20 protein-coding genes (2 of these 20 running past the window's edge) are annotated in these 57671 nt (G+C 74.0%); 7 read left to right on the forward strand and 13 right to left on the reverse strand.

Going from position 1 to position 57671, the window contains the following annotated elements:
• The 6 genes from ACH4DX_RS15555 to ACH4DX_RS15580 all read right to left on the reverse strand — a co-directional run.
• Window positions 1-927: the 5' portion of an RICIN domain-containing protein gene (locus ACH4DX_RS15555; protein ID WP_398155449.1), read on the reverse strand. It extends 39 nt beyond the left edge of the window; the window shows 927 of its 966 coding nt (coding positions 1-927); its start codon is at window positions 925-927; its stop codon lies beyond the left edge, outside the window.
• Between the two features lie 106 nt (window positions 928-1033).
• Complete coding sequence (locus ACH4DX_RS15560) at window positions 1034-1441, reverse strand: peptidoglycan-binding protein (RefSeq protein ID WP_398155450.1); 408 nt, start codon at window positions 1439-1441, stop codon at window positions 1034-1036.
• 67 nt (window positions 1442-1508) lie between these two features.
• Complete coding sequence (locus ACH4DX_RS15565) at window positions 1509-2084, reverse strand: hypothetical protein (protein ID WP_398155451.1); 576 nt, start codon at window positions 2082-2084, stop codon at window positions 1509-1511.
• Window positions 2081-2470: a hypothetical protein gene (locus ACH4DX_RS15570; protein WP_398119007.1), complete on the reverse strand. Its 390-nt coding sequence runs from the start codon at window positions 2468-2470 to the stop codon at window positions 2081-2083. Before ACH4DX_RS15570 ends, ACH4DX_RS15565 begins: the two co-directional genes overlap by 4 nt.
• A gap of 305 nt (window positions 2471-2775) precedes the next feature.
• Window positions 2776-3447 carry a polysaccharide deacetylase family protein gene (locus ACH4DX_RS15575; protein ID WP_398155452.1) on the reverse strand — a complete coding sequence of 224 codons (672 nt, stop codon included), beginning with the start codon at window positions 3445-3447 and terminating at the stop codon, window positions 2776-2778.
• Between the two features lie 250 nt (window positions 3448-3697).
• Window positions 3698-4111, reverse strand: a complete 414-nt coding sequence (locus tag ACH4DX_RS15580; RefSeq protein ID WP_398155453.1) for an arsenate reductase ArsC — start codon at window positions 4109-4111, stop codon at window positions 3698-3700.
• A gap of 144 nt (window positions 4112-4255) precedes the next feature.
• Between ACH4DX_RS15580 and ACH4DX_RS15585 the strand changes: the two genes are divergently transcribed.
• Complete coding sequence (locus ACH4DX_RS15585; protein ID WP_398155454.1) at window positions 4256-4564, forward strand: ArsR/SmtB family transcription factor; 309 nt, start codon at window positions 4256-4258, stop codon at window positions 4562-4564.
• On the forward strand, window positions 4561-5655 hold the full coding sequence (gene arsB, locus ACH4DX_RS15590) for an ACR3 family arsenite efflux transporter (protein ID WP_398155455.1): 1095 nt from the start codon (window positions 4561-4563) through the stop codon (window positions 5653-5655). Before ACH4DX_RS15585 ends, arsB begins: the two co-directional genes overlap by 4 nt.
• Window positions 5656-5851: 196 nt before the next feature.
• Here the strand turns inward: arsB and ACH4DX_RS15595 are convergent, their stop codons facing one another.
• Window positions 5852-6811, reverse strand: coding sequence for a response regulator (locus tag ACH4DX_RS15595; RefSeq protein WP_398155456.1), 960 nt, complete (start codon window positions 6809-6811; stop codon window positions 5852-5854).
• 107 nt (window positions 6812-6918) lie between these two features.
• Here ACH4DX_RS15595 and ACH4DX_RS15600 point away from each other — a divergent pair, with 107 nt between their 5' ends.
• The 4 genes from ACH4DX_RS15600 to ACH4DX_RS15615 all read left to right on the forward strand — a co-directional run bounded on the left by ACH4DX_RS15600 (window position 6919) and on the right by ACH4DX_RS15615 (window position 13325).
• On the forward strand, window positions 6919-8526 hold the full coding sequence (locus tag ACH4DX_RS15600; protein ID WP_398118997.1) for a CHASE3 domain-containing protein: 1608 nt from the start codon (window positions 6919-6921) through the stop codon (window positions 8524-8526).
• Entirely contained in the window at window positions 8523-9728 is a 1206-nt protein-coding gene (locus ACH4DX_RS15605; RefSeq protein WP_398155457.1) for a PP2C family protein-serine/threonine phosphatase, read from the forward strand. Before ACH4DX_RS15600 ends, ACH4DX_RS15605 begins: the two co-directional genes overlap by 4 nt.
• A gap of 277 nt (window positions 9729-10005) precedes the next feature.
• Window positions 10006-12243 (forward strand): PIG-L family deacetylase, encoded by a 2238-nt coding sequence (locus ACH4DX_RS15610; protein ID WP_398155458.1) that lies wholly within the window; start codon window positions 10006-10008, stop codon window positions 12241-12243.
• Window positions 12244-12248: 5 nt separating this feature from the next.
• Window positions 12249-13325 carry an acyltransferase family protein gene (locus ACH4DX_RS15615; RefSeq protein WP_398155459.1) on the forward strand — a complete coding sequence of 359 codons (1077 nt, stop codon included), beginning with the start codon at window positions 12249-12251 and terminating at the stop codon, window positions 13323-13325.
• On the opposite strand, the gene ACH4DX_RS15620 is transcribed toward ACH4DX_RS15615, so the two are convergent.
• From ACH4DX_RS15620 to ACH4DX_RS15645, 6 genes are all read right to left on the reverse strand, one after another.
• Window positions 13285-13797, reverse strand: coding sequence for a GNAT family N-acetyltransferase (locus ACH4DX_RS15620; protein WP_398118990.1), 513 nt, complete (start codon window positions 13795-13797; stop codon window positions 13285-13287). The two genes, ACH4DX_RS15615 and ACH4DX_RS15620, sit on opposite strands and share 41 nt — an antisense overlap.
• A gap of 213 nt (window positions 13798-14010) precedes the next feature.
• Complete coding sequence (locus ACH4DX_RS15625) at window positions 14011-14214, reverse strand: MbtH family protein (protein ID WP_398118988.1); 204 nt, start codon at window positions 14212-14214, stop codon at window positions 14011-14013.
• 119 nt (window positions 14215-14333) lie between these two features.
• Entirely contained in the window at window positions 14334-34868 is a 20535-nt protein-coding gene (locus tag ACH4DX_RS15630; RefSeq protein ID WP_398155460.1) for a non-ribosomal peptide synthase/polyketide synthase, read from the reverse strand.
• A gap of 14 nt (window positions 34869-34882) precedes the next feature.
• Window positions 34883-53530, reverse strand: a complete 18648-nt coding sequence (locus tag ACH4DX_RS15635) for a non-ribosomal peptide synthase/polyketide synthase (RefSeq protein WP_398155461.1) — start codon at window positions 53528-53530, stop codon at window positions 34883-34885.
• A 120-nt stretch (window positions 53531-53650) separates the two neighbouring features.
• Entirely contained in the window at window positions 53651-55000 is a 1350-nt protein-coding gene (locus ACH4DX_RS15640; protein ID WP_398155462.1) for a serine hydrolase domain-containing protein, read from the reverse strand.
• 89 nt (window positions 55001-55089) lie between these two features.
• Window positions 55090-56292: a cytochrome P450 gene (locus ACH4DX_RS15645; RefSeq protein WP_398118982.1), complete on the reverse strand. Its 1203-nt coding sequence runs from the start codon at window positions 56290-56292 to the stop codon at window positions 55090-55092.
• Between the two features lie 1302 nt (window positions 56293-57594).
• Between ACH4DX_RS15645 and ACH4DX_RS15650 the strand changes: the two genes are divergently transcribed.
• Window positions 57595-57671 carry the 5' portion of a DNA polymerase ligase N-terminal domain-containing protein gene (locus tag ACH4DX_RS15650; RefSeq protein ID WP_398155463.1) on the forward strand. Its footprint extends 670 nt past the window's final position, so 77 of the gene's 747 nt are visible here — the first part of the coding sequence; its start codon is at window positions 57595-57597; its stop codon lies beyond the right edge, outside the window.

Consider the following 57671-nt stretch of genomic DNA (forward strand, 5'->3'; position numbering starts at 1 on the left):
GTTCGTTGTACGGTCCCACTGCTCCGCCTGGGCCCCTTCGTCCTTGCTCTGGCCGCGGATACCGAGGTACTTGCCGCTCCGCAGGTTGGCGAGCGTATAGGTGGCGTTCTCGGGCGGGCCCTCCGGCGTCATCGCCCAGGTGTGGAACCGGTATCCGTCGCAGGAGAACTGGTTGGCGTTGGCGCCGTTGTCCAGGCTTCCGTTGCTGATGGCCAGGCACCGGCCGCTGTTGTCGTTGACCACGGCGACCTTGCCGTCACCCAGTTCGACGACCTGCCAGCGCTGGTCGGTTGCGCCCGTGCAGGTGCGCTGGATCGCCCTCGCGCCGTCCGCACCGCTCTGGTTGAGGATGCTCAGACACTTGCCGCTGTGGGTGTTGACGAGCGTGGTGCCCCACTGCGGGGGCGGTTGCTGCTGGGCGAAGAGCGAACCGGGCTGCTGATTGCACTCCCACTGTCGCAGCGCCGCGCCGTCGGCGGTCGAGGACTCGGTCACCTCCAGGCACTTGGGCGAGGTGGACGTCATGGTCTGGAAGCCGACGCCCTCCCCGATGGGCACGATCCGAAAGCTCACGGCGGGACCGCTGCCGCACTCGGCGAGCCGGAGCGCCGCCCCGGCCGCGGGGCTCGCGTTCTCCACCCCGACGCAGGTACCGCTCACCGCGCTGACGATGTTGACCGCGCCGGCGCCCGCACCCGAGGCCTGGAGGTACCAGCGGGCGGCGGGCTTGCCGAAGCAGCGTCCCTGCCGTACCGGCTGGCCGAGGGCCGACGTGGGGGTTTCCACGCACAGCTTGCTGTGGGTGCTGACGATGTTCACCACCTGCGCGGCGGAGGCGGCCGCAGTGCGGGGCTGAGCCGCGGCGTGCGTGGGCGGGCTCAGCGCCGCGGCCAACGCCGCGCAGATCGCCGTACAGAGCAAGGTCACGGCGAAGGCGGCCGCCTTCCCCGCCGACCGACGCGCACTTCGCCGGTCCCGTCGGGCACTGGCCTGAGTATTCATCCCGGAAGTCTCTCTGTGAGGACCAGACGTGCTACGGGTGCAGGGCGGTCCACGTCGCCGCGTCCACAACACCGGTGCCCGGCAGACCGAACTGCTGCTGGAGATGCTTGACGGACGCTTCGGTGATGACCTCGAAGGAGCCGTTCACCGGGACGGTCTGGTAGCGGTAGACCTCGTTGAGAACGCACTGGAGGTGCCGCACCGCCTCGCCGGTGTCCCCCTTCTTCAACGTCGGATGGCCGCCGAGGTACATGCACAGACGCCACTCCGTCGTCGCTGCGGCGGAGCGGTCCGCGGCGTGCGCGGAGGACGCCGTCGGCGCGGCGGCGAGGACCACGGCGCCGAGCAGCGCCCCGAAGGCCGTACGTCCGCGGGTCAGTCGAAGCGGTGCGCGCCGGGCCGTGCGGCTCTCGGACGCCACCGTGGGCTCATGGGACATGGCAGAGCTCTCCGTTCCGGGGTCCGGTTCCTGGATCCGGGGACCCGGAACCACGGACGCCGGGTATCTAGAACCACGGACACCGGGGCAAGTTCGGGAAGGGACGCGGGGTGCCCGCCGGCAGCTGCACGGCTTCCGCGGGGACGACCCCCCACCCCTTGATCTTGGGCATCGTGCCCACCTGGTCGCCTTGGGTGTAGTACCAGGTCTTGTCGCCCTGGGTGTCCGCGGGACCGGTGGTGAAGCAGGGGAACCACGAGGGTGACATCTTCAGCCAGCCGGTGACGGGCGAGGCGAAGTCGGCGCGGGCGTACACGTCCGACGGCAGGTTGTCGCAGTACAGCGCCTTGGTGAACACATTGCCGATGGCGTCCCGCAGTTGGATGCCTTCGCGCAACTCACATGTGGCCGCTCTGTCCGCCGCCCGCGCGGGAGCGGCGAGACCGGCGCCGACGGCCAGGATCCCCAGTACGGTCGCGACGGACGCGGCCCGCCGCCACGGGGAACGGCCCCCGCCCTGCGGCTTCCTCGGCCCGGCCGTCCCGACCGTGGCACCCGAGGCACTGGTCGTACCCGTCACACCCATCACACCCTCGACGGCAGTCACGTACCGGGCACCGGCCGCTTCCCTGTTCGCGGTCATGTCCACGGGCACTTCGCCAGGCCGGGGAAGGGGTGCTCGGGCGCCTTCACCGATGTGGCCGGCATATAGCCCCACGCCTTCGCCGCCGGCGTGGCCACCACCTGGTCGCCCTGGGTGAGGTACCACAGGTCGGTACCGGGGTAGCTGCTGCCCTGCTTCCAGCAGACGAACCAGGCGGGCGAGTAGAGCATCGTCCCGATCACCGGGCTGGTGGACCGCGACTGGAGCCTGATGTGACCCGGCTCCACCTCGCACAGGAGGTCCCCGGTGTACCTCCGCCCGGTCCAGTCGATGTGCTGTTCGTCAGGACGCAGCCTGCACTCGGCGGCCTCGGCCGCCGCGGCCTGCCCCGGCGGTGCCAGCACCCCCGCGAGAGCGCAGAACACCCCCGGGACCACACACCGACGCAGCAACCGCGCAGCGCGCCCGCCCCGTCCCTGTCTTCGTACGGCACCCCTGCCGGCCATGCCGCCCCCACCTCCGCACCCATCGAGAACCGCCCACCGGAGCACCGGCTGTGCTCCGTCGGGCGTACTGTCGCGGAGGTCCCTGATACGGGGCTGACATCCGTTCGCCACGCTCCCACATCGAGCAGATCCCCACGCCCGTGCGGAACCGGTCGGGAAGGCCTGCGCCGTCCACCCGCTAGGACGGCGCGTTGGCGCCGCATTGTTCCGGTCCCGTCGCGAACTCACACGAGAAAGCTCCGCAGGTCCACCACCCGATAACCCGCCCTGCCGATCTCGTCCACGATGCGCGGCAGCGCTTCCGCGTCCAGGACAGTGCCCCCGCTGGGGCTGCCGACGTGCATCTGGATGATCGCGCCCGGTGCGAGTGCGGCGCGGACGCGGTCGACGACGCGGTCGACGGTCATGCCGCGGGCGGGGCCGAGATAGCCGTTGGTGTCGGCGGTGAACTCGATCGCCGCGTAACCAAGGGCGTTGACGTCGGCGATCGAGGCCCGGGTGGTCGAGCTGTAGGGGAAGCGGAAGAACGGCAGCGGCTCGGTGCCCGCCGCGGTGCGGATCGCGGCGTCGGCGCGCCGCACCTCCCGCTGCCGCTCCCGGGTGCTCAGGGAGTCGAAGTACGGGTGGCTGTAGGAGTGGTTGCCCAGGCCGTGCTCGGCGCCCATGGCCCGTACGGCTGCCGGGCGGGCCTCGGCGAACGCGCCGGTCGGGAAGAAGGTCGCCGCGATCCGGCGGCGGCGCAGCTCGGCTAGGACCGTGTCGACGCCGCTCTCGTTCCAGGCCGCGTTGAAGGTGAGCGCGACCACCTTGCGGGCGGTGGGCAGGCGGCGGATCTCCTTGCCGAGCAGGGCGGCGGGCGGCTTGGGCTCTCCCGCGGGGGTGGGGCGGGGCTCCATGGCCGCACCGGGGCGGGGCTCCGCTGCCGCACCAGTGGGCCGAACCCCCGCCGCCGCGCGCCCGGGGACGCACGGCGTCACCCCCGCGGCCAACACCGCGGCCAGTACAGCCCTTCGTCCTGGATTCATGCCCCAAGTCTGCGGGCGACGGCTCGGTCCCCGGCCGCCCCCGGGGCCGGGCACCCGGGTGATTCCTTCGCCTCGCGACGTCGCGTGCTTCCGCGCGCTCCCCCGATTCCGCTCACGCCCCTCACACCTCGGGATCCGGCGCGAGCTCCGCGATGAGCAGGTCCACGCGCCTCTTGATCTCGTCGCGGATCGGGCGCACCCCTTCGACTCCCCGACCGGCGGGGTCTTCCAGCTGCCAGTCCAGATACCGCTTGCCGGGGAAGACGGGGCAGGTGTCGCCGCAGCCCATGGTGACGCAGACGTCCGACTCCTCGACCGCGTCCACGGTGAGGATCTTCGGGGTCTCGGCGGAGATGTCGACGCCGACCTCACGCATGGCCGCCACGGCGGCCGGGTTGACCCGGTCGGCGGGGGCGGAGCCGGCTGAGCGGACCTCCACCCGATCCCCTGCCAGGTGGCGCAGCCACGCGGCGGCCATCTGGGAACGGCCCGCGTTGTGGACGCAGACGAACAGCACGGAGGGCTTCTCGGACATCAGCGGGCTCCCTCTCGGACCAGTGGTGTCAGCCAATGTGGTCTCAGTCAGGGTCAGCCCATGCCAGGCCATGGCAATCCATCGCAGCCCATGGCAGACCATGCCAACCCATCGCAGCCAATACTGGTGTGACAGTATCAGTCCATGCTGACATCAGTCGAGACTGAGTTGATCCGAGTCCTCGCCGACCCCCTGAGACTGAAGATCGTGACCCTGCTGGCCCGCGAGACGCTGTGCACCACCCACCTGGTGGAGGAGACAGGCGCCCGGCAGACGAATCTCTCCAACCACCTCAGAGTCCTGCGGGAGGCCGGAGTCGTCGAGACGGAGCCGTGCGGCCGGTTCACCTACTACCGGCTGCGGCCGGACGTCATCGCCTCGCTCGCCGGTCGGCTCGCCGACCTGGCCAAGACCGCTCGTAGCACCTCCGACAACAAGAGGGCCTGCCCGTGACCCGCGCCGAAGCCACCACCAGCACCGCAGGGGCCTCGGTAGTCCAGAAGCTGTCGACGCTCGACCGCTTCCTCGCCGTGTGGATCCTCGTCGCCATGGCCGTCGGCCTGGGACTCGGCAGGCTCGTCCCCGGCCTCGACGACGCGCTCGCGAAGGTCGAGATCGGCGGCATCTCGCTTCCGATCGCGCTCGGTTTGCTGATCATGATGTATCCGGTCCTCGCGAAGGTCCGTTACGACAGGCTGGACGCCGTCACCGGCGACCGCAAGCTCATGGTCTCCTCGCTGGTCGTCAACTGGGTGCTCGGCCCGGCGATCATGTTCGCGCTGGCCTGGATCTTCCTGGCCGACCTGCCCGAGTACCGCACGGGCCTGATCATCGTCGGCCTGGCCCGCTGCATCGCCATGGTCATCATCTGGAACGACCTCGCGTGCGGTGACCGCGAGGCCGCCGCCGTCCTGGTCGCCCTCAACTCGGTCTTCCAGGTGCTGGCGTTCGGCCTGCTGGGCTGGTTCTATCTCGACCTGCTGCCCGACCGGCTCGGCCTCGGCGACGGCGAGCACCTCGACATCTCCATGGGGAAGATCGCTCTGAACGTCGTCGTCTTCCTCAGGGTGCCGCTGGTCGCGGGCTTCCTGACCCGCCGGATCGGCGAGCGGAAGTTGGGGCGTGCGGCGTACGAGGCGGACTTCCTCCCGAGGGTCGGGCCGTGGGCCCTGTACGGGCTGCTGTTCACGATCGTCGTTCTGTTCGCCCTCCAGGGGAGGACGATCACCTCGCAGCCGCTCGATGTCGCCCGTATCGCGCTGCCGCTCCTCGTGTACTTCGCGGTGATGTGGTTCGGCACGTTCGCCCTCGGCAAGGCCATCGGACTCGCCTACGACCGCACCGCCACCCTCGCCTTCACCGCGGCGGGCAACAACTTCGAGCTGGCCATCGCCGTCGCCATCGCCACCTTCGGCGTGACCTCGGGCCAGGCCCTGTCGGGCGTCGTCGGCCCGCTGATCGAGGTACCGGTCCTGGTGGCGCTGGTATACGTGTCCCTGGCCTGGCGGAAGAAGTTCGTGGCCTCGGACCGACCGGCTCCATGACACGACACCTCTGCGACACGACACCTCTGCGCGGTGGTCGTCGGCGGGGCTGGATGCCCACCTGCGCGGCTCGGGCGGTGGCGCCGGCTCGGCGAGCGGCGAGAAACGGCCGTGCCCCCGCCTTCCTGGCCCTGACCGGCTACGGTCAGGGCCGCTCGGTCCCCGCCGCTCTCGCGGCAGCCGGGTGACCGAGTGGTCAGGGGCGGGGGCGGGTGGCGGTGTCGAGGTAGAAGGCGTCGATGTTCTGGACGGCCTGCTCGAACTCCTCCAGGTTGACCGGCTTGGTCACATAGGCGTTGGCGTGGCTGCTGTACGCGCCGGTCACGTCCTCCGGTGCCGTGGACGTGGTGAGGACGACCACGGGGATGGTCTGTAGGTCCTTGTCGGTCTTGAGGACCTTCAGCAGATCGCGGCCGTTCATCCGGGGCATGTTCAGGTCGAGGACGATGAGGTCGGGGCGTACGGTGTCCGGCGAACGCAGGTGTTCGAGCGCGGCCACTCCGTCCGTGACCTGGACCAGGTTGCGGGCCCCGCGCTCGGAAAGGGCCTCCTCGATGAGCATCGCGTCGGCGATGTCGTCTTCGACGAGCAGGACGTCGAAGGGGCGGGCGGGGGTGGTCATCATCGGACGCTCCGAGCGTTTCTCGTGGGAGTGGTTGAAGAGTCCCGGCCAGCGGCGCCGGGCGCCCTGCCGGGTCACGCCGCAGGCGGCGCCGATCTGTGGATAGCCCGCGCCCGCGCGGGCGGCGGCCACGGCGACTTCCCGTTGCAGCCGTTCGGTGGCCTGCTGGAGGTGGTCGAGCAGGTGCAGCAGGGCCAGGGCCCGCTCCGGTCCTTCGCCCGGCGCGGAGCCATCGCCGAACCCCGGACAGTCCAGCGGCAGCACGTCCGCCGCCGAGAAGTCCATCGCCGAACCGCTCGCCGCCGAAAAGTCCACCGCCGGAACGCTCGCCGCCGAGAAGTCCACCGCCGCACAGCTTGCTGCCGAAGCGCCCGCTGCCGGACCGCCCGGCACCGGGCCACCCCCCGGGCCCGCGGGCGCCGGGGTCTCGATGAGCCGGCGGGCTAGGCGCTGCGCGAGGTGGCCGACCGCCGCGTCCGCGATGGCCGCGGTCTCCTGCGGGGAGGCCCGCAGTACGAAGTTCGTGCCTGGCATACCTGGCACTCTAGGTCCCGGATCACCCGCGCGACAACAACCGTTGTCGCCCTCTAGAGTGTCCTGGCTGCACTTCAAGGCGGCAGTCACAGCGAGGAGCCCACAGGATGACCGGCGAGCAGAAGCAACCGCGTGCGCGGGGAATCTCCCTGTGGACGACCCGGCGGTGGCTTCGCACCGGGGCTGCCGTGTCGTTGGTGGTCCTGGCCCTGCTCGGCACGACCGGAGCCTGGGTCCTGGCCAGGACCGGGACGCTCAGCAAGGACCTCGTGGACGTGCGGTCCCCCGCGCTGACCACCGCGATCCGCCTGGAGTCGGCCGTACTCAACCAGGAGACCGGCATCCGCGGCTACGGACTCACCGGCAAGCCGGAGTTCATCACGCCCTACGAGCGGGGCGTCACCGAGCAGAAGGCGAGCACCGCGCAGCTCACGGAGCTGCTCGACGGCGACAGCACCGGCCTCGACGACCTGAAGGCCGTACAGGAGTCCGTGGCGAGGTGGCAGGAGCGGATCGCGCGGCCCATCGCCGCCGCGGAGCCCGGCGCCCCCTCGCGGCTGGCCGCCGAGCGGGCGGCGGAGGGCAAGGCGACCTTCGACCAGGTGCGCGCCGCCCTGAGCCACCAGCAGGACCGGCTGCGCGCGAACCGGCTGCATGCGCGGGACGACCTGATGTCCACGATGACCCTGCGCAACTGGGTCTTCAGCGCCATCGGGCTTGTCATCCTCGTCCTCACCGCCGTCATCTTCGAAGGGCTGCGCCGCGGTATCAACAGGCCGCTGGAACAGCTCGGCGCGGACGCCCGCACCATCGGCGGCGGTGACTTCGATCACCCCATCTCCCCGACGGGCCCCGCCGACCTGCGGCGCCTCAGCAGCGACATCGACTCCATGCGCAGGCGCCTGGTCCAGGAGCTGGCGTTCGCCGAGGAGGCCCGCGTCCGCCTCGACGCGCAGGCGGCCGACCTGCAACGCTCCAACGCCGAGCTGGAGCAGTTCGCGTACGTGGCGTCGCACGACCTGCAAGAGCCGCTGCGCAAGGTCTCCAGCTTCACCCAGCTCCTCCAGCGGCGCTACGGAGGGCAGCTCGACGAGCGGGCCGACCAGTACATCGACTTCGCGGTCGACGGGGCCAACCGCATGCAGACCCTCATCAACGACCTGCTCGACTTCTCCCGCGTGGGGCGGCTGCACAAGTCCCACCAGAGCGTCGACCTGGACGAGGTGTTCGAGCAGACGCTGTCCTCGCTGAGCGTCGGCATCGAGGAGTCCGGCGCGTCGATCACCCACGATCCGCTGCCGACCCTGGTCGCCGACCCCACGCAGATGGGCATGCTCTGGCAGAACCTCATCGGCAACGCCGTCAAGTTCCGCCGTCCCGGTGAAGCACCGAGGATCCATGTCACGGCGGCGCGGGAGGGCGACCTCTGGCGGTTCACCGTGACCGACAACGGCATCGGCATCGAACCGGAGTACGCCGACAAGGTCTTCGTGATCTTCCAGCGGCTGCACACCAAGGACGCCTACAGCGGCAGCGGCATCGGCCTCGCGATGTGCAAGAAGATCGTCGAGTTCCACGGGGGCACCATCGGCGTCGACCCGGCCCACAGCGGCGGCGCCCGCATCGTCTTCACCCTGACGCCCGAGCCGCCGGAGAGCTCCGGCCCGTCCCCCCTGCCGGAGGACGCCCTCGCGGGCACGGAGCAGGTGAGATGACCTCATCCATGTCCCCCGCACCGGGCGGTACCGCCGCCGAACCGCTGTACCGCATCCTGTTGATAGAGGACGACGAGGGTGACGCCCTGCTCGTCGAGGAGCTCCTGTACGACACGGGGCTGCGGTTCGAGCTGACCACCCGCACCACCCTGGCCGAGGCCCGCGCCGAGCTGGCCGGGAGCACGATCGACTGCATCCTGCTCGACCTGCACCTGCCCGACGTGTCGGGCATCGAGGCGGTCGCCGCCGTCCGCGGCCTCGCCCCGCACACCGCGGTGATCGTCCTGACCGGTCTCTCCGAGGCCCAGGCCGGCTCCGACGCCATGGCCGCCGGGGCGCAGGACTACCTCGTCAAGGGCAAGGTCGAGGCGGACCTGCTGCGCCGCACGGTGCGCTACGCCGTCTACCGCAGCCGGACCGAACGCGCCAGCGCCGAGGCCCAGGCCGCCCGGCTGCGGGCGGAGGAGAACGCCCGCCTGGAGCGCGGTCTGCTGCCCCAGCCCATGCTCGACACCTCCACGGTGCGCGTGACGTCCCGCTATCTGCCGAGTGCCGAACTGGCCCTGCTCGGCGGTGACTTCCTCGATGTGGTGGAGGGCGACGACGGGTTGCTGCACGCCGTCATCGGCGATGTGAGCGGGCACGGCCCCGATGCCGCCGCGCTGGGGGTGTGCCTGCGGATCGCCTGGCGCTCCCTGATCCTCGGCGGACACCGCGGCGACGATCTGCTGCGCCTGATGGAGCGCATCCTGATCGCCGAGCGCGGCAGCCAGCTGCTCTTCGCCACCTGCACCCTGCTCACCCTCGACCAGGACGCGGGCACCGCCGTCCTGCACCTCGCGGGTCACCACGAGCCCCTCCTCACCACGGCCGACGGCACCTCGGAGCTGCCCGCCGCCCACGGCATCGCCCTGGGCATAGCCCCCGGTCTGTACGGCTGGCCCGCCACGACCGTCAGGCTCCCGGCCGCCGGGGCCCTCACCCTCTACACCGACGGCCTCACCGAGGGGCACAACGGGGCGAGTGGCGAGCGGCTCGGCGTCGAAGGGCTGCTCGCCCTGATCGGGAAGCTCGCGCCCGCGGACCCCGCCGCCCACGTCGATCTCCTGATCAAGGAGACCCACGCGCTGAACGCCGGGCAGCACTCCGACGACGTCGCCGTGCTCCGCCTCGACTGGGGTGGCAGGACCGCCCGCCACTGAGCCCCGGCACCGCCGCCCCGACGACCTTCAGCACATGATCTCCGGGGTTTCGCTTTGCCGAAGCCAACTTGCCCGGGGTACGGAAAGGCCTCTCACGTCTCCCTTTGTCATACGCACGTTCCCCTCACCTGTGCGCGGTGTTCACATCCCCGTCACGTGAGGAAGATCACCGAGGACAACCCTGGCCGCCCCCACGGCATCTTCTTCGGTGATCAAGGAGTCCATCCCAGGAGCTGTTGGCCGAGTGGCCGGTACGTCAGACAAGGCAACACCGTTTATGCACCCCGAAAAGCGCGGCTTCGCGCGAGCAACCCGTCGTGACGTCATCGCGGCCTCCCTGCTGTGCGCCGTGGCGCCCATCGGGGTGGGCATCGGTGTGGCGGCCCGCTCGGACGAGGGTGCGGGGACCATCACCCCGCACCAGCCCCCGGACCTGAGTACGGCGGCGCCCTCGGGAACGTGGGCGGCCTCCGGGCCGCAGCCGAAGACCACGGAGTCGATCGTGCAGATCGTCGCCCACCCCGACGACGACCTGTTCTTCATCAATCCCGAGGTCGGCCAGGCGCTGCGCAGCGGCAGGCCCGTGGCCACGATCTATCTGACGTCGGGCGAGGCCAACGGCATCAACGCGCCGCGGCGTGGCACGTACCGCGGCCGGCCCCGGCCCGCGCGCGACTGGCGCAAGTACGCCAAGGCGCGTCAGAACGGCATCCGCGCCGCCTACGCGGAGATGGTCACGGGCCGGACCGACCACCCGTGGCGGCGCAGCGTCATCGCCACGGCGGGCGGCGGGCAGGCGGAGCTCGACACGCTCCAGGGGTACCCGCACATCCACCTGGTGTGGATGCTGCTGCACGAGGCGGGCAGCATCACCGGTGACCGCCCGCACAGCCTGCACGGCCTGTGGGACGGCCGGATCGCAGCGCTCGGCTCCCAGCTCGTGCACGGCGGCCTGGTCACCCGTGACTTCTCGTACACACGGGAACAGCTCGTCCGGACCCTGACCGGCCATCTGGAGCGTTTCAAGCCGACCCAGGTGCGGATGCAGAACCCGACGCCGGGACGGCTCGACCGCAACCTCAAGTGCGCCGACCACCAGGACCACCGCTTCGGTGCCCGGTTCGTGCAGCAGGCGCTGGCCCGCTACGCCGCCACCGGCTCGCGCCCCCACTTCTCCGTGCAGACCTACATGGGGTACTTCAACGGCGGGCTGCCCCGGGCCCTGGACCCGGCGTCCGGCGCGTCCAAGGCCCGCACCCTGGAGACGTACTCCTGGAGCGACGCCTCGCGAAACACCTGCCAGGACCCGGCGGGCTGCGGTGACATCAAGGTCGCGGCGCGCCCGAAGCACCGCTGGTCGTACAGCATCCACCACGCGGGGGACACCGGCGTGGGCTGGCTGCTCGCGGGCAAGGGCGACAGCCTGCGGGCGTTCGCCGTGCTGGACGGCCGGATCGCGCACTGGCACCGGCCGGGCGGTGGCGCACGGTGGAGCACGAAGCGCTGGACGGGACCCACGCTCCTGAAGGACACCGGCATCGACACGGGAATCCACCCCGTGGTCCTGCCCGACGGGCGGATCGCCGTCTTCGGCACCCGCACCCTGTTCGGCGCCCGCGCCGCCGACTACCGCAGGGAGGTGGGCTTCGTCCTCCAGGAGGCCCCCGACGGGGCCTTCGGGCCGTGGCGATCCCTCGGCACCCCGGAGGTGTCCGACGAGATCGGCACGAACGACATCAGCTCGCCCGCCGTCGCGGTGCACCGCGACGGCACGGTGACGGTGTACCTGCGTGACAGCAGTCACCAGCTCACCACCCGCGTGCAGCAGGCGGACGGGCAGTGGACGCCCTGGCGCGGCCTCGGCGGCGAGGCGGTGTACGGCGACCCGGTCGCCGCGACGGACCGCTCGGGACGCTCCTACGTTCTCGCCGCCACCGCGCACACCGTCCTCGCCTGGATCCAGGACCAGCCGGACGCGCTGGTCCGCGGCCCGCTGCCGACCGGGCTCCCGCCCACCACGCTGCCGCTGACCGTCCGCCCCGACGACGACGGCGTCCGGGTCTTCTACCGCGTACCCGACTCCGGGAACGTACGCGGCGCCCGTCTGCACGCGGACGGCCTCGCCCCCGCCGCGGCGTCGCGGGGCGGCCGCAAGCCGCTGACCGCCCACCAGTCGGCGGACCTGACCGACTTCGGCGGGGCGGGCGGTTACGGCCCGGTGAGCGTCACCTCCAACGACTGGGGCGGTGTCCTGCTGGCCGCCCGGTCCGCCACCGGTGACGTCGCCACGGCCTGGGGCACGTCCGGCGCCGCCAGGCACCGGCCTCAGTGGAACCGCACCGGTGTCCTGCTCGCCGGTGCCCCTTCGAGTGCCCCCCTGGCGTCGGGCGGCGTCGCGCTCACCATGCTCGGCCTCGACAGCCGCCTGTACTGGACCCATGCCACGCGTGAAGGAGGACGTCTCGCGCCCTGGCAACCGGTCGAACCCCCGGCGCCCGCCCGATCGAGGGCGTGATGCCGATGGGTGCCCCGGACACGCGCGACCCCTTCTTCGACAACGCCAAGTTCCTGCTCATCGTGCTGGTCGCGCTCGGCCACTCCTGGGAGCAGATCGTCAGCGGCACGCATGCGCTGCAAGCCGTCCACACCGTGGTGTACGCGTTCCACATGCCGGCGTTCATCCTGCTCTGCGGCTACTTCTCGCAGCGCTTCACCGCCCGGCCCGACCAGATGCGCCGCCTGCTCGAAGGGGTGCTCATCCCCTATCTCCTCTTCGAGACGGCCTACGCGGCCACGAACAGCGCGGTGCGGGGCGAGCCCTTCGCACTCACCCCGACGGAACCCACCTACCTCTGCTGGTTCCTCGTCGCGCTGTTCCTCTGGCGGCTCAGCGCACCGCTGTGGCGTGCCGTCCGCCATCCCGTGGCCGTCGCGGTCCTGGTCTCCCTCGCCGCGGGCACGACCACGATGGGCTACGACCTGGCGCTGCCGCGGGTGCTGATGTTCCTGCCGTGGTTCGTGCTCGGCCTGGGTCTGCGGCCGCAGCACTTCGCCCTCCTGCGTACGCGGGTCGCGCGTCGCTGGGCCGTCGTCGCCCTGGCGCTCGCCGGGGCCGGGGCCTATCTGTTCGTCCCCGCCCCCGACGAGCACTGGCTGTCCATGGACGTCGGGTACACCGAGCTCGGCGTGGGTCCGCTGCGCTATCTGGTCGTGCGCCTCGCCCTCTTCGTGCTCAGCGCCGTCCTCGTCGCCGCCTTCCTGGCCTGCGTGCCCCGGCGCCGCACGCTGTTCACCGCGCTCGGCGCCGTCACGATGTACCCCTACCTCCTGCACGGCCTGCTGATCCGGGCGGGCGAGGCCGCCGGGCTCTACCCGGCGCTCAAGGACCTCGGCCCGGTGGGCCAGGTCGTCCTGACCGTCTCGGTGGTCGCGGCGGTGTTCCTGTTGTCGACCCCGCCGGTACGGTGGCTGTTCCGGCCGTTCGTCGAGCCGCGGCTGCCGCGACGGTCCGTACCCGGGCCGCCGTCCGCCGCGCAGGACGGACCGGACGCCGTTCTCACAGCACGTCGGTCGTCGAGATCACGACCATCTTCGTGACCGACCCGTCGTCGCCCACCACGTCCCGTACATGGCGGAAGCCGAGGCGTTCGATCATCGCCAGGCTGGCCGTGTTCTCGGCGCCCACCATGCCGTAGGCCTCCTTGAGGCCCAGGTTGTCGGCGGCGTGGCGCAGCAGGGTGCGGACCACCTCGGTGCCGAAACCCTTGCCCCAGTACTGGGGGGCGAGGGCCGTGATGAGCTCGTGGCCGTCCACGTTGCCCGTCTTCTTGACCTCCGCGTGGCCGACGTATGTTCCCTCGTGCCACAGGCCCCACACGTCGAACAGGTTCTGCGGGTAGATGTCGGTGAGCATCATGCGGAAGGCCTTGCGCAGGTCCTCCTCGGGCACCTGCTCCTGGCCCATCCAGCGGCACACCTCCTCGTTGCGCAGCAGGGTGACGAAGCCCTCCTCGTCCTTGGATCGGTACGGCGCGAACTCCAGCCGTTCGCTGTGCAGTGTCGGCGTCATCGGCGAACTCCTCGAGCAGAACTGGAAAGAAAGTGGAGACGGCCGCGCTGTGGAACGGGGGAAGTGCGGCCCGAGGGTTGCGGGGGGTGAGGGGACGAGAAGGGTGGGGGGGGTGAGAAGGGACGGGAGTAGAGACGGGAAGGGATGGGAGGCGGGGTCGTGCCCGGGGTGACGGACGGCGGTGTCGTCGCCCCGGGTCGGCACCGGTGCGGCCTACGCCCCGGCGCTCTCCATGCGCTCACGCAGGCTGCGCGGACGCATGTCGGTCCAGACCTCGTCCACGTAGGCGGAGCACTCGGCCTCGGTGCCCTCCTTGCCGACGCGGTGCCAGCCGGCGGGTACGTCGACGTCGACCGGCCAGAGCGAGTACTGGTCCTCGTCGTTGCGCAGCACCTGGTAGCGGGTGTTCTCGTCCATGTCGGGCTCTCCGTGATGAGTAGTGCGGTCCCGTGGGACCGAATGGTCCGCGGTGGCGGGCCGCGGGGCGGGGTCGGTGGCTGTCGTCGGTGGCCCGCGGGCGCGGGGGCCGAGTGGCGTCACAGGCGGCTCCTGCCGGTGGTGGCCGCGGTGCCGCGGGCGTGCCCGGCTATGTGGCGCAGGGCGTCGGCGAACTCGGCTGCCACGCGCCGCACGGTCTCGGTGTCGTGCAGGCCGGGGCGGTGGTGCCAGGTGAAGGCGAGCCGGCCTTCCTGGACCGCGCCCACCACCTCGAGCGGGTGCGAACCGCTGTCCCGCGGGTCGTGGTCCTGGCCGAAGGAGCCGTGCTCGGTGCGCACGAGTCCGGCGTCGGATGCGGTCGGGCGGGCGTCCCACTGGCCGAGGTAGTTGAACACCACCTGCCCGTGTGCTGCCGCGCCGAGTCGCTCGCGCACCTCGGGCGGGCCGAAGGTGCGCAGCGCGCCGAAGCCGAGCCCGTTGCCGGGGACGGCGCGCAGCTGGCGGCGTACGGACTTCACGAGGGTCCGCCAGTCGCGGTCCTCGCCGATGTCGTCCGGGTCCGGCACCTGGAGGGCGACGGGGTGGACGGTGGTGAACCAGCCGACCGTGCGGGACAGGTCGGCGTCGTCGAGCACGTCCTCACGGCCGTGCCCCTCGAGGTCGAGGCGGACCCGGTCGTGGCCGGTCCAGCGGGCCAGTGCCAGGGCGAGCGCGGCGAGCAGGACGTCGTTGACGCGGGTGCGGTACGCGGTCGGGGCGGCCCGCAGCAGTGCCGTGGTGTCCTCCTCGTCGAGTTCCACGGACAGGGTGCGGGTCTCCCCCGCGTCCGTTCCCGGCACGCCGGCGGGCGGCAGGGGCTCGGCGGTCACCGCTTCCTGCCAGTACGGCAGTTCGTGGTCGAGGCCGCCCTCGGCGACGTGTGCGGCGAGGCCCCGTGCCCAGTCGCGGAAGGAGGTGGTGCGCTCCCCCAGGGCGATGGGCTCGCCGTCGGCGGCCTGGCGGTAGGCGGCTTCCAGGTCGTCGGAGAGGATGCGCCAGGACACGGCGTCCACGACCAGGTGGTGGGCGACCAGGAGCAGATACACCGGCCGTTCGGCGTCGCCGGTGAACAGGGCCGCCCGCAGCAGCGGGCCGCGGCCGAGGTCGAAGGCGGTGTGCAGGTCGTCGGCGGCCTTCTCCATGGCCGCGTCGGCCTCCTCGGCCGACAGTCCGGTCAGGTCGTACCGCGCCAACGGGTCCTTGTCGTCGGACGCGGGCGGCGGGTTGAACTGGTGCCATCCTTCGGCGTCGTGGGTGAAGCGCATCCGCAGCGCGTCGTGGTGTTCGAGGAGGGCGGCGAGGGCCGCGCGCAGCGCCGTGGGGTCGGGCGCGGTGTGCAGTTCGAGGAGGGCCGACTGGTTGAAGTGGTGGTGGCCCGCGCGCGGAGTGGTCAGGAACCAGTCCTGGATCGGGGTGAGCGGCACGTCACCGGTCACGGGCCCGTCCCCGGAGTGCTCCGGCGCGGTGCGCACGACGGTGGCGAGCTCGGCCACGGTCTGGTGGGTGAACAGGTCCCGGGTGGCCAGGTGCAGGCCCTCGCGGCGCAGGCGCGACACCACCTGCATGCTCAGGATCGAGTCGCCGCCGAGGTGGAAGAAGTTGTCGTACGCGCCGATGTCGTCGACGCCGAGCACGTCGCTCCAGATGCGGGCGACCCGGCGTTCGGTGTTGGTGCGCGGCGGGGTGTGCGGTCCGCCGCCGGTGTGGGCGGGTCCCGGTTCGGGCAGGGCGCGCCGGTCCGTCTTGCCGTTCGGGGTGAGCGGCAGGTGGTCGAGCGGCACGAACACGGACGGGACCATGTGCGGCGGCAGCAGTCCTGCGAGGTGGTCGCGCAGCTCGGCGACGGGCAGGTCCCCGGGTTCCGCCGTGGCGGGGACGACGTACGCGACGAGTCGGCCGTGGTCGGCGACCGCGGCCGCCCCGCCGTCCGGTCCTGCGGCGTCCCGCACGCCGTCGGCCCCTTCAACCCCGCCTGTACCGTGCGTGCCGTCAGTGCCTTCGGCACCGCCGGCGTCGTCCAGGGCGTCCAGGGCGTCCCGGCGCGGAGCCGTGCGGACGACGACCGCCGCGTCCCGTACCTGCGGCGCGGCGCGCAGCGCGCTCTCGATCTCGCCGGGTTCGATGCGGAAGCCGCGCAGCTTGACCTGGTCGTCGGCCCGGCCCGCGAACCGCAGTTGGCCGTCGGCGGCCCGGACGACGAGGTCGCCGGTGCGGTACATCCGCTCCCCCGGCGCGCCGAACGGGTCGGCGACGAAGCGCCCCGCGGTCAGCCCCGGGCGCCCGAGGTAGCCGCGGGCGAGGCCGGGTCCCGCCACGTACAGCTCCCCGGTCACTCCGGTCGGTACGGGGCGCATGGCCGCGTCGAGGACGTACACGCGGGTGGCTGCGGCCGGGCGGCCGATCGGTGGGGCGGCGGGGCCGGGGGCGAGCGGGCCCGTCCAGGTGGCGACGACCGTCGCCTCCGTCGGCCCGTACGAGTTGATCATCCGGCGGCCGGGGGCCCACCGCTCGACCAGGTCGGGCGGGCAGGCCTCGGCGCCGACGATCAGGGTCCGCAGGTGCGGCAGGGACCCCGCGGTGCCGGGGGGCACGGTGGCGAGGGCCGCGGGCGGGATGAGGGTGTGGCTGACGCGCTGCTCCGCGAGGGCCTCGGCGAGGCGCTCACCGACCAGCGGGCCCTCCTCGCCGGTCACCAGCGTCGCCCCGCTGAGCAGCGCGGAGCACAGTTCCAGGACGGAGGCGTCGAAGCTGGGCGACGCGAACTGGAGGACGCGGTCGCCCGGGCCCACGGCGTACTGCTCCGCGGTTCCCGCGGCGAACGCCGCGAGTCCGTGGTGCGGCACCACGACGCCCTTGGGCGTCCCGGTGGACCCGGAGGTGTAGATGACGTACGCGGGGTGGGTGGTCGTCAGGGCGGTGGTGCGGTCGGCGTCCGTGGGGGCGGTGTCCTTGCCGTCCCGCACCCACACCTGCGCCGGGTCGTCGATGACCAGGCTCGCGCCCGCGTCCCGCACCATGAACGCGCGCCGCCGCTCGGGGTAGTTCGGGTCGACGGGCAGGAAGGCGCCGCCCGCCTTGGCCACGGCGAGCTGGGCGACGACGCTTTCGCAGGCGCGCGGCAGGGCGAGGGCGACGATGTGCTCGGGGCCGACGCCGCGGCCGATGAGGCGGTGGGCGAGCCGGTTGGCGGCGCGGTCGACCTCGGCGTACGTCCACTGCCGGGACCCCTCGGCGAGGGCCACGGCGTCGGGTGCGCGCCGCACCTGCCGTTCGAACAGTTCCGGCAGGGTCGCCGGTGCGGCCAGGAGCGTGCCGCGTCCCTGGTCGAGCAGGGCCTTCAGCTCCGCGTCACCGGCCAGGGGCAGGGCGCCGAGCGGGCGGTGCGGGTCGTCGGCGACCGCGGTCAGGAGGGTGGTGAGCTGGCCTGCCATCCGCTCGGCGGTGACCGTGTCGAACAGGTCGGTGTTGTACGTGAGCACGCCGTGCAGCGCGCCGGACTCCGTCTCGGCGAACTCCAGGGTGAGGTCGAACGCCGCGTGCTGGAGCTCCGTCTCGACGTCCTCGACGTGCAGGCCCGGCAGGTCCAGGTCGGCGGCCGGGGAGTTCTGGAGGACGACCATCACCTGGAACAGCGGGGTGCGGCTGGTGTCGCGGGCGGGCTGCACCTCGTCGACGACCTGCTCGAACGGCACGTCCTGGTGGGCGAAGGCGTCCTGGACCGTCTGCCGGACGCCGTCGAGGAAGGCGGGGAAGGGCAGGTCGGGGTCGACGTCGGAGCGCAGGACCAGGGTGTTGACGAAGAACCCGATGAGGTTCTGGATCTCGGCGCGGTCGCGGCCCGAGGTGACGGTGCCGACGGCGATGTCCCGGCCGCCCGTCAGCTTGGCGAGGAACGTCTGCGCGGTGGCGACGAGGGTCGTGAACAGGGTGGTGCCGCGGTCCCTGCCGACCCGGGCGAGGCGGCGGGCGGTGTCCGGCGGCAGGACCAGGGAGGTGGTGGCGCCGTCGCGGGTGCGCACGGGTGGCCGCGGCCGGTCCGTGGGCAGGTCCAGGGGTGCGGTGCCGGCCAGGTGCTCCTTCCAGTGGGCGAGCTGCGCGTCCGCGCCGGGGGCGCTGCGCTGCCAGTGGGCGTAGTCGGCGTACTGCACCGGCAGCGGCGGCAACTCGGCGCCGCCGCCGTTCAGTGCGGCGCGGTAGAGGTGGGCGAGGTCGTCGGTGAGGACGGCGGTGGACCAGCCGTCGGTGACGATGTGGTGCAGGGTCAGGGTCAGTACGTGCTCGTCGTCGGCGAGCCGCACGAGACCGGCCCGGAGGAGCGGGCCCTCGCGCAGGTCGAACGGGCGGGCGCGCTCGGCGGCGAGCAGGTCCTTCAGGCGCGGCTCACGCTCGTCCCCGGGCAGCCCGGAGAGGTCCTGGAGCGGCAGCGGCACCTCGTGCGGCGGGTGGACGACCTGCACGCCGTGGCCGTCGACCGCGTCGAAGGTGGTGCGCAGGGACTCGTGCCGTGCCACCAGGCCGCGGAACGCTGCGGTGAGGGCACGGACGTCGAGCCGGCCGCGCAGGCGCAGGGCGAGGGAGGTGACGTACTCGGCGCCACCGGGTGCGAACTCCTCCAGGAACCACATGCGTTGCTGTGCGTACGACATGGGGGCGGTGGCGTCGCGCTCGACCGGGACGACGGCGGGACGCGCCGTACCGGCGGCGTTATGGTCGCTGAGCAGTGCGGCGAGCGCGGCCGGGGAGGGGTGGGCGAACACCTCGCGGGGTGACACGTCGGTGCCGAACTCCTCGGCGAGCCGTGCGGCGAGGCGGATGCTGAGGATGGAGTCGCCGCCCAGGTGGAAGAAGTTGTCCTCTACGCCGGGGCGGTCGACGCCGAGGACGTCCGCGAAGACCTCCGCCGTGCGGCGTTCGGCGTCGTTCCGGGGTTCGGTACGGGTGCCGGGGTGCGCGCCGGTGTCGGGGTCGGGGGCGGGCAGTGCCGCGCGGTCCACCTTGCCGTTGGCGCTGAGCGGGAGTTCCGCGAGGGCCACGAACGCGGAGGGGACGAGGTAGTCGGGCAGCGCCGCACGGGTGTGCTCGCGCAGGGCGTCGAGGGCGTCGGGGTCGTCGCCGACGGGGCCGACGAGGTAGGCGACGAGGCGCCGGGCGCCCGGCCGGTCCTCACGCGCCACCACGGCCACGTCCGTCACGCCGGAGTGGGTGGCGATGGCGGCCTCCACCTCGCCGGGCTCGACCCGGAACCCGCGGATCTTCACCTGGTCGTCGGCGCGGCCGAGGAACTCCACGGTGCCGTCGGGGCGGCGCCTTGCCAGGTCGCCGGTGCGGTACATCCGCTCACCGGGACCGGCGTAGGGGTCGGCGAGGAAGCGGGCCGCGGTGTCGCCGCCCCGGCCCAGGTAGCCGCGGGCCAGGCCCTCGCCCGCCAGGAACAGCTCGCCCGCGCAGCCCGGCGGCACGGGCCGCAGGCGGGCGTCGAGGACGTGGACGCGCATGTCGTCCAGGGGGCGGCCGATCGGCACGGTGTCGGGCACCGCCGTCGCGTCCGCCAGGGCGTGGGAGGTGGCGAAGGTCGTGGTCTCGGTCGGGCCGTACCCGTCCACCACGGTCAGTCCGGGGCAGGCGTCGAGCACGCGGCGTACGGCGGCGGCGGGAACCACGTCGCCCCCGGTCCACACCTGGCGCAGGCCCGCGAAGCAGTCCGGGGCGTCCTGGGCGAGGAGCCGGAAGAGCCCGGCGGTCAGCCACAGCGCGGTCAGCCCGCCCGGGCCGTCCCCGACTCCGGCACCCGCACCCGCACCGCCGGACGCCGTGCCGGACGCCGTGCCGGCCCCCGCGGCGGGTCGGGCGAGACGGCGCAGCAGGGCCGCGTCCACCGTGTCGCCCGGAGCCACGACGACGCAGCCGCCGGTCAGGAGCGGCGCCCACACCTCGAAGGTGGCGGCGTCGAACGCGACGGGCGAGTGCAGCAGGACCCGGGCGCACACGCCGTCGGCGAAGCGGCCGTCGGTGGCGAGCGACGCCACGTCGCGGTGGCGTACGGCCACGGCCTTCGGCTCACCGGTGGAGCCGGAGGTGAACATGACGTAGGCGAGCCGGTCGGGGTCGGCGGCGGGGGCGGTGAGCCTCCCGCCGGGGGCGGCCGGTGTCGCGCCGGGGGCGGCCGGTGTCGCGCCGGGGGTGGCGAGCGCGGCGCCGACGTCGGCGGCGGTGACGCGTGCCGTGACGCCCGCCCGGGCGAGCAGGGTGTGGCGGCGGTCCTCGGGGGCGCGGGTGTCCACGGGTACGTAGGCGCCGCCCGCCTTCAGGACGGCGAGTTGGGCGACCACCAGTTCGGCGGAGCGGTCCATCAGGAGGGCGACGCGGCCCTCGGGGCGCAGGCCGTCGGTGAGCAGCCGGGACGCCAGGCGGTCGGACCAGTCGTCGAGCTGCCGGTAGGTCAGCCGGCGGTCGCCGTCGTGCAGGGCGGTCGCGCCTGGGGTGCGCAGGGTCTGCTCGGCGAACAGGTCGACGGGGCTGCGCGGGGGCACCTGCCGGGCGGGGGTGTTCCACCGGCGCAGCAGCTCGCGGTCGTCGGCGGTGAGCAGGTCGAGGTCGTCGGGTGTGCCGGGGATGCCGTCGGCGAGCCGGGTGAGGAGCGCGGCGAGGCGGTCGACCGCGCGTTCCACGGTGGCGCGGTCGAAGAGAGCGGCGTCATAGGCCAGGTCGAAGCCGAGCCGGTCGCTGACGTGGGCGCGCAGGCACAGGGGGAACGTCGTGGCGTCGTCGGCGTGCACGTCCGCCACGCCCACGCCGGTGCGGGCGGTGGCCGACTCGTCGACGGGATAGTTCTCGAACACCACCATGCTGTCGAAGAGGGCCTGTCCCGTCGGGACGTCGCTCAGGGCCTGGATGCGGGAGAGGGCCATGAAGTCGTGGCGCCGGGCGTCGCTCTGCTCCTCCTGGAGTCCGCGCAGCCAGGGCAGCACGCCGTCCGCGGGCACCCGCACGCGCGTCGGCACCGTGTTGATGAACATGCCCACCATGGATTCCACGCCGGGCAGTTCGGCGGGGCGTCCTGACACGGTCGTGCCGAACACCACGTCGCGGCGGCCGCTGTAGCGGGCGAGCAGCAGCGCCCAGGCGGCCTGCACCACGGTGTTGACGGTGAGACCGGCACGGGCGGCCGTCTCCCGCAGCCGCCGGGACACGGACACGTCGAGGTCGCGCCGGACGGCGTCCCCGGAGCGGGCGCGGTGGGCCTCGGCGGGCGCCCGGTCGTAGGGCAGGGGCGTCGCGGCATCGAACCCGGCGAGCGCCTCGGCCCAGAACCGTTCGGCGGCGCCCTCGTCCTGGTCGCGCAGCCATCGTACGAAGTCCGCGAACGGTCGCCGCAGGGGCGGTGCCGCGTCCGTGCCGCCGGTGCGGGCGGCGTACCGTTCGCACACCTCGGTGAGCAGCTGCCCGGTGCTCCAGCCGTCGAGGACCAGATGGTGCGAGGACCACAGCAGCAGGACCTCGTCGCCGGGCAGGGCGGCGAGGGTGATGCGGGTGAGGGGCGCGGTGGTCAGCTCCATGCCCGCGCCGCGGTCGTCGGCGAGGAGCCGCTCCGTGGCCGCGGCGCGCTGCTCGGAGGTGAGGTCGCGCCAGTCCAGGTGGGTGACGGGCAGTTCCGCGTGCCGGTGCACCACCTGCACCGGGTGCGGCAGTTGCCGCCAGTGGACGCTGGTGCGCAGCGCCGGGGTGCGGTCGGCCACCTCCTGCCAGGCCTGCGCGAGGGCCCTCGGGTCGGCCACGCCGGTCAGCCGTACCGCGGTCCTGTCGAAGTAGGCGCCCGCGTCGTCGACGAGGCCGTGGAAGAGCATCCCGGACTGAAGGGGTGTCAGGGGCAGGACGTCCGCCACGTCGCGGCCGTCGCCCACGAGCCGGTCCAGTTGCTCCTGGGTGAGGTCGGTGAGCGGGAAGTCGGACGGGGTGCGGCCGCCCGCGTCCGGCCGCGCGCAGTGCGCCACGATGTCGCGCAGCGCCGCGCACGTGTCCTCGGCGAGGCGGCGGACGGTGGCCTCGTCGTAGACGGCGGTGGGGTAGGTCAGGCCGAGTTCGAGGCGGCCGTCCTGGACGACGCCGGTCAGGTCCAGGAGGTAGGGCCGTGGTTCGTCGGGGTCGGTGTCGCGTCCCGCCGACGGGAGGACGCCGCGGTACAGGCCTCCGTCGCTGTCGCCCGTGCCGCTGCCCGCGTCCCACTGCCCGTGGTAGTTGAAGCCGACCTGCGGTGTGGGCCCGTCGGCGAGGGGGCTGCCCGGGAGGAGCCGGCGCAGGGCGCCGTGGCTGAGGCCGTGGTGCGGGACCGCGCGGAGCTGTTCCTTGACGGAGCGCAGGGTGTCGCGCCATCCCGCGTCCGGGTCGACGTCCAGGGTGAGCGGGTACTCGGCGGTGAACCAGCCGACGGTCCGCGACAGGTCGACGTCGCCGGGGTCACCCGCGTCCCCCGGGCCGTCGGTGCCGGATCCTTCGAAGAGGTCCTCGCGGCCGTGCCCCTCCACGCCGACGAGCACGGTGTCGTGGGCGCACCAGCGGCCGAGGGTGCGGGTGAAGGCGCTGAGCAGCACGTCGTTGACCTGGGTGCGGTAGACGTCGGGGACCTGGCGGAGCAGTGCCCCGGTGTCCTCGGCCGTCAGCGTGACGGTGACGGTGGCGGCGGTGCCGTGGGTGTTGGGTCCGGTCCTGCCCGGCGGCAGGGCGGCGGGCGTGGCGGGGCGGGTCCAGTACGCGAGGTCGGCGTCGAGGCCGCCGGAGCGGGTGTGCCGGTCGAGCAGGGCGGCCCACTGGCTGTAGGCGGTTCCGACCGGGGGCAGCGTGACGGTCCTGCCCGCGGTGGCGGCGCGGTGGGCGCTCTCCAGGTCCGCGAGCAGGATGCGCCAGGACACGCCGTCCATCACCAGGTGGTGCACGGTGATCACGAGCTGTGCGGTCCTGCCGGGGCCGCGGTCGAAGACGAGGAAGCGGACGACCCGGCCTTCGGCGGGTTCCAGCGAGGCCTGGGCGGCGTCCGCGCTGCGCTGCACCTCGCTCTCCACGGCGGCGTCGTCGAGGCCGGTCACGTCGTGGTGGGTGAGGAGTTCGCCGGGCGGCTCGGGCAGGACTTCCTGGCGCCAGCCGTCGTCACCGGTGCGGCGGAAGCGGGTGCGCAGGGCGGCGTGGTGGCGTACGAGGGCGTCCGCGGCCTCCGCGAGGGCGGACAGGTCGGTGCCCGGGGACAGTTCGAGGCGCTGGGTCATGGTGAAGCGCAGCGGGTCGCCGGGGGCGCGGCCGTCGAGGTACCAGCGCTGGATGGGCGTGAGCGGGGCTTCGGTCGGCACGGTGGTGTCCGCCGCCGCGCTCCGGGGCGCCGCTGCCCGCGCGCACAGGGCGAGTTCGGCGACCGTGCGGTGGCGGAAGACGTCCTTGGTGGTCAGGGCGAGCCCGGCCTGCCGGGCGCGGGAGACGATCTGGATGCTGAGGATCGAGTCGCCGCCGAGGGCGAAGAAGTCGTCGCGGGCGCCGACGCGCTCCACCCCGAGGACCTCGGCCCAGATGGCCGCGAGGCGCTCCTCGCCGCCGGTGCGGGGCGCCACGTACGGCGTACCGCTGTCCGGCTGTGCGGGCGGGGCGGGCAGCGCGCGCCGGTCGGTCTTGCCGCTGGCGGTCCGCGGGATCCTCGCCAGCGGCACGAAGGCCGCGGGCACCATGTGGTCGGGCAGGGTCCGCCGCAGCCGTGCCCGCAGGTCGTCGGGGGTCGGCGGGTGCTCGCCCGCGGGCACCAGGTGCGCCACGAGCAGGGCGCGGCCCGCGTGTTCGCGGACCGTCACCACGGCGTCGGCGACGTCCGGCGCGGCCAGGAGCGCGGCCTCGACCTCGCCGGGCTCGACGCGGAAGCCGCGGATCTTGACCTGCTCGTCGGCACGGCCGAGGAATTCGAGCAGGCCGCCGGCGTCCCAGCGGGCCCGGTCGCCGGTGCGGTACATCCGCTCCCCCGGGCCGCCGAACGGGTCGGCGAGGAAGCGGCCCGCGGTCAGCCCCGGCCTGCCGAGGTAGCCGCGGGCCACCTGGGCGCCCGCGAGGTACAGCTCGCCCGGGACACCGGGCGGGACGGGGCGGAGCGCGGCGTCCAGGACGTAGGCGCGCAGGCCGCGTCCGGGGCGGCCGACGACCGGGCGGGCGGGCTGTGCCGCGCAGCGGCCGTAGACGGCGTCGACGGTGCACTCGGTGGGGCCGTACATGTTGTACGCGGTGACGCCCAGGTCCGCGGCCGCGCACAGTTCGCGCCAGGTGTCGCTGCCGACGGCCTCGCCGCCCACGAGGAGCAGGCGGGGGTGGTGGCGGCCGGGGGCGAGGAGCCCGGCGGCGGTCAGTTCGCGGAGGAAGGAGGGCGTGACGTTCACCAGGTCGAGGGCGCTGTCGGCGACCTGTGCGCAGAAGGCCTCCGGGTCCAGGCGCACGTCCTCGTCGACGAGGTGCACCTCCTGGCCGAGGGCGAGGAGCAGCGGGCCCTCCCAGGACGTGTCGAAGGAGAAGGACGCGCTGAGCGCGGCCTTCAGGCGCCGTCCGTCGGCGGTGTGCGGGGCGACGAGGCCTTCGCGGTGGTCGTGGCAGAGGTTGACCAGGTGCCGGTGTTCCACGACGACGCCCTTGGGCCGTCCCGTGGAGCCGGAGGTGTAGATGATGTAGGCGCCGTTGTCGGGGCGCAGGGGTGCCGGGCGGTCGGCGTCGGCCGGGTCGTGTGCGGGCAGCAGGGCCCAGGGCACCTCGCGGAGGGTCGCGGGCGTCAGGACCGTGCGCGGGGCGGCGTCCGTGAGGAGGAACGTCACGCGTTCCTCGGGCAGGTCGGGGTCGACGCAGAGCAGGGTGCCGCCCGCCTTCAGGACGGCGAGGAGGGCGACGAACAGGTCCGTGGTGCGCGGCAGCCGGACCGCGACGACCGTCTCCGGGCCGACGCCGAGGGCGAGGAGGTGGTGGGCGAGGCGGTTGGCGCGGGTGTTGAGGGTCGCGTAGTCGAGCGTGGCGTCGCGGGCCACCAGGGCGGTGGCGTGCGGGGTGCGGGCCGCCTGCGCCTCGAACAGGGCGGTGAAGGCGCCGGCGGCCTCCGGGAGCGGGTCGCTCTGCCACTCCTCGACGACCTGACGGCGCTCGGCGGCGGTCATCAGGGGCAGCGCCCAGGCCTTCTCCCGCGGGTCGTCGGCGGCCGCTTCGAGGAGCAGGGTGAGGCGCGCGGCGAGGCGTTCGACGGTGTCGGCGTCGAACAGGCCGGTGTTGTACTCCAGGTGCCCGGTGACGCCGCCGTCGTGCTCGACGAAGTCGAAGGCGAGGTCGAAGGTCGCGTTGCGGACGGGCGGTGTCACGGGCTCGACGGCGAGGCCCGGCATGCGGGGTGTCTCCGCCCCCAGGTTGTGCAGGGCCACCATGACCTGGAACAGCGGGGTGCGGCTTGTGTCACGCTCGGGCTCCAGGGCGTCCACGAGCCGCTCGAAGGGCACTTCCTGGTGGGCGAAGGCGTCCAGGACGGTGGTGCGCGCCTCGGTGAGCAGTTCGTGGAAGGGCCGGTCGGGCCGAACGCGGGCGCGCAGCACGAGCGTGTTGACGAACATGCCGACGACGTCGTCGAGTTCGGGGCGCTCGCGGCCCGCGGTCACGGTGCCGACGGCGACGTCCTCCTGGTCGGCCCAGCGGGCCAGCAGGATCTGGCAGGCCGTGAGCAGCGTCATGTACAGGGTGGCGTCGGCGCTCCGGGCCGTCGCGCGCAGCCGCTCGGTGAGGCCGGCGGGCAGGTGGAAGGTCACCAGGGCGCCGTCGCGGGTCCGCACGGCGGGGCGCGGCCTGTCGGTGGGCAGCTCCAGGGGTTCCAGGCCGGACAGGGCCTCGCGCCAGTGGGCGAGTTGCGCGTCGGCGACGTCGGTCCTGGCGCGCTGCCAGGCGGCGTAGTCGGTGTAGCGCACGGGCAGGGCGGGCAGCTCGGGCGCGCGCTGTTCCAGGGCCGCCGCGTACAGCTCGCCGAGGTCACGGCCGAGGACGGCGCCGGACCAGCCGTCGGTGACGATGTGGTGGACGGCGAGCACCAGGACGTGCTCGTCGTCGGCCGCGCGTACGATCCTGGCGCGCAGCAGCGGCCCGGTGGCCAGGTCGAAGGGGGTCGCGGCGGCGCGCCCGACGACGGCGTCGAGCTGCGCGTCCTTGTCGGCGCCCGACAGGACGTCGAGAGGCAGTTCCACGGTGTACGGCGCGTGGACGACCTGCCGGGCCCGCCCCTCCTCCTCGGCGAAGGTGGTGCGCAGCGCTTCGTGCCGGGCCACGAGGCCGTCGAGGGCCGTGCGCAGGGCGGTCTCGTCGAGGGTGCCGCGCAGCCGCAGCACGGACAGCGTCGTGTACTCGGTGCTTCCGGGTTCGAAGCGGTCGAGGAACCACAGGCGCTGCTGCGCGTACGACAGCGGGGGCGCGGTGCCGGGGTCCGCGGCCGGAATGACGTCCGCACCCGCGTCCCCGTCGGCCACCGGGTCGCCGAGCGCGGCGGCCAGGGCGGACAGCGTGGGGTGGGTGAACAGGAGCCGCGGTGAGACGTCCTGGCCGAAGGCCGTGCGCAGCCGGGACGTCACGCGTACGGCGAGGATGGAGTCGCCGCCGAGCGCGAAGAAGTCGTCGTCGGCGCCCACGGCGCCGGTGTCGAGGACGTCCGTCCAGGCGGCGGCGACCGCGCGTTCCGCGGGGGTGCGCGGCGGGACGCGGTCGGTGCCGGTGGCGAAGCCGTCGGGGCCGGGAGCGGGCAGCGCTCGCCGGTCGAGCTTGCCGTTGACGGTGAGCGGGAGTGCCGCGAGCGGTACGTAGGCCGCGGGGACCATGTGGGCGGGCAGGAGGCGCTCCAGGTGGGCGCGCAGATCGGCGGCGGACGGGGCGGCGGGCGCCGTGCGTCCGGGTTCGCCGCCGCGGCCGCCGCCGTCGGGACCGTCGCCGTGCGCGTCGCCGCTCCCGGCGCCGACGACGTGGGCGACGAGGCGCCGTGTCCCGGCGGAGTCCTCGTACACGCCGACCGTCGCGGCGCCCACGCCCGGGTGGCGGTGCAGGGCGGCCTCGATCTCGCCGGGCTCGATGCGGTAGCCGCGGATCTTCACCTGCTGGTCGGCGCGGCCGAGGTACTCCAGGGTGCCGTCGGCGCGGCGGCGTGCCCGGTCGCCGGTGCGGTACATGCGGCTGCCGGAGGGGCCGAACGGGTCGGCCAGGAAGCGGGTCGCCGTCAGGCCGGGCCGCCCGAGGTAGCCGCGGGCCAGGCCGTCGCCGGCGACGTACATCTCCCCGATCGCGCCGGGCGGTACGGGCGCCAGGTCGCCGTCGAGGACGTGGACCCGCAGGTCGGGGATGCCGGTGCCGATGGGGCTCGCGGTGCCCGTGTGTGCCGTCGCGCCGTCCAGGGGCGCGTAGGTGACGTGGACGGTGGTCTCGGTGATGCCGTACATGTTGACCAGGCGCGGCGCGTCGTTGCCGTGCCTGGTCAACCAGTCGGCGAGCCGGTCGACGTCCAGGGCCTCGCCGCCGAAAACCACGGTGCGCAGCGCCAGGCGGGCGCTCAGCTCGGGGTGTTCGGCGTCGGCGCGGGCCAGCGAGTGGAAGGCGGACGGGGTCTGGTTGAGCACGGTGACGCGCTCGTCGGCGAGCAGGCGCAGGAAGTCCTCCGGGGAGCGGGCGACGTCGTCGGGTACGACGACGAGCCGGCCGCCGTGCAGCAGCGGCCCCCACAGCTCCCACACGGAGAAGTCGAAGGCGTAGGAGTGGAACAGCGTCCACACGTCGTGCTCGTCGAAGCCGAACCAGTGCCGGGTGCGGGTGAACAGGCGTACGACGTTGGCGTGCGGGACCACCACGCCCTTGGGGCGGCCGGTGGAACCGGAGGTGTAGATGGCGTAGGCGGGGCTCTCCGGCAGTGGACGGCGGACCCGCTCCGGGAGGCCCGCGGGCCGCTGGGCGAGGTCGGTGCGGACCGCGGGGTCGTCGAGGAGCAGCACGGGCACACCGGTGCCCTCGGCGGGCACGGCGGCGTCGGTGGTGGTCACGAAGGCCACGGGGGCCGCGTCGCCGAGCAGGTGGGCGACGCGTTCGGCGGGCAGCCGGGGGTCGACCGGCAGGTAGGCGGCACCCGCCTTCAGGACGGCGAGGATCGCCACGACGAGGTCGGTGGAGCGGGGCACGGCGAGGGCGACGTAGTGCTCGGGTCCGGCGCCGGCCTCGGCGAGGCGGTGGGCGAGGCGGCCCGCCCGCGCGTCGAGCGTCGCGTAGTCGAGGTGGTCGCCCCCGCAGGTGACGGCGGTGGCGTGCGGGGTGCGTGCGGCCTGTGCCTCGAAGAGGTCCACCAAGGTGTCGGTGGGGCGGGTGTGCCGGGTGCCGTTCGCGTCGGCGAGGACGGCGGCCCGCTCGTCGGCAGTGGTCCAGGGCAGGTCGCGCAGCGGCCGTTCGGGGTCCGCCGCGATCGCGGCGAGCAGCAGGCACAGCCGGTCGGCGAGGGACCGCGCGGTGCCCTCGTCGAACAGGTCGGGGTCGTAGGCGAGGTCGAAGCCGACGCGCTCGCCCTGGTAGGCGCGCAGGACCAGCGGGTAGTTGGTGGCGTCGCGCGAGGTGACGTCGGCGAGGCGCACGCCGGACGCCGCCGTGCGGGCCTCGTCGAAGGGGTAGTTCTCGAAGGCGACCATGCTGTGGAACAGCGGGGTGCCGGACGGCACGTCGCTGAGCGAGGTCAGTTCGGCCAGGGAGACCGCGGCGAAGCGGCGCGCCTCGGCCTGTGCCTCCTGGAGTTCGCGCAGCCACGCGCTCGCCGTGGCGCCGCCGTCGACCCGCACCCGGGTGGGCACGGTGTTGATGAACATGCCCACCATGGTCTCGACGCCCGGCAGGTCGTCGGGGCGGCCGGACACCGTGGTGCCGAACACCACGTCCTGTTCGGCGCTGTAGCGGGACAGGAGCAGCGCCCAGGCGCCCTGGACCACGGTGTTGACGGTGAGTCCGGCACGCCGGGCGGTGCGGGCGAGCGCGGCGGAGTCCGCGTCGGACAGGCCGCCCTGGTGCAGGCCCGCGGAGCGTGCCTGGTGGGCCTCGCCCAGGCGCCGGTCGAGGGGCAGCGGGGTGGGCGTGGCGAAGCCGTCGAGCGCGGCGCTCCAGTGCGCGCGCCCGGCGTCGGCGTCCTGCTCGGCCAGCCATCGCACATAGTCGGCGAAGGGGCGGCGCACCACCGGCTGCGGGCTGCTTCCGGTGCTGCGGACCGCGTACTCCTCGCACACCTCGGAGAGCACCTGGGCGAGGCTCCAGCCGTCCAGGATCAGGTGGTGGGAGGTCCACAGCAGGCGCAGGCGCGCGTCGGGCAGCCGGATCAGGGCGAGGCGCATCAGCGGGGCGGCGGCGAGGTCGATGCCGCGTGCGAGGTCCTCGGTGCGGAACCGGTCGAGGCGCTCGGACAGCTCGTCCTCGTCGAGTTCGCGCCAGTCCAGGTGGGTGACCGGCACGCGTACGGAGCGGTGCACGACCTGGAGCGGTACGGGTACGCCCTCCCAGACCACGGAGGTCCGCAGCGCGGGTGTCCGGTCGGTGACGCCCTGCCAGGCAGCGGCGAAGGCCTCCGGGTCGCCGACGCCCTCGAGGAGCAGGTCGGCCTGGTCCACGTAGACGTCGTCCGGGCCGCCGACCAGACGGTGGAAGAGCATGCCCTCCTGAAGCGGCGTCAGCGGGAGCAGGTCCTCCACGGTGCGCCCGGTACCGGCGAGGCGGTCCACGCCCGCCTGGTCGAGGCGGGCGAGCGGGAAGTCGGAGGGGGTGCGGCCGCCCGCGTCGGGCCGCGCGCAGTGCTCGGTGATGGCGCCGAGCGCCCTGACCATGCCGTCGGCCAGACTCCGTACGGTGTCCGCGTCGTGGGTCTGCTCGCTGTAGTGCCAGATGATCTCCAGTTCGCCGTCGGCGACCACGGCCGCGACGTCCAGGAGGTGGTCGAGGGGTGCGTCGGGGGTCATGTCCCGGCCCGGCACGTCGGCGGCCGGTGCGAACTCCTGGCCTCCGGAGGTGTCCCACTGCCCGTGGTAGTTGAAGCACACCTGGGGCAGCGGCAGTTCGCGCAGCGCCCGCGCGGCGGGGTCGGGCGAGCCGAGGCGGGCGAGGGCCTCGTAGCTCAGGCCGCGCCGGGGCACGGCGCGCAGCCGTTCCTTGACGGACTTCAGGGTGGCGCCCCAGTCGGGTGCGCCGGCCGGTCCCGCCGGGGTGAGGGTGACGGGGTACTGGGTGGTGAACCAGCCCACCGTGCGGGACACGTCGACGGTGTCGTCCTCACGGCCGTGCCCCTCCAGGGCGACGGTCACGCGCTCGGTGCCCGTCCAGTCGGCGAGCACCCTGCCGAGCGCGCTGAGCAGCACGTCGTTGACCTGGGTGCGGTAGACGCCGGGCACCTTGCGCAGGAGGGCCCCGGTGGTGGCGCGGTCCACACGGGTGCGGACGGTGCGCACCGATCCGGCGAGCGGGGTCGCGGTCCTGTCGACGGGCAGCGGGGTGCGGGGCGCGGCGGCCTCGGCCGTCCAGTACGGCAGGTCGTCGTCGAGCTCACCGGCGCGCACCCGGTCCGACAGGTGTGCGGCCCAGTCGGTGAACTCGGTGGTGCCGGGCTCCAGTCGCACGGGGTCACCGGCGGCCGCCTGCCGGTAGGCCTGTTCCAGGTCGGGCAGGAGGATGCGCCAGGAGACGCTGTCGACGGCCAGGTGGTGGGCGGTCAGGAAGAGCTGGGGGCGCTCGCCGGGCGCGGGCAGCAGCAGGACGGCGCGCAGCAGGGTGCCGGTGGCCGGGTCGAGGGCGGCGCGGGCCGCGTCCGCGGCCTCGGTGCGGGCCCCGGTGGGGTCGGGGGCGGCGGACAGGTCGTGACGGGTGAGCAGGCCGGAGGACGGAACGGTGCCCGGGTGCTGCTTCCAGGTGCCGCCGGTGCGCGCGAACCGGGTGCGCAGCGCCGCGTGCTGCGCCACGAGGGCGGTCAGGGCGCGCTCCAGTGCCTGCTCGTCGACGTCGTGCGGCAGGTCGAGGAGCATCGACATGCTGAAGTGGCCGAGCGCGCCGTGGGTGGCGAAGAACCACTCCTGTACGGGGGTCAGCGGGGCGGGCCCTTCGGCGCGCGGCCGCCGGGGCGCGGGGGTCGCGGCGGCCCTGCGGGACACGGCGGTGGCCAGGTCGGCGACGGTCTGGTGGCGGAAGACGTCCTGCGAGGTCAGCTGGAGTCCGGCCGCGCGGGCGCGCGAGACGGCCTGGATGCTGAGGATGGAGTCGCCGCCCAGTTCGAAGAAGTTGTCGGTGACGCCGACTTGGGCGATGCCGAGGACGTCGGCCCAGATGTCGGCGAGCGTCTGCTCGTCGCCGGTGCGCGGGGCGACGAACTCCCGCTCGCGCGGGGCGGCGTCGAGGTCGGGGGCGGGCAGGGCACGGCGGTCGAGCTTGCCGCTGGTGGTCAAGGGCAGCGCGTCGAGCGGGGTGAAGGACGACGGCACCATGTGGTCGGGCAGGACCCGGCGGCAGGCGGCCCGCAGCTGCGGGGCCGTGGGCCGGTCCGTGTCCGCGGCGGGCACGACGTAGGCGGCGAGGCGCAGGTGGCCGTGGGCGTCGGGCACCGCGACGACCGCGGCGGCGGTGATCTCCGGCAGGTCCAGCAGCGCCGCCTCGACCTCGCCGGGCTCGATGCGGTGCCCGCGCACCTTCACCTGGTCGTCGGCGCGCCCGAGGTAGTCGATGCGGCCGTCGGCGGTCCAGCGGGCCAGGTCGCCGGTGCGGTACATCCGGGTGCCCGGCGGGCCGTAGGGGTCGGGGAGGAAGCGGGCGGCGGTGAGGCCGGGGCGTCCGGCGTAGCCGCGGGCCAGCTGCTCGCCCGCGAGGTACAGCTCGCCGCCGACGCCGGGCGGTACGGGCCGCAGGCCCGCGTCGAGGACGTAGGCCCGCACGTTGGGCAGCGGCCGTCCCACCAGTGGCCGGTCGTCACCCTCGATGCGGCAGGCCAGGGCGTCGACCGTGCACTCGGTGGGGCCGTAGAAGTTGTACGCGGCCACGTCCCGGTGCGTGGCCAGCTCGCGCCACAGGCCGGGGCCGATGGCCTCGCCGCCGAGCATGAGCACGCGCGGGTGGTGGCGCGGGTCGGTGAGGAGTCCCGCGGGCAGCAGCTGCCGCAGGTAGGAGGGCGTCAGGTCGAGGAAGTCCACGCGGTGCTCGACGACGTACTCGACCAGGGCGGCGGCGTCGAGCCTTGTCGTCTCGTCGACGAGGTGCAGCGGATGGCCGTCGGCCATCAGCAGGACGCCTTCCAGCGAGGTGTCGAAGGAGAACGACGCGGTCAGCGCCACCCGCAGCGGCCCGCCCCCGGCGTCGGCGACGAACCCCTCCCGGTGCCCCGCGAGCAGGTTCGCCGCGGACCGGTGGGACACGGCGACGCCCTTGGGGCGGCCGGTGGAGCCGGAAGTGTAGATGACGTAGGCGGTGGTGTCGGGGTCGGGCGGAGCGAGCGCGGTGGCTCCTGCCGGGGCGGGCACCCCGGGGGCGTCCGTGGGGCCTGGCTCGCCGGGAGCGCCGCCCGTGGAGCCCGGCCCGTCGGGAGCGACCGCACCGGCCCGCTCACCCCCGGCGTCCGAATCGCGGGAGGCGCCCGCAGCATGCGGCGCGTCCGCCGCGCCCGGTCCACCAGGTGCGTCGCCCAGCGACCGCAGCATCTCCTCGTCGAGGACGAGGGCCGGTCGCGCGTCGTCGAGCAGGAAGCGCACCCGCTCATCGGGCAGCGCCAGGTCGAGCGGTAGATAGCCGGCGCCCGACTTCCACACGGCGAGGATCGCCACGACCATGTCGGCGGTGCGCGGCAGGCGCAGGGCGACGAGGCGTTCGGGACCCGCGCCCCGGGCGGCGAGGTGGTGGGCGAGCCGGGTGGCGCGGGCGTCGAGCGTCGCGTAGTCGAGGCGCTCGCCGCCCGCGACCAGGGCGGTGGCGTGCGGGGTGCGTGCGGCCCTGCGCGCGAACAGCTCGGGGCAGGTCGTGGTGGGGACGGGGCGCGCGGTGGCGTTCCACTCGTCCGTGACGCGCCGCGCCTCGTCCGGGGAGAGCAGGGGCAGCGCGTCCAGGGGCCGGTCCGGTTCCGTGGTGGCGGCGTCGAGCAGCCGAAGCAGCTGGTGCGCCATCCGCTCGGCGGTGGCCGCGTCGAACAGGTCGGTGCGGTACTCGAGCATGCCCGCGAGCCGGTCGCCGTCGGGGACGAACTCCACGCTCAGGTCGAACGCGGCGGCCTGCCGCGGCACGCTCACCGGGGCGACGGCCAGACCGTGCAGGGCGGGCGCCGCGGGCGGGTCCGGGTGCAGCAGCACCATGACGTCGAACAGCGGGTTGCGGCCCGCCTCGCGGGGTGCGCCGACGGCCTCCACCAGGCGTTCGAACGGGGTGTCGCCGTGCGCGAAGGCCTCGTTGACGGTGTCGGCGGCGGCCGCGAGCAGTTCGCGGAAGGAGCCGCCGGACGCCACGGGGGTGCGCAGGACGACGGTGTGCGCGAAGAAGCCGACGGCGCGTTCCAGGTCGGTGCGGGGCCGTCCGGGTGTCAGGGAGCCGACGGTGATGTCGTCCTGCCCGGACCAGCGGGCCAGCAGGGTCTGGCAGGCGGCGACCAGGGAGGTGAACAGGGTGGTGTGCTGCCCCGTGGCGAGGGCGCGCAGCCGGGCCGTGACGTCGGCGGGCACCGTGAAGTGGTGCATCGCGCCCGCCCCCGCGCCCTCTCCGCCGCGCGGTCGGTCCAGCGGCAGCGCGGGCGGCACGGAACCGGTGAGCTGCTTCTTCCAGTAGGCGATCTGGCGTTCCAGGCGAGCGCCGGAGAGCTGCTCCCGCTGCCACACCGCGAAGTCCGGGTACTGCGTCGCCACCGGCGGCAGGTCCGGCTCCGTGCCGCGGGCGAAGGCGTCGTAGGCGGTGCACAGCTCTTCCAGGAGCACGCCCATCGACCAGCCGTCGGTCACGATGTGATGAGCCGTCAGCATCAGGACGTGCGCGGTGTCCGACTCCCGCAGCAGCAGCGCGCGCAGCAGCTCGTCGGCGTCGAGGTCGAAGGGGCGGTCGTACTCCTCGAGGAGCGCCGCGTCCAGTGCGGCGCCCGCCGCACTGGGGGCGTGCCCGTTCCGGGCGGCCGGGGCGTCCCCGTCCGCCGCGGCGAGGTCCCGTACCGGCAGCGCCACGGGCCCCGCGGGGCGCACGGTCTGCGCGGGCCGCCCCTCGTTCTCCTCGAACGTGGTGCGCAGCGCCTCGTGCCGGGCCACCAGGGTGTCGATGGCGCGGGACAGGGCGGTGCGGTCCAGCGGGCCGGTGAGCCGCAGGGCGACCGCGCTGTTGTATCCGGCGTCGCCGGGGCTCAGCCGGTCGAGGAACCACAGCCGCTGCTGGGCGAAGGACAGCGGCAGCGGACGGGTGCGGTCCGCGCGCGGGATGCCGCGGCGGGCCGCGTCCGGTGCCCCGTCCGGGCCGGCCGCACCGGTGGCCCCGGCCCGTCCGGCGAGGCGGCGGCGCAGCGCCTCTTTGAGGTCCGCGGGCAGGGCGTCGGCGCGGTCTCGCTTCGAAGACGTCATGGTGGTGAGGGTCCTTACCGTTCGTCGTGGTCGTCGCTGTCGCCGCGCGCGGCGTCTTCGAGTTCGCTGAGCACCTGCTCCTCCACCAGGTCGGCCAGGGCGGCGACCGTGCGGTGGACCAGGACGTCGCGGGGGGTGAGGCTCACGCCGAAGGCGTCGTTGGCCCGCGACACGATGTGCAGGGCCCGCAGGGAGTCACCACCGAGCCGGAGGTAGTCGTCCTCGGCTCCCACCGCCGTGTGCAGGACTTCCTCCCAGATGTCGGCGAGGACCTCCTCGGTGGGGGTGCGGGGCGCGACGCGGCCGGGCGTCTCCTCCAGGTCCGCGGGGGGCGCGGGCAGGGCGGCCCGGTCGGTCTTGCCGTTGTCGGTGAGCGGGAAGCGCTCCATGACGACGAACGCGGACGGCACCATCGGACCGGGCAGCGAGCTCGCGGCCAGGGCCCGCAGTTCCGCTGCCGCGGGCGGCTCGGCGCCCGGTGCGGCGAGGAGGTGGGCGACCAGGCGCGGCAGGTCCTGCTCGTCCTCGCGTACGGTCACCACGGCGTCCAGGACGGCGGGGTGACGGGTGAGGACCGTCTCGACCTCGCCCGCCTCGATGCGGTGTCCGCGCAGCTTGAGCTGGTGGTCGGTGCGGCCCAGGTAGTGCAGTTCACCGTGTGCGTCACGGCGTACGAGGTCTCCCGTGCGGTACATGCGGGTGCCGGGAGAGCCGAAGGGGTCGGCCGTGAAGCGGGACGCGGTCAGGGCTGGCCGGTCGAGGTAGCCGCGGGCCAGGGACGGGCCGCTGAGCCACAGTTCACCGGCCACACCGTCGGGCACGGGACGCAGCCGTGCGTCGAGCACATAGGTACCGGTGTACGGCAGCCTCCTGCCGATGGGTGGGGCCGTGCCGTCCGGTTCCAGTGGGTCCGACCAGGTGGCGACGACGGTGGCTTCGGTGGGCCCGTAGGAGTTGACCAGACGGTGGTGCGGCGCCCAGCGGGCGACCAACTCCGCACCGCACGCGTCCGCTCCGACCGTCAGCGTCTTCAGGTCGGGCAGGGTGCCGGGGGTCTCCGGCGGCAGGGTGGCGAGCGCCGCGGGCGGCAGCAGGGTGTGCGTGATGCGCTCCGCGCGCAGCACCTCCGCCAGTTCCGCGCCGAGCAGCGGGCCGGACGGGGGCACGACCAGGCTCGCGCCCTGCGGCAGCGACATGCACAGTTCGAGGACCGAGGCGTCGAAGCTGGGCGTGGCGAAGACCAGGACACGGTCACCCGCACTCACCTGGTAGTGGGCGGCCTCGGCTGCGGCGAAGCCCGCGATCCCCCGGTGGGTGACCACCACGCCCTTCGGCGTGCCCGTCGAACCCGAGGTATAGATCACGTACGCGGGATCATCCAGGCGCAGCGGACGCACACGGTCGGCGTCCGTGGGCCGATGCCCCGGCTCGTCGGCAGGTACCTCGGTGAGCAGATCACGGACAGCCGCCGCGTCCAACGTCACGGCGGGTGCGGCGTCCCGCAGCATCAAGGCGATCCTGTCCGCCGGGTACCCGGGGTCGACCGGCAGGAACGCGGCACCCGCCTTGGTGACCGCGAGCTGCTCGAGGATCGTCTCCGCCGAGCGCGGCAGGGTCAGGGCCACGAGATCTCCGGGTCCCACGCCCCGCGCGATGAGCCGGTGTGCGAGGACGTTCGCCCGCGCCTCCAACTCCGCGAACGTCAGCGACAAGCCGGGCGCGACGAGGGCCACGGCGTCCGGCGTACGGTCCACCGCCGCCTCGACCAGCACCGGCAGAGCCACCGGCGCGACGGCCTCGACTCCCGGGCGGGGCGGGCCCGCGAGCAGACGGCTCCGCTCCGCGGGCGGCAGGGTGTCCACGGCGTCGAGACGCGTGGACTCCGTCGCCCCCGCCAGCGCGTGCAGCGTGTGCAGGAGCTGGTCGGTCAGGGAGCGGGCCGTGGACGCCTCGAAGTAGCGGGGGTCGTAGCCGAGTTCGACGGAGAGGCGCTCGCCGGGGGAGATCACCACCGTGATCGGGTAGTTGGTGGCTTCGCGGGCCTCCAGGTCGCGCATCTGTACGCCGTGGGCGCCCGCGGTGCTGTCGTCCACCGGGTAGTTCTCGAAGACGAGCAGGCTGTCGAACAGGGGTGTCCCGGCGGGCAGGTCGCTGAAGGTGTGCAGCCGGGTCAGCGGTACGTGGCCGAAGCGGCGGTCGTCGGCCCGCGCGGCCTGCGTCCGGCGCAGCCAGGCGTCGCACGTCTCGCCGCCGTCCACGGTGGCCCTCGCGGGCAGCGTGGTGATGAAGAGGCCGGTGATGGTGTCGGCGCCGGGCAGGTCCGAGGGGCGGCCGGAGACGGTGGTGCCGTAGCACACCTCGCTCTCGCCGCTCCACCGGGACAGGAGCAGCCCCCAGGCACCCTCCACCACGGTGTTGAGGGTCAGCCGGTGCCTGCGGGCGAACTCCTGGAGCCGCCGGGTGGAGTCCTCGCCGAGCCGCTGCGACAGCCAGGTGCCCGAGGAGGCCGGGGCACCGAGGGCGGGCCTGCGGTCGTAGGGCAGGGCCGTGGGAGCGGTGAGTCCGGCGAGTGCGGCGCGCCAGTGCTCCTCGGCGCGGACGGTGTCACGGCCGGCGAACCAGGCCGCGTAGTCCGCGAACGGGCGGCGGTCCGGAAGGCGCGGCTCCGCCCCCGCGGCGAGCGCGGCGTGGCAGGCCACGACGTCCGACAGGACGTGGAAGACGCTCCAGCCGTCGAGCAGGACGTGGTGGAAGGTCCACACCACCCGCACCTCGTCGGGGGCGGTCCTGATCAGGGTGACGCGCAGCAGGGGAACCCCGTCGAGGGCGATGCCCCTGGCCTTGTCCTCGGCGAGCAGCCGCTCCAGTTCCGCGGTGCGCCGCTCGGTCGTCAGGGCGCTCCAGTCGTGCTCGGTGACCGGCAGGGCCGCGGTGCGGTGCACGGCCTGGAGCGGTAGGGGTACGCCGCTCAGGACCACGGCGGTGCGCAGCACGGGGGTGCGGTCGACGACGTGCTGCCAGGCGGCGGCCAGGACGCCGGTGTCGCGCACCCCGTCCATCACGAACGTGACCTGCTCGGTGTACACGCCGCCCGCGGGCTCGTCCATGCCGTGGACGACCATGCCGGACTGGGTGGGGGTGAGCGGGTAGAGGTCCACGATGTCGCGCCCGCTGCCCACGAGGCGGTCGACGGCCTCCTGGTCGAGGGGGGCCAGCGGGAAGTCCGAGGGGGTGCGGCCCCCGGCGCCGGGTTCGGCGCAGTGCCGCACGATCGCCCGCAGCTCCTCGGTCAGCTCGGCGGCGAGGCGGTCGACGGTGTCACGCCGGTACACCTCGCGCGAGTACGCCCAGGTGAACTCCAGGCGCTTGTCGGTGACACGGCCGAGTACGTCGATGAGGTGCGGGCGCTCCGCGGCCAGGTCCATGCCGCCGACGAGCCCGCCGTGGGGTGCGTGCAGCAGGCCGCCCGTGGGGGCGTTGCCGTCCTGCTGCCCGAGGTAGTTGAAGCCGAGCTGCGGCAGCCCGGGCAGCCGGTCCCCCGCCGTGGCGTGCAGATGGCGCAGGGCGCCGTACCCGAGACCACCGCCCGGCACGGCGCGCAGGCTCTCCTTGGCGGACTTCAGGGCGGAGCCGGTGTCCGCCTGCCGGGGCACGTCGAGGACGACGGGGTACACGCTGGTGAACCAGCCGACCGTACGGGACAGGTCGACGCCGTCGAACAGTTCCTCACGGCCGTGGCCCTCCAGGGTGACCGCCACCCGGTCCCGTCCTGTCCAGCGCGCCACGACCCGGCCGAGGGCGCAGAGCAGGACGTCGTTGACGCGGGTGCGGTAGGCGTCGGGCACGTCCTGGAGCAGCCTGCGGGTGTCCTCCCGGTCGAGGCGGACCGTGACCGTCTCCTCGTGGGCAGCGGTGTTGGCTCCCGGCAGGTCGGTGGGCAGCGCGCCGCCCTGGGCGGCGGACTGCCAGTGGGCGAGTTCGTCGTCGAAGCCGCCGCCCGCGGTGTGGTCGGTGAGGCGGTGCGCCCACGCCCGGAAGGACGTGGTCTTGGCCCCGAGGTCCACGCGGTGACCGTCGCGCAGCGCGCGGTAGGCGGTGTCGAGGTCCTCCAGGAGCACGTGCCACGACACGGCGTCGACGGCCAGGTGGTGGGCGGCCAGGACCAGTACGGGCCTGCCGTCGCCGCCGGGGCGGCACAGCGCGGCCCTGAACAGCGGGGCCGCGGACAGGTCGAACCCGCCGCCGAGGCGCTCGGCGAGCTCGCGCAGTGCCGCGTCGGTGCCCGCCGGGCCGGACGGCGGCAGGTCGAGCACCTCCAGGCGTGCCGGTCCTTCGGGGGCGGTGACGTGCTGGTGCCAGCGCCCCTCGGTGTCCTTCTCGAAGCGCAGGCGCAGGGCGTCGTGGTGTTCGAGGACGGCCGTCAGCGCGTCGCGCAGCAGCGTCTCGTCGGTGTCGGAGGCCAGCTGGTGGGAGATCGTCTGGGTGAGGTGCGCGGGGTCGCCGCTGAGGGTGTCGAACAGGTAGTGCTGTACTGGTGTCAGCGGTGTCTCGCCGACGACCGGGCCCTGTTCGGCGCGGACCGCCGTGGCGGGCAGGTCCTCGGCCGCCGCGGCCAGCTCCGCGACCGTCTGGTGCTTGAACAGGTGCCGCGGGGTGAGGTTCAGGCCGGCCCTGCGGGCGGCGGAGACGATCTGGATGCCGAGGATGGAGTCGCCGCCGAGGGTGAAGTAGTTGTCGCGTACGCCCACGTCGGGCACGCGGAGCACCTCGGACCAGATGGTGGCGAGCGTCTTCTCGGCTCCGGTGCGTGGCGCGTCCTCCCCGTCGCCGGTGCCGCCGGTGGGCCACTCCGGTTCAGGCAGCGCGCCGCGGTCCAGCTTGCCGGTGGCGCCGAGCGGCAGCCGCGCGAGGGGCATCACCACGGACGGCACCAGGTGCTCGGGCAGCGTCCGTGCGAGGAAGGCGCGCAGCTCGGCGGAGTCCGGCACGTCGGCGCCTTCGGGGACCGCGTAGGCCACGAGGCGGTGGTGGCCCTCGTGTTCGACCACCCGGGCGGCGGCCGCGGACACCTGCGGGTGCCGGGCGACGGCGGATTCCACCTCGCCCAGCTCGATGCGGAAGCCCCGCAGTTTCACCTGGTGGTCGGTGCGGCCCAGGTAGTGCAGTTCACCGTGTGCGTCACGGCGTACGAGGTCTCCCGTGCGGTACATGCGGGTGCCGGGCGGCCCGAAGGGGTCGGCGGTGAAGCGGGACGCGGTCAGGGCTGGCCGGTCGAGGTAGCCGCGGGCCAGGGACGGGCCGCTGAGCCACAGTTCGCCGGGTACGCCGTCGGGGACCGGCCGCAGCTGTGCGTCGAGCACATAGGTGCCGGTGTGCGGCAGCCTCCTGCCGATGGGCGGCGCGGCATCGTCCGGTTCCAGTGGGTCCGACCAGGTGGCGACGACGGTGGCTTCGGTGGGCCCGTAGGAGTTGACCAGACGGTGATGCGGCGCCCAGCGGGCGACCAACTCCGCACCGCACGCGTCCGCTCCGACTGTCAGGGTCTTCAGGTCGGGCAGGGTGCCGGGCGTGTCCGATGGCAGCGTGGCCAGTGCGGCGGGCGGCAGGAGCGTGTGGGTGACGCGCCCAGCACGCAGCACCTCCGCCAGCTCGGCGCCGAGCAGCGGGCCGGGCGGAGGCACGACCAGGCTCGCGCCCTGCGGCAGCGACATGCACAGTTCGAGCACGGAGGCGTCGAAGCTGGGCGTGGCGAACGCCAGGACGCGGTCGCCGGGGCCCACTTGGTAGTGGGCGGCCTCGGCGGCGGCGAAACCGGCGATCCCCCGGTGGGTGACCACGACGCCCTTCGGCGTGCCCGTCGAACCCGAGGTGTAGATCACGTACGCGGGATCATCGAGCCGCAGTGGACGCACACGGTCGGCGTCCGTGGGCCGATGCCCCGGCTCGTCGGCAGGTACGCCGACGAGTACTCCGCCCACCTCCTCGGCGCCCCACGTCACTGCGGGCGCCGCGTCCCGCAGCATCAGCGCGATCCGCTCCTGCGGATATCCGGGGTCGACCGGCAGGAACGCCGCGCCCGCCTTGGTGACCGCCACCTGGGCGAGGAACATCTCCGCCGAGCGCGGCAGGGTCAGGGCGACCAGGTCACCAGGGCCCACGCCCCGCGCGATGAGCCGGTGCGCGAGGACGTTCGCCCGCGCCTCCAACTCCGCGAACGTCAGGGACAAGCCGGGCGCGTCAAGAGCCACGGCGTCCGGCGTACGGTCCACCGCCGCCTCGACCAGCACCGGCAGAGCGACCGGCGCGACGGCCTCGCCCCCCGGACGGGGCGGGCTTGCCAGCAGACGGCTCCGCTCCGCGGGCGGCAGGACGTCGACGGCGTCGATACGCGTGGCGTCCGTCGCCTCCGCCAGCGCGTGCAGGGTGTGCAGGAGCTGGTCCGCGAGAGAACGGGCCGTGGACTCCTCGAAGTAGTGCGGGTCGAAGCCGAGTTCGACGGTGAGTTGCTCGCCGGGGGAGATCATCACGGTGAGCGGGTAGTTGGTCGGCTCCAGATCGCGTTCCTGCTCGATGGCGAGGCCGTGCCGGGCCAGGGCGTCCGCGTCGAACGGGTAGTTCTCGAACACCACGATGCTGTCGAACAGGGTGGTGCCGCCGGGGATGTCGCTCCAGGTCTGCAACTGGGCGAGGGAGACGAAGTCGTGGCGCCGGGACTCCGACTGGGCGGCCTGGAGGTCGCCGAGCCACTCCAGGAGGCGCCGCTGCCCGTCGACGCGCGCCCGGGTCGGCAGCGTGTTGATGAACAGGCCGACCATGGAGGTCACCCCGGGCAGGTCGGCCGGCCGGCCGGAGACGGTCGTGCCGAACACCACGTCGTCACCGCCGCCGTAGCGGGAGAGGAGCAGCGCCCAGGCGCCCTGAAGCATGGTGTTGACGGTCAGGCCCGCCTGCTGCGCGGTCTCCCGCAGCCGCGCCGACACACCGCCGTCGAGCAGCACCCGGACCGCGCCGGACGAGGACGCCCGGTGCGCCTCGGCCGGCCACCGGTCCCGGGGCAGCGCCGTGGGAGTGGAGAACCCGGCGAGCGCGGAGCGCCAGTACTGCTCGGCACGCTCGGTGTCCTGGCCTGCCAGCCAGCCCAGATAGTCGGCGAAGGCCGCACGTCGGGGAACCTCGGGCCCGCGTCCCGCGGTCAGGGCCGCGTAGCGCTCGCACACCTCGTCGAAGACCTGGGCGGCGCTCCACCCGTCGAGCAGGACGTGGTGGAACGTCCACACCATGCGCACACGGTCCGGTGCGAGCCGGATGAGGGTGAGCCGCATCAGCGGTGCCGTGCCGAGGTCGAGGCCCGCGGCGCGGTCGGCGGCGAGCAGGCGGTCCATCTCCTGCTCGCTGCGCTCGGCGGACCAGGTGGTCCAGTCGTGGTGGGTGACGGGCACGGTGGCCCGCCGCTGCACGACCTGGAGGGGTTCGGCGGTCTCCTGCCACTCCAGGCGGGTGCGCAGGACCGGGTTGGCGTCCGCGGTGTGCTGCCACGCCTCGGCCAGGGCGTACGGGTCCGTGACACCGCGCAGCACCAGTTGCACCTGGTTGACGTAGGTGCGGCCGTCCGGGTCGAGGAGGCTGTGGAACAGCATGCCCGCCTGCATCGGCGTCAGCGGGTAGAGGTCGGCGACGGTGCGGCCGTCCCCCACGACCCGGTCGACGGCCGACTGGTCCAAGCGGGCCAGCGGGAAGTCCGAGGGGGTCCTGCCGCCCGCGTCCGGGCGGGCGCAGTGGGCGACGACGCCTTCCAGTGCCTCGATCATGCCGGACGCGAGGCCCGCGACGGTCTCCTCGCGGTGCAGTCGGTGGCTGTAGTACCAGGTGATCTCCAGCTGGCCGTCCTCGACGCGGGCCACCACGTCGAAGAGGTGCGGGCGCACCCCCTCGGGGGCCTCGGCGCCGTCGAGCCCACCGGGCACGGAGCGCACGAGCGCGCCCTCGTCGCCGCTGCCGCCGGACCAGCCGAACCGGCCCAGGTAGTTGAAGCTGACGGCGGCCGATGGCGGGCTGTCGAGCGGGGAGTCGTCGGCGAGGTGCCGCAGCGCGCCGTAGCCGATGCCCCGGTCGGGGACCGAGCGCAGCTGCTCCTTCACGGCCTTCAGGGCGGTGCCCCAGTCGCCGTCGGGCACGTCGAGCGCGACCGGGTACAGAGAGGTGAACCAGCCGACTGTGCGCGACAGGTCGATGTCGTCGAACAGCTGGTCCTCACGGCCGTGCCCCTCCAGGTCGACAGCGACGGTCCGCCGCCCCGCCCACCCGGCGAGTACCCGGCCGAGGGCGGTGAGCAGCACGTCGTCGATCCGGGTGCGGTAGGTGCCGGGTACCTCGCGCAGCAGCGCGTCGGTGCGTCGCCGGTCGAGTCGTACGGTGACCTCGCGGACGTCGGCCATGGTGTTGCCGTCGTCGCCCTCGCCGTGGACGGGCTCCACGGGCAGCGGTGCGGCGCAGTGCCGTGAGACGTCCTGCCAGTACGCGCGCTGCCCGGCGAAGCCACCGGCGCCGGTGTGCGCACGCAGCCGGCGCGCCCACTCCTGGACGGAGGTGGTGCGCTCGGCGAGACGCACCTGTTCACCGGCGCGCGCCTGCCGGTAGGCGGTGTCCAGGTCCTCCAGGAGCACGCGCCAGGAGACGCCGTCGACCACCAGGTGGTGCACCGTGAGGAGCAGCCGTGTACGGGGTCCGGTGAACAGGCGGGCGGCGAGGAGCGGCCCGGTGTCGAGGCGGAAGGCGGCGTGCGCCTCGGCCGTGAGGCGGGACTCGGCGGTTTCGGCGTCCGCCGGGGTCAGGCCGGACAGGTCGTGGACCGCGAGCAGTTCGGGTGCTGGCGCCCCGGCGTCGGCGCACGTCTGCCGCCACGCGCCGTCGTCCTGCCGGTGGAAGCGGGAGCGCAGGGCGTCGTGATGGGCCCACAGCGCGGCGAGCGCGCCGCGCAGGGCATCGGGGTCGACGTCGTCGGCCGTCTCCACGACGACGGACTGGTTGAAGAACTCGGGGCGGCGCGGCGCCGCGTCGAGGAACCAGTGCTGGATGGGGGTGAGCGCGACGTCCCCGGCCACCGGGTCCGTACCGGCGACGGGTGCGGCGGTGCCCGAGGCGGCCGCGAGGGCGGCGACGGTGGGGTGCCGGAACAGGTCGCGCGGGGTGAGGGCGAGGCCCGCGGCGCGGGCGCGCGAGACGACCTGGATGCTGAGGATCGAGTCGCCGCCCAGCATGAAGAAGTGGTCGTCGGCGCCGACGCGTGCCACACCGAGCAGCTCCGCCCAGATCTCGCTGAGGATCTGTTCGGCCCCGGCGCGCGGGGCCCGGTAGGCGGTCTCACCCGGCGCCGCCCAGTCGGGCTCGGGCAGCCTGCGCCGGTCCACCTTGCCGTTGGCCGTCAGGGGCAGCTCCGGCACGGTGACGAAGGCGGCGGGCAGCATGTAGTCGGGCAGGTCCGCCGCGAGCAGGGCGCGCAGCTCGGCGGCGGCCGGGGCCGCCGTGCCCGGGGCCGGTACGAGGTGGGCGGCGAGGCGTTTGCGGCCGTCCTGCTCGTACAGGGACACGACCGCTTCGGCGACGTCGGGGTGTGCCGTGAGCCGGGCCTCGATCTCGGCGGGCTCGACACGGAAGCCACGGATCTTGATCTGGTCGTCCGCGCGTCCCACGAAGTGCAGTTCGCCGTCGCCGCTCCAGCGCACGATGTCGCCGGTGCGGTACATGCGGGTGCCGGGCGGGCCGAACGGGTCGGCGAGATAGCGCCCCGCGGTGGCGCCGGGCAGCCCCGCGTAACCGCGGGCGAGACCGGCGCCCGCGACGTACAACTCGCCGGGAATACCCGGTGGTTGGGGTTCCAGGGCCTCGTCGAGGACGTATACGCGGGTGTTGTCGAGGGGCCGCCCGATGGGGAGCACCGCGGGCAGCGGGTCACCGGCGCGGAAGGGGCGGCGGGTGGCGAACGTGGTGGTCTCGGTGGGGCCGTAGCCGTCGACGACGGTCAGGCCGGGGCAGGCGTCGAGGACCCGCGCGACCACCGCGCCCGGCACGGCCTCGCCGCCGGTCCACACCTCGGTGGCGCCGCGCAGGCAGGTCGGGTCCTCCTGGGCGAGGAGCCGGAAGAGCCCGGCCGTCAGCCACAGGCACCGCACGCCCCGCTCGGTGATCGCGTGGCGCACACCGGCGGCGTCGAGGTCCTCCGGCGGCGCGAGCACGGCCGTACCGCCGTGCAGCAGCGGCACCCACAGCTCGTACGTCGAGGCGTCGAAGGCGTGCGGGGAGTGCACGAGGACCCGCTCGTGCCCGGCGAACGCCCGGTCGAGGGCGAGCGCGGCGACGTCCCGGTGGCGCACGGCGACGCCCTTGGGGACGCCGGTGGAGCCCGAGGTGAACATCAGGTACTGGACGTTGTCGGGGTGCACGAAGGGGATGTCGGGCACCGCGGACGCCCCTCCCTCGGGAACCCCGTCCGCCGCACCGCCGGAACCGTCGTCCACGTCCACGTCGGCGTCGACGCGCAACACGGTCCCGTCGGGCAGCACGTCCCGCGCGCGCTCCTGCCGGTGGGCGTCGGTGAGCAGCAGTTCCGCGCCCACGTCGGCGAGCAGGTGCCGCAGCCGCTCCTTCGGTGCCCTGCCGTCCAGCGGTACGTAGACACCGCCGGTGCGGGCGAGGGCGAGCTGGACGACGACGAGGGCGACGGAGCGGTCCATCAGGACGCCGACCGGGACCTCCGCGGTGACTCCGAGCGCGGTGAGCCGGCTGGCGAGGGCCGTGGACCGGTCGTCGAGGTCGCCGTAGGTGAGCCGTTCGTCCCCGGCGTCGAGGGCGGGGGCGTCGGGTGTGCGCCGCGCCTGGGCGGCGAACAGGTCCGCCGCGGTGACGTCCGGGGTGTGCGCGGCGGTCGCGTTCCAGGTGTCGAGCACCTGGTGGCGGCGGGTGGGCGTGAGCAGGGGCAGCCGCGCGGGCGCGCGGTCCCGCCCGGTCGTCATGCCCTCCAGGAGGACCGTCAGGTACTCGGCCATCCGCGCGACGGTGGCGGCGTCGAACAGCTCGGGGTCGTACCCGACTCTCAGGGTCAGTTCCCGACCCGGGTAGGCCACCAGGCTGAGCGGGTAGTTGGTGGTCTCGATGCCCTCGAGTCCGCTCAGGCGCAGCCCGTGGGCGGCGGCCAGGTCGTCGTCGACCGGGTAGTTCTCGAAGACGACGATGCTGTCGAACAGGGCCGCGCGCTCCGGGAGTCCGGTGAGGGCCTTCAGCCGCGTGAGCGCCACGTGGTCGAAGCGGCGGTCCTCGCTCTGGTCGCGCTGGAGGTCGCGCAGCCAGTCGATGAGGGTGCCCTCGCGCGCCACGGTCACCCGGGTGGGCAGGGTCGCGATGAACAGCCCGGTCATGTCCTCGGCGCCGGGCAGCTCGGGCGGACGCCCCGACACGGTGGTGCCGAAGACGACGTCCGCCCGGCCCGCCTGCCGGCTCAGGAGCAGCGCCCAGGCGCCTTGGACGAGGGTGTTGAGGGTCAGGCCCGCCGTTCTCGCCAGGCTTTCGAGCGCTCGGCTCGTGGCCTCGGGCACGGTGACGCGGACGGCGTCCGTGGACTCGGCGTGGTGGCTCTCGCGCGGCTCGCGGTCGTAGGGCAGCGCGGTGGTCTCGCTCAGCGGGGCGAGGCGTTCCCGCCAGTGGTGTTCGGCCTCGGCCCGGTCGCGTTCGCGCAGCCAGGCCACGTAGTCGCGGTACGGGCGCCGGTCGGGCAGTTCGCCCGGGGTGGCGTCGGCGTCCGGCGCCGCGGTGAGGCGGGCGTGGGAGGCGAAGACGTCGGACAGGACCTGGAACAGGCTCCAGCCGTCGAGGATCAGGTGGTGGAAGGACCACACCACGCGCACGGAGGTGTCGGAGAGCCGGGCGAGGGCCAGGCGCTGGAGCGGGGCCGGTGTCAGGTCGACGCCGCGCCCGCGGTCCCGGTCGAGGAGGTCCCGCAGCACCGCGTCGCGCTCGTCGTCGCCGAGGTCCCGCCAGTCGAGGTGGGTGACGGGGACGGCGGCGTGCCGCCGCACGACGAAGAGCGGCTCGGGTACGTCCTGCCACACGACGTGGCCGCGGAGCACCGGAATGCGGTCCGTGACCTGCTGCCAGGCCGCCGCGAACACATCGGGGTCGGTCACGCCGTCCAGGACGAACGACAGCTGCTGGAAGTACACGCGCCGGTCGTTCTGCGACAGGCCGTGGAAGAGCATCCCCGCCTGGGTGGGCGTGAGCGGGTGGACATCCTCCACCGCCCCCGGGTCGTCGCCGGTGATGCGGTCCACGGCAGCCTGGTCGAGCGCGGCCAGCGGGAAGTCCGACGGTGTCCGGCCGCCCGCGCCGGGGGTGGCGGCGTGCCGGGCGATGCCGGTCAGGGCGTCGGCGAACCGCCCCGCGAGGCCGGTGACGGTGGACTCCTGGTGCAGTTCGGCGGAGTAGAACCAGGTGAACTCCAGCTCCTCGCCCACCAGTTGGCCCACCACTTCGAGGGCGTGGGGGCGGGTGGAGAGCGGATCGGCGTCCAGCTCGAGGGGGCGGAACGTGTCGCCGTACAGGCCGTCGGACGTGCCACCGGCGCTGAACCGGCCCAGGTAGTTGAAGCTGACCTGCGCGCGGGGCGCCGTCGTCGGCGCGCCGTTCCCGGTCAGGTACCGCAGGACGTCGTGGCCGAGGCCGTGCCGGGGCACCGCGCGGAGCTGTTCCTTGACCTGCTTGAGCACGGCGTCCCACGCGGCGTCCGGCGGGACGGCGAGGGCGACGGGGTGGCGGGTGGTGAACCAGCCGACGGTACGGCTGGTGTCGACGTCCGCGAACAGTTCCTCGCGGCCGTGCCCCTCGACGTCCACGAGCACGCGCTCGTGGCCGGTCCACGCGCATAGCACCCTGCCGAGAGCGCTCAGGAGCACGTCGTTGGCCCGGGTGCGGTAGGTGTCCGGGAGCGTGCGCAGCAGGGCTGAGGTGTCGTCGGCGTTCAGGCGTACGGTCACCGAGCGCGCCGAGGCGTAGGTGTTGGCGCCCGTGCGGTCCCGCGGCAGGTCGCCGGCGGCGCCCGCGGTGGCCCCGGTCCAGTACGCCGCCTCGCCGTCGAAGCCGCCCCCGGCGGCCAGGTCGGTCAGGCGCCGGGCCCAGTGCCGCAGCGGCGAGGACTTGGCGGGCAGCGCCTCCGTGCCCTCGCGGCCGTCGCGGCGGGCCCGGTAGGCCCGTTCCAGGTCCTCCAGGAGGACGCGCCAGGAGACGCCGTCGACCACGAGGTGGTGGACGGCCAGGTGCAGGACGGCGGGCAGGTCGTCGCCGCGGTCGTGCAGGACGGCGCGGAGCAGCAGGCCGTGGTCCAGGTCGAAGGGGCCCAGGTGGGGCATGTCGGTGCCGGGCCCTGTGTGGCGGGCGAGGCGCAGCCGCGGCTGGCGTTCCTCGATGCGCCATCCGGCGCCTTCGGGCTGCCCGTCGCCGCGGGGGAAGCGGGAGCGCAGGGCGTCGTGGTGGGCGACGACGTCGTTGAGCGCGTGCTCCAGGGCCGTCGCGTCGACGGTGCCCGCCAGCTCCGTGGACAGGGTCTGCGCGAAGTGGCCCGCCCGTTCGCCCGCGCTGTCGAACAGCCAGCGCTGGATGGGCGTCAGCGGTGCCGTGCCGGTGGCGGGCACGACGGCGGGTGCCGTGGTGTCGCGGCGTCCGGAGGCGTCGGCGCAGCGGGCGAGTGCGGCGACCGTCTGGTGCCGGTACACGTCGCGGGAGGTCACCGTGAGCCCCGCCTGCCGGGACTGGGCCACCACTTGGATGCTGAGGATGGAGTCCCCGCCGAGGGCGAAGAAGTTGTCGTCGGCGCCGACCCGCTCCACGTGCAGGACCTGCGCCCAGATGGCGGCAAGGGTTCGCTCGGTGGGAGTGCGGGGCTCGACGTGGCGTGTGGTGGGCCCGGTGGGCGCCGGTGCCGGGAGGCGGCCCCGGTCCAGCTTGCCGTTGGGGTTCAGCGGCAGCGCGGGCAGCACCACGACGACGGCGGGGACCAGGTAGTCGGGCAGGGCGCGACCCAGCGTCCTGCGCACCGCCTCCGGTTCGGGGCGCGCTCCCGCGGCCGGGACGACATAGCCGACCAGGCGCCGGTGGCCCTCGCTCTCCACGACGGTGGCGGCGCTCTGCGCCACGCCCGCGCAGCCGCGCAGCGCCTCCTCGACCTCGCCGAGCTCTATGCGGAAGCCACGCACCTTGACCTGCTGGTCGGTCCGGCCGAGGTACTCCAGTTCACCGCTCGCGGACCAGCGCACCAGGTCCCCGGTGCGGTACATGCGGTCCCCCGGCAGGCCGAACGGGTCGGCGACGAAGCGGGTGGCGGTCAGGCCGGGGCGGCGCAGGTAGCCGCGTGCGAGGCCGCCGCCGCCCAGGTACAGCTCGCCCGTCACGCCGGGGGGCTGGGGGCGCAGGAGCCGGTCGAGGACGTAGGCGCGGGTACGGGCCACGGGCCTGCCGATGGGCGGGGCCTGGCCGGAGACGTCGGCGCCCGCGAACCAGGCGGTGGCGTAGACGGTGGCCTCGGTGGGGCCGTAGATGTTGGCCACCTCGCAGGACGGCATGGCCGTGCGCAGGTCCCGTACCGTCTGCGCGGGCAGCGCCTCGCCCGCGAGGACGACGGTGTCGGCCTCCAGGTCCGTGCCGCCCGCGCCGAGCAGCCGGGAGACCACGGAGGGCACGCCGCTGAGCAGCCCGGCTCGCTGCGGTCCTTCCGCGTCGGCGAGCGCCGCCAGGTCGGCGACCACCTCGACGCTGCCGCCCGCGAGGAGCGGGCAGAACAGCTCGAAGACGGACACGTCGAAGTTGAGGGAGGTGGAGGCCACGACGTGGGCGAGACCTCGGGGCCCGAACCGCTCCGCCGCCCAGGCGGCGAGCGCGGCGACGGTGCGGTGGGTGACCACGACGCCCTTGGGGCGGCCGGTCGAGCCCGAGGTGTAGATGACGTACGCGGGATGGTCGGGGAGCAGCGGCCGCAGGCGGTCGGCGTCGGTCGGGTCGGCGTCGTACGGGTTCTCCGCGGCCGGCCCCCGGGCGTCGTCGGCCGGGCAGTCCTCGATGAGCAGCGGATCGCAGCCGTCGGGCAGCGCGTGCGCGGTCTCCCGGGTGGCCACGACGAGGGCGGGCTCCGCGTCGTCGAGCATGAAGGAGATGCGCTCGCGCGGGTAGCCGGGGTCCACGGGCAGATATCCCGCGCCGGACTTCAGGACCCCCCACAGGGTGGGCAGGAGGTCGGCGGTGCGGGGCAGGCACAGCGCGACGAGCGTCTCGGGTCCGGCGCCGCGGGCCACGAGGAGTCGGGCGATGCGGTTGGCACGCCGGTTCACCTCGGTGTAGTCGAGGCGGTCGGGTCCCCAGAGCACGGCGGTGCGGTCGGGGGTCGCGGCGACCTGTGCCTCGAACAGCGCGGGCAGCGTGTCGCCGTGCTCCGGGTGCCGGTCCGCGGACGCGGGCGGATTCCAGGCCTCGAGCAGGGTGCTCCGCTCGTCCGCCGACAGGAGCGGCAGCTTGGCCAGGGTCAGGTGCGGGCTCCGCGCCATGCCTTCGAGGAGGCGGTGCAGATGGCCGCTCATGCGGGCGACGGTCTCCGCGGCGAAGAGGTCGGTGTTGTACTCGACCGTCAGTTCGCAGCCGCCGTCCGGGCGCGGGGAGAATTCGAGGACCAGGTCGAAGCGGGCGGCCGGGCGCGGCAGCGGGTGCTCGTCGACGCGGATCCCGCCGTGGTCCCCGGAGTGGTCCCCCGCGGTCTGCTGGACGACGAGGGCCTGCACCAGCGGGGTGCGGCTCGGGTCGCGGAGCGGCGCGAGTTCCTCGACGACGCGGTCGAACGGCACCCCGTCGTGGGCGAAGGCGTCGAGGACGGTCGCGCGCATGCTCTCCACGAAGGCGTCGACGGTCAGGGTGTCGTCCACCTCTTCGCGCAGCACCACGGTGTTGGCGAAGAATCCGGTGACGTCCTCCAGGTCCCGGCGGCCGCGGCCGTTGGTGACGGTGCCGAAGGCCACGTCGCGCTGCCCGGAGTAGCGGGCGAACAGCACGGCCGCCGCCCCGGCGAACAGGGTGAAGACGGTGGTGCCGCGCCCGCCCGCCAGCTGCCGCAACCGGGTGACCAGTTCGGCGGGGAGCGGGTGGCGGTGCGCGGCGCCCGCGGTGGTGCGCACCGCGGGCCGCTGCCTGTCGGTGGGCAGGTCCAGTTGCTGCATGCCCGTCAGGTGCCGCTTCCAGTACGCGAGGTCGCTCGCGTGTCCTTCGCCGGACCGCTCGTGCTCCCACACGGCGAAGTCCGGGTACTGCACGCCGGGCGCGGGCAGCCCGTCCGGCGTGCCGGTGACCTCCGCGCGGTAGAGCGCGGTCAGGTCCCGGGTGAGGATGCCCACCGACCAGCCGTCGGTGACGATGTGGTGCTGGGCGAGCAGGAGCAGATGGTCGTCGTCGGCGCGGTGGACGAGCAGGGCCCGGGTCAGCGGGCCCTTCGCCAGGTCGTAGGGGCGGCTCAGCTCGTCGGTGAGGAGCCGCTCCGCGGCCTCGGCGCGCCGCTCGGCGGGCAGTTCCCGTACGTCGGCGGTGCGCAGCGGCAGCGCGGCGTCGCCGCTCACCCGCTGTACGCCCTGGCCGTCGACGGTGGCGAAGGTGGTGCGCAGCGCGTCGTGGCGTGCGGCGAGGCGGTCGAGGGCGCGGCGCAGTGCCGCCACGTCCGGCTCGCCGCGCAGCCGCAGCGCCACGCCGGTGTTGTACTCGCTGCCGCCGTCGGAGAGGTCGTCGAGGAACCACAGCCGCCGCTGGGCGCTGGACAGGGGCAGCGGCCGGTCGCGCGGGGCGGGCGGGATCGGCTCGGCGGCCACGGCTGCGGCCGGGTCGGTGAGCAGCGGGGCGAGGGTGGCGATGTCGCGGGCAGTGAAGACGTCGCGTACCAGGAGGCGGACGCCCAGTTCGTCGCGGATCCGTGACAGGGTCATCGCGGCGAGGATGGAGTCGCCGCCCAGGTCGAAGAAGTCGTCCCGCACGCCGAGGACGTCGACGCCGAGGACGTCCGCCCAGATGGCGGCGAGTGCCTCCTCCTCGGGGGTACGGGGCAGGACGCGGCCCGGGGCGGGGGTGCGGGTGGGCGCGGGCAGGGCGCGCTGGTCGATCTTGTTCTGCGGGGTGAGCGGGAGTGCGTCCAGGACGACGACGGCGGCGGGCACCATGTGCGCCGGCAGGGAAGCGGCCGCGTGGGCCAGCAACTCCGACGGCTTCGGGGCCTGTTCGGAATGGTCCGGGGTGACGTAGCCGACGAGTCTGCGATGTCCGGGCTCGTCCTCGCGCACCACGACCACGGCTTCACGGACGCCGGTGTGGGTGCGGAGCGCCGCCTCGACCTCGCCGGGTTCGATGCGGAATCCGCGCATCTTCACCTGGCGGTCGACGCGGCCGAGGTACACGAGGTCGCCGTCGGCGGTCCGGCGCGCCCGGTCCCCGGTGCGGTAGAGGCGGGTGCCGGGCGGGCCGAAGGGGTCGGCGACGAAGCGGCCCGCGGTCAGTCCCGGCCTGCCGAGGTAGCCGCGGGCCACGCCGTCGCCGCCCACGTACAGTTCGCCGTCGCCGCCGGGCGGCACCGGGCGCATCTGCGCGTCCAGGACGTGCGCCTGGGTGCCGGGCAGGGGGCCGCCGATCGTCGGGGTGCCGGTCCCCGCGGTCAGGGGCCCGGTCCAGGTCGCGACGATGGTGGCCTCGGTCGGGCCGTAGGAGTTGATCATCCGGCGGCCCGGTGCCCAGCTGTCGACGAGGTGCGCGGGGCAGGCCTCGGCGCCGACGATCAGCGTGCGCAGGTGGGGTGCGCCGCCGGGGCCCGGCGCGGGCAGGGTGGCGAGGGCGGCCGGGGGGATGAGGGTGTGGCTGACGCGGTGCTCGTCCAGGACCGCGGCGAGTTCGTCGCCGAGCCAGGGCCCGTCCGGCGGGACCACGAGGGTGGCGCCCGTCAGGACGGAGACGAACAGTTCGAGCACGGAGGCGTCGAAGCTGGGTGAGGAGAACTGGAGCACGCGGTCGCCCGGGCCCACGGCGTACCGCTCGGCCGCCGCCGCGGCGAACCCCGCGATGCCGCGGTGCGTGACCGTCACACCCTTGGGTCTGCCGGTCGAACCGGAGGTGAAGATGACGTAGGCGGCATGGTCGACACCGACCGCCGCCCCACCGCACACTTCCTCGACGCCCGCACCACTTCCGGCGTGCTCCGCGTCCCCGCCGTACGGGGCCTCCCGCCCCTCGAGCACAGCCCGGACCCGACGCACGTCGTCCAGGACCGCCGCGGGCACGGCGTCGACCAGCATCAGCTCGCGCCGGTCGACGGGGTAGTCGGGGTCCACGGGCAGGAAGGCGGCGCCCGCGCGGGCCACGGCCAGTTCGGCGGCGACGAGTTCCATGGAGCGGGGCAGGACCAGGGCCACGGTCCGCTCGGGACCCGCCCCGCGCCCGCGGAGTTCGCCGGCGAGCCGCTCGGTCCGCTCCGCCAGTTCCCGGTAGGACCACGTCCGTCGGCCGTCGGTCAGCGCGGGCGCATCCGGCGTGCGCGTCACCCACGCGGCGAAGAGTTCGGCGAGCGTCCGGCGCGGTGCCGGAGAGGATGTGTCGTGCGGCTCGGTCATCGGTGCAGTCCTTCGGAGCGGGGACGATGCTGGGCGCGCCGTCGCGGGGGCGCCCCTCGACGACGTGGCCGTGGGGGCGCCGCGGCCGCGTGGGCGCGGGAAGACGGCGGAGCGGTGGGTTCAGACGGTGCCGGTGCGCCGCGCGGCGCGGCCCGAGATCTGCACGTGGTCGATGACACCGGTGGCGGCGTCGCGGTGGAAGCGCCCACCGGGCTCGTGCTTGCCGGTGGCCGGATCGACGAGATCGCACGACAGGTCGGGGTAGCAGATCAGGGGCAGCGGCAGGTCGCCGTCGACGGACAGCGTGGGGGCGCCGTCCGCGGCGAGGGTGATGCGGTACTCGGTGGGGCCGTTGTGGTACACGCCGGCGCACTCGGGGAGGGCGATGGGGTCGCCGCGGTGTGCGGGTGCCGGAGCGGTCGGCACGCGTACGCCGGTGAGCCGGGTGAGATCGTCGGCGAGGTCCTGCCACAGCGCGGTGGCGCCGCCTGCGTTGCCGGTGAAGGCGACGACCACCCCGCTCTCCGGCTCGGCCCGCAGATGGCAGGAGGTGCCTTGGGCGTTGCCGTCGTGGCCGCACCAGCGGCGGCCGTCCTGGTCGAACAGCGCGACGCCGAGGCCCCACGCGTCCGCGAGGGCGCCGGGGACCGCGCCGGGTTCGGGCTGCCGCATCCGGGCGGCGACGTCGGGCGGGAGCGCGGCGGACCGGCCCGCCAGGGCTCTTCCGAGGTCCATCAGGTCCAGGGCGCTCGCGAGCAGGGCTCCGGCCGGTGCCTCCACCGGGGCCAGGTTCTGGTGGGCGGGGCGCAGTCGCCCCGTCGCCGTGTTGACGGCGTGTCCCGCCGCGCTCGGGCGGGCGGGGACCGGGTCGCCGAGGAAGGCGGGTTCGGTGCCCAGGGGGTCGAGGAGCAGGGCCTGGACGGCTTCCTGCCAGGTCATGCCGGTCACCTGCGCCACGAGCCGGCCGGCGGCTATGTAACCGGCGTTGGAGTAGGAGAACCCGGTGCCCGGTGTGAACAGCGCGTCCCGTGCGGTGCACACGCCCGAGAGATAGCGGGAGACGGTGGTGCGGGCCGCGGTGTCGGAGTCCGGGCCCGTCGGCAGCCCGGCGGTGTGGCCCAGGAGCTGACGGACGGTCACCGCGGGTAATTCGCGCAGCTCGGGCAGGTAGGAGGCGACGGAGTCGTCCAGGTCGAGGTCGTCGTCGTCGGCCAGGAGGAGGACGGCGGCGGCGGTGTACACCTTGGTGACGGAGCCCAGCGGGACGGCCGTGTCGGCCGTGTACGCGCTGCCGGTGGCGGCGTCCGCCGTGCCGGTGTGGACGCTGACGACCTCCGTACCGGTGTCTACGGCGAGGTGGGCCCCGGGCACCCGGTGGGTGCGGGCGAGGCTGTTGAGGCGGTGCTGCAACTCCTGGCGTAGGAGCGGCGCTTGCCGGTCGACGACCGGTGTGGCGGTGGGGTAAGGCATGTGAAAAGCACTCCCGTTGGCTGTGGCTCTTGGAAGGTGACACGCCGACCGTCGGGTGGGCGGAGGCCGGCGGTGCCGATGTGCTGCCGTTAGGGCCTTTTGACCTGGACCGGCAGGTGACGCACGCCGACGATGACGGCGGGGTTCTGGTACGTGATGTCCTCATGGGACGGGATGGCGAGGTCGCGGTAGTCGTCGAGCAGCATGCGCAGCGCGATCCGTGCCTCGAGGCGGGCCAGGGGCGCGCCGAAACAGAAGTGGATGCCGTGCCCGAACGTCAGGTGGTTGGGGCTGCGGTCGATGTCGAGCGTGTCGGGTGCGGTGAAGCGGCTCGGGTCGCGGTTGGCGGCACCCAGATGGGCCATGACGAGGCTGTTGACGGGCAGTTCGTGCCCGCCGAGCACCACGGGCCGGTTGACGCGGCGTCCCAGTTCGGGGAAGGGCGGCAGCAGGCGGAGGACCTCTTCGATGGCGTTGGGCAGCCGGTCGGGCTGCGCGCGCAGGGCGGTGAGCGTGCCGGGGTTCTGGTCGAAGGCCACCAGGGCGTTGCCGAGGAGGGCGGTGGTGGTGATGTGCCCCGCGACCAGGAGCAGGGCGACGAAGCCGACCATCTCCTGGTCCGTCAGGCGCACTCCGTCCACCTCGGCGGCTATGAGCTTGCTGATGAGGTCGTCGGCGGGGTGCGCGCGGCGGTGCCTGATGTGGTCCAGGACGTAGCCGTGCATCTCGCGCACGGTCGGCGCGATGGCTTCGAGTGCGCGCTCCAGGTCGGCGGCGTCGGGCGCGTCGCCGAGCTGGTCGCCGCCGAAGAGGGTCGCGGCCCACTCCTGGAACAGCGGGTGGTCCTCCGACGGGATGCCGAGCAGTTCGGCGATCACGATGATCGGCAGTGGGTAGGCCAGGGTGTCGACGACGTCGAATCTGTCGTGGTCGGCGACGGTGTCGAGCAGGCGTCTGCACACGCCTTCGATGCGCGGTTCGAGGCCTTGCACCACGCGGGGTGTGAACGCCTGGCTCACCAGAGTGCGGAACTTGCGGTGCTCCGGTGGATCCATACCGACGAAGTTGCCCTGTGTGAAGGCTGCGAAGTCCTCCTGGGTGGGGGCGATCGGGGTCATGTCCGAGGAGTACGTCGCCTGGTCGGCGAGCACGGCGGCGACCCCTTGGTGGTCGAGGACCTGCCACACGCCCTGTGCTTCGTCGTGCCGGACCGGACCGGCCTCGCGCAGGGACCGCCAGCGGTCGGTGAGGTTGGCGAAGGGTAAAGGCGACTGTGCCGGTTCGTTGCTCACTTCTCTCCCTCGGACGGGGCGCGCGGGCAGGACGGAGCCACGGGCGGACTCCGTGTGGAACGGTCGCGTGCGGCGCGCCGGGTGGTGGGCACCGCGCGACCCGGTGCGGGCGAGGTGCCCGCCGGGGCGGGGACAGCGGGAGCCGGGCATGCGTGCCACCGATGCGTCCGCGGGCCCGCGCCCGGCCTGCGGGCGGTCCTGGCGGCCCGCACAGCGCGCACGCCCGGGCGGGCGCGGCGCTCAAGGCGTCGGTGGCGTCCCCTCCGGGACGACGGCGTTCAGCCGAACGTCACCGGCGTCGTGCGGGACGGCTCAACACGTCCGCCGCATCGTACGTCGGTGCTTCGCCCGTCCCCGAGCATGGGACAGCCCCCTTGGTGCGAACCTTGCCGACATCACAACATCCCCCAGTGAAACGTTCACGCAGCTGTTGCGCGTGTACTCCCCATGCACTTACGAACAGGTGGCGGACCCGCAGGGGCCGGACGCCCAGGGACGGGTGGGGCGGTGCGCATGTCGGCCGGACGCCGTCCGACACTCTGCCCCATGCGCACTCGAAACCACCTTCGTCCCGGTCGAACTCGGCCACAGTCTTCACGGTGGGTCACCGGATAGCAACCCCCCAAAGTTGAACGGATAGTGCTTCTGCTGCCGCACGCAGTAACCGACGAGTAGCTTCCGCGAGGCTTCAACCTCGTACGACGAGCTCGTCCGGACCGTCGTCCCTCGCGTGTGCCCCGCCCCCTCCCCCACAAACGCTCGACTTGGCAAGACGACGCGTTCCGCGCTGCGGACAAGTGACCGAAACGGCTCTGACCAGCCACGACGACCCCATCGAACCCCTTGGTGAATAGCCGTCGAACACCGGTTGACCGGTTTCCGCCGTTGACTGCCCGGTTTCGGGCGCGCGGCATTGACAGCGGCCCGACAAGTCCGTCGCGGCGGCGGACGCGTGAGCGGGCCAAGAGCGCCGCCGACCTGCCGCAAGGGGGAGCATTGGGGGCGCACAGTCACACAGCGTGCGCGGGCGCACGCCCCTGACCAAAGTAGCGTTCGCCGTGCCAAAGCCGCCCCGAACGCCCGCCCGCATGCGCTACGCCATGTTCGCTCAAAAGTTCCCACGCTCGGATGTTCCCCTTCGCGTACACCGAAACGGCCGGGAATAGCCGCTGTCGCACCCCCAATTCCTCATTGATCGCTTTCGTCCGCCGCTGTGTGGCAGGTGACGATCTCGGGTACCCCGCCGGGACGGGCCGGTGGCCGCAGTCCGGAGGGAAGCGGTTGTCGGAGAAGGGAGCTGTCGTGGGCGAGGCGGACGGACTTCGGACCTATCGGGGGAAGCGGCACTTCGACAGGACGAAGGAGCCGAGCGGTGGGCC

The organism is Streptomyces sp. NPDC017940 (genome assembly GCF_044328435.1).
In the GTDB taxonomy this organism is placed as follows: Bacteria; Actinomycetota; Actinomycetes; order Streptomycetales; family Streptomycetaceae; genus Streptomyces.

Bases quoted from the DNA above. Each gene is read 5' to 3' on its own strand.
- ACH4DX_RS15565 (WP_398155451.1), bottom strand. From the start codon at position 2,084: ATGACCGCGAACAGGGAAGCGGCCGGTGCCCGGTACGTGACTGCCGTC.
- ACH4DX_RS15585 (WP_398155454.1), top strand. From the start codon at position 4,256: ATGCTGACATCAGTCGAGACTGAGTTGATCCGAGTCCTCGCCGACCCC.
- ACH4DX_RS15595 (WP_398155456.1), bottom strand. From the start codon at position 6,811: ATGCCAGGCACGAACTTCGTACTGCGGGCCTCCCCGCAGGAGACCGCG.
- ACH4DX_RS15635 (WP_398155461.1), bottom strand. From the start codon at position 53,530: ATGACCGAGCCGCACGACACATCCTCTCCGGCACCGCGCCGGACGCTC.
- ACH4DX_RS15580 (WP_398155453.1), bottom strand. From the start codon at position 4,111: ATGTCCGAGAAGCCCTCCGTGCTGTTCGTCTGCGTCCACAACGCGGGC.
- ACH4DX_RS15610 (WP_398155458.1), top strand. From the start codon at position 10,006: ATGCACCCCGAAAAGCGCGGCTTCGCGCGAGCAACCCGTCGTGACGTC.
- ACH4DX_RS15560 (WP_398155450.1), bottom strand. From the start codon at position 1,441: ATGTCCCATGAGCCCACGGTGGCGTCCGAGAGCCGCACGGCCCGGCGC.
- ACH4DX_RS15625 (WP_398118988.1), bottom strand. From the start codon at position 14,214: ATGGACGAGAACACCCGCTACCAGGTGCTGCGCAACGACGAGGACCAG.
- ACH4DX_RS15640 (WP_398155462.1), bottom strand. From the start codon at position 55,000: ATGCCTTACCCCACCGCCACACCGGTCGTCGACCGGCAAGCGCCGCTC.
- ACH4DX_RS15620 (WP_398118990.1), bottom strand. From the start codon at position 13,797: ATGACGCCGACACTGCACAGCGAACGGCTGGAGTTCGCGCCGTACCGA.
- ACH4DX_RS15575 (WP_398155452.1), bottom strand. From the start codon at position 3,447: ATGGAGCCCCGCCCCACCCCCGCGGGAGAGCCCAAGCCGCCCGCCGCC.
- ACH4DX_RS15630 (WP_398155460.1), bottom strand. From the start codon at position 34,868: ATGACGTCTTCGAAGCGAGACCGCGCCGACGCCCTGCCCGCGGACCTC.
- ACH4DX_RS15615 (WP_398155459.1), top strand. From the start codon at position 12,249: ATGGGTGCCCCGGACACGCGCGACCCCTTCTTCGACAACGCCAAGTTC.
- ACH4DX_RS15600 (WP_398118997.1), top strand. From the start codon at position 6,919: ATGACCGGCGAGCAGAAGCAACCGCGTGCGCGGGGAATCTCCCTGTGG.
- ACH4DX_RS15605 (WP_398155457.1), top strand. From the start codon at position 8,523: ATGACCTCATCCATGTCCCCCGCACCGGGCGGTACCGCCGCCGAACCG.